General features: G+C 71.6%; 51 protein-coding genes, 2 pseudogenes and 1 riboswitch (1 of these 54 cut by a window edge). Of the genes and pseudogenes, 34 read left to right on the forward strand and 19 right to left on the reverse strand.

The annotated features are described in order from the left end of the window. The first annotated feature begins 189 nt into the window (after window positions 1-189). From ABZ565_RS16680 to ABZ565_RS16725, 10 genes are all read left to right on the forward strand, one after another. A complete protein-coding gene (locus tag ABZ565_RS16680; RefSeq protein WP_361026492.1) occupies window positions 190-798 on the forward strand; it encodes a CDP-alcohol phosphatidyltransferase family protein in 609 nt (202 codons plus the stop codon). 112 nt (window positions 799-910) lie between these two features. Continuing rightward, window positions 911-3,406, forward strand: a complete 2,496-nt coding sequence (locus tag ABZ565_RS16685; protein ID WP_361026495.1) for a mannose-1-phosphate guanyltransferase — start codon at window positions 911-913, stop codon at window positions 3,404-3,406. 105 nt (window positions 3,407-3,511) lie between these two features. After that, window positions 3,512-4,414, forward strand: a complete 903-nt coding sequence (locus ABZ565_RS16690) for a DUF881 domain-containing protein (RefSeq protein ID WP_361026498.1) — start codon at window positions 3,512-3,514, stop codon at window positions 4,412-4,414. Further along, window positions 4,411-4,743, forward strand: coding sequence for a small basic family protein (locus ABZ565_RS16695; RefSeq protein ID WP_003970459.1), 333 nt, complete (start codon window positions 4,411-4,413; stop codon window positions 4,741-4,743). Before ABZ565_RS16690 ends, ABZ565_RS16695 begins: the two co-directional genes overlap by 4 nt. A gap of 5 nt (window positions 4,744-4,748) precedes the next feature. Beyond that, window positions 4,749-5,537, forward strand: coding sequence for a DUF881 domain-containing protein (locus ABZ565_RS16700; protein WP_361026501.1), 789 nt, complete (start codon window positions 4,749-4,751; stop codon window positions 5,535-5,537). An 82-nt stretch (window positions 5,538-5,619) separates the two neighbouring features. Continuing rightward, complete coding sequence (locus ABZ565_RS16705) at window positions 5,620-6,483, forward strand: FHA domain-containing protein (RefSeq protein WP_361026972.1); 864 nt, start codon at window positions 5,620-5,622, stop codon at window positions 6,481-6,483. A gap of 42 nt (window positions 6,484-6,525) precedes the next feature. Then, on the forward strand, window positions 6,526-7,266 hold the full coding sequence (locus ABZ565_RS16710; protein ID WP_361026504.1) for a MerR family transcriptional regulator: 741 nt from the start codon (window positions 6,526-6,528) through the stop codon (window positions 7,264-7,266). 53 nt (window positions 7,267-7,319) lie between these two features. Next, window positions 7,320-7,796, forward strand: coding sequence for a bifunctional nuclease family protein (locus tag ABZ565_RS16715; protein ID WP_026171779.1), 477 nt, complete (start codon window positions 7,320-7,322; stop codon window positions 7,794-7,796). A gap of 168 nt (window positions 7,797-7,964) precedes the next feature. Further along, window positions 7,965-8,582: a MerR family transcriptional regulator gene (locus tag ABZ565_RS16720; protein WP_361026507.1), complete on the forward strand. Its 618-nt coding sequence runs from the start codon at window positions 7,965-7,967 to the stop codon at window positions 8,580-8,582. A 90-nt stretch (window positions 8,583-8,672) separates the two neighbouring features. Continuing rightward, window positions 8,673-10,142 (forward strand): DNA polymerase IV, encoded by a 1,470-nt coding sequence (locus ABZ565_RS16725; RefSeq protein WP_361026509.1) that lies wholly within the window; start codon window positions 8,673-8,675, stop codon window positions 10,140-10,142. On the opposite strand, the gene ABZ565_RS16730 is transcribed toward ABZ565_RS16725, so the two are convergent. Beyond that, window positions 10,067-10,435, reverse strand: a complete 369-nt coding sequence (locus ABZ565_RS16730; protein WP_361026512.1) for a PRC-barrel domain-containing protein — start codon at window positions 10,433-10,435, stop codon at window positions 10,067-10,069. The two genes, ABZ565_RS16725 and ABZ565_RS16730, sit on opposite strands and share 76 nt — an antisense overlap. Before the next feature lie 116 nt (window positions 10,436-10,551). After that, a riboswitch (glycine riboswitch) is annotated at window positions 10,552-10,649 on the forward strand. Between the two features lie 193 nt (window positions 10,650-10,842). Here ABZ565_RS16730 and gcvP point away from each other — a divergent pair. Next, on the forward strand, window positions 10,843-13,728 hold the full coding sequence (gene gcvP, locus ABZ565_RS16735; RefSeq protein ID WP_361026515.1) for an aminomethyl-transferring glycine dehydrogenase: 2,886 nt from the start codon (window positions 10,843-10,845) through the stop codon (window positions 13,726-13,728). An 83-nt stretch (window positions 13,729-13,811) separates the two neighbouring features. On the opposite strand, the gene ABZ565_RS16740 is transcribed toward gcvP, so the two are convergent. Both ABZ565_RS16740 and ABZ565_RS16745 read right to left on the reverse strand, forming a co-directional pair. Next, complete coding sequence (locus ABZ565_RS16740; RefSeq protein WP_073969024.1) at window positions 13,812-14,018, reverse strand: DUF5999 family protein; 207 nt, start codon at window positions 14,016-14,018, stop codon at window positions 13,812-13,814. A gap of 323 nt (window positions 14,019-14,341) precedes the next feature. Next, on the reverse strand, window positions 14,342-14,938 hold the full coding sequence (locus ABZ565_RS16745; RefSeq protein WP_361026518.1) for a hypothetical protein: 597 nt from the start codon (window positions 14,936-14,938) through the stop codon (window positions 14,342-14,344). Window positions 14,939-15,418: 480 nt separating this feature from the next. Here ABZ565_RS16745 and ABZ565_RS16750 point away from each other — a divergent pair, with 480 nt between their 5' ends. Beyond that, a complete protein-coding gene (locus tag ABZ565_RS16750) occupies window positions 15,419-16,924 on the forward strand; it encodes a glutamate-cysteine ligase family protein (RefSeq protein WP_361026521.1) in 1,506 nt (501 codons plus the stop codon). A 37-nt stretch (window positions 16,925-16,961) separates the two neighbouring features. Here the strand turns inward: ABZ565_RS16750 and ABZ565_RS16755 are convergent, their stop codons facing one another. Continuing rightward, a complete protein-coding gene (locus tag ABZ565_RS16755; RefSeq protein WP_361026524.1) occupies window positions 16,962-18,746 on the reverse strand; it encodes a substrate-binding and VWA domain-containing protein in 1,785 nt (594 codons plus the stop codon). A gap of 184 nt (window positions 18,747-18,930) precedes the next feature. On the opposite strand from ABZ565_RS16755, the gene ABZ565_RS16760 reads away from it, so the two are divergent. Next, window positions 18,931-19,710 (forward strand): CPBP family intramembrane glutamic endopeptidase, encoded by a 780-nt coding sequence (locus tag ABZ565_RS16760; RefSeq protein WP_361026527.1) that lies wholly within the window; start codon window positions 18,931-18,933, stop codon window positions 19,708-19,710. A gap of 9 nt (window positions 19,711-19,719) precedes the next feature. Here the strand turns inward: ABZ565_RS16760 and ABZ565_RS16765 are convergent, their stop codons facing one another. After that, the gene (locus ABZ565_RS16765) at window positions 19,720-20,538 is read right to left on the reverse strand and encodes a PhzF family phenazine biosynthesis protein (RefSeq protein ID WP_361026530.1); all 819 of its coding nucleotides are present in this window, start codon (window positions 20,536-20,538) and stop codon (window positions 19,720-19,722) included. Between the two features lie 129 nt (window positions 20,539-20,667). Between ABZ565_RS16765 and ABZ565_RS16770 the strand changes: the two genes are divergently transcribed. Together ABZ565_RS16770 and ABZ565_RS16775 are read left to right on the forward strand one after the other, a co-directional pair. Next, window positions 20,668-21,336, forward strand: coding sequence for a HEAT repeat domain-containing protein (locus ABZ565_RS16770; protein ID WP_361026533.1), 669 nt, complete (start codon window positions 20,668-20,670; stop codon window positions 21,334-21,336). 6 nt (window positions 21,337-21,342) lie between these two features. Then, the gene (locus ABZ565_RS16775) at window positions 21,343-22,344 is read left to right on the forward strand and encodes a HEAT repeat domain-containing protein (protein WP_361026536.1); all 1,002 of its coding nucleotides are present in this window, start codon (window positions 21,343-21,345) and stop codon (window positions 22,342-22,344) included. A gap of 30 nt (window positions 22,345-22,374) precedes the next feature. Here ABZ565_RS16775 and ABZ565_RS16780 read toward each other — a convergent pair whose 3' ends face one another. Next, window positions 22,375-22,800, reverse strand: a complete 426-nt coding sequence (locus ABZ565_RS16780) for a nuclear transport factor 2 family protein (RefSeq protein ID WP_361026539.1) — start codon at window positions 22,798-22,800, stop codon at window positions 22,375-22,377. 84 nt (window positions 22,801-22,884) lie between these two features. On the opposite strand from ABZ565_RS16780, the gene ABZ565_RS16785 reads away from it, so the two are divergent. Continuing rightward, window positions 22,885-23,454: a TetR family transcriptional regulator gene (locus ABZ565_RS16785; protein WP_361026542.1), complete on the forward strand. Its 570-nt coding sequence runs from the start codon at window positions 22,885-22,887 to the stop codon at window positions 23,452-23,454. Window positions 23,455-23,498: 44 nt separating this feature from the next. Here the strand turns inward: ABZ565_RS16785 and ABZ565_RS16790 are convergent. Together ABZ565_RS16790 and ABZ565_RS16795 are read right to left on the reverse strand one after the other, a co-directional pair. Continuing rightward, a pseudogene (locus ABZ565_RS16790) lies at window positions 23,499-23,858 on the reverse strand (hypothetical protein); the annotation flags it as partial. Between the two features lie 26 nt (window positions 23,859-23,884). After that, a pseudogene (locus tag ABZ565_RS16795) lies at window positions 23,885-23,977 on the reverse strand (aminoglycoside phosphotransferase family protein); the annotation flags it as partial. 154 nt (window positions 23,978-24,131) lie between these two features. Between ABZ565_RS16795 and ABZ565_RS16800 the strand changes: the two are divergent. Further along, window positions 24,132-24,746, forward strand: coding sequence for a PadR family transcriptional regulator (locus ABZ565_RS16800; RefSeq protein ID WP_361026545.1), 615 nt, complete (start codon window positions 24,132-24,134; stop codon window positions 24,744-24,746). A 60-nt stretch (window positions 24,747-24,806) separates the two neighbouring features. On the opposite strand, the gene ABZ565_RS16805 is transcribed toward ABZ565_RS16800, so the two are convergent. Continuing rightward, window positions 24,807-24,995: a hypothetical protein gene (locus ABZ565_RS16805; protein ID WP_361026548.1), complete on the reverse strand. Its 189-nt coding sequence runs from the start codon at window positions 24,993-24,995 to the stop codon at window positions 24,807-24,809. 147 nt (window positions 24,996-25,142) lie between these two features. Between ABZ565_RS16805 and ABZ565_RS16810 the strand changes: the two genes are divergently transcribed. Continuing rightward, entirely contained in the window at window positions 25,143-26,147 is a 1,005-nt protein-coding gene (locus ABZ565_RS16810; RefSeq protein WP_361026551.1) for an EamA family transporter, read from the forward strand. Here ABZ565_RS16810 and ABZ565_RS16815 read toward each other — a convergent pair. Continuing rightward, the gene (locus ABZ565_RS16815; protein ID WP_361026554.1) at window positions 26,129-26,824 is read right to left on the reverse strand and encodes a pyridoxamine 5'-phosphate oxidase family protein; all 696 of its coding nucleotides are present in this window, start codon (window positions 26,822-26,824) and stop codon (window positions 26,129-26,131) included. The two genes, ABZ565_RS16810 and ABZ565_RS16815, sit on opposite strands and share 19 nt — an antisense overlap. A gap of 35 nt (window positions 26,825-26,859) precedes the next feature. Between ABZ565_RS16815 and ABZ565_RS16820 the strand changes: the two genes are divergently transcribed. Beyond that, on the forward strand, window positions 26,860-28,191 hold the full coding sequence (locus ABZ565_RS16820; protein WP_361026557.1) for an aminotransferase class I/II-fold pyridoxal phosphate-dependent enzyme: 1,332 nt from the start codon (window positions 26,860-26,862) through the stop codon (window positions 28,189-28,191). Window positions 28,192-28,204: 13 nt separating this feature from the next. On the opposite strand, the gene ABZ565_RS16825 is transcribed toward ABZ565_RS16820, so the two are convergent. Next, entirely contained in the window at window positions 28,205-29,242 is a 1,038-nt protein-coding gene (locus ABZ565_RS16825; protein WP_361026560.1) for a DMT family transporter, read from the reverse strand. Window positions 29,243-29,280: 38 nt separating this feature from the next. Here ABZ565_RS16825 and ABZ565_RS16830 point away from each other — a divergent pair, with 38 nt between their 5' ends. Then, entirely contained in the window at window positions 29,281-30,195 is a 915-nt protein-coding gene (locus ABZ565_RS16830; RefSeq protein ID WP_361026563.1) for a LysR family transcriptional regulator, read from the forward strand. Window positions 30,196-30,207: 12 nt separating this feature from the next. On the opposite strand, the gene ABZ565_RS16835 is transcribed toward ABZ565_RS16830, so the two are convergent. The 3 genes from ABZ565_RS16835 to ABZ565_RS16845 all read right to left on the reverse strand — a co-directional run bounded on the left by ABZ565_RS16835 (window position 30,208) and on the right by ABZ565_RS16845 (window position 34,714). Further along, window positions 30,208-32,346 carry a prolyl oligopeptidase family serine peptidase gene (locus tag ABZ565_RS16835; RefSeq protein ID WP_361026566.1) on the reverse strand — a complete coding sequence of 713 codons (2,139 nt, stop codon included), beginning with the start codon at window positions 32,344-32,346 and terminating at the stop codon, window positions 30,208-30,210. Between the two features lie 68 nt (window positions 32,347-32,414). After that, window positions 32,415-34,019 carry an MDR family MFS transporter gene (locus ABZ565_RS16840; RefSeq protein ID WP_361026569.1) on the reverse strand — a complete coding sequence of 535 codons (1,605 nt, stop codon included), beginning with the start codon at window positions 34,017-34,019 and terminating at the stop codon, window positions 32,415-32,417. 92 nt (window positions 34,020-34,111) lie between these two features. Then, the gene (locus ABZ565_RS16845) at window positions 34,112-34,714 is read right to left on the reverse strand and encodes a TetR family transcriptional regulator (RefSeq protein ID WP_361026572.1); all 603 of its coding nucleotides are present in this window, start codon (window positions 34,712-34,714) and stop codon (window positions 34,112-34,114) included. Between the two features lie 115 nt (window positions 34,715-34,829). Here ABZ565_RS16845 and ABZ565_RS16850 point away from each other — a divergent pair, with 115 nt between their 5' ends. After that, window positions 34,830-35,618, forward strand: coding sequence for a maleylpyruvate isomerase family mycothiol-dependent enzyme (locus ABZ565_RS16850; RefSeq protein ID WP_361026575.1), 789 nt, complete (start codon window positions 34,830-34,832; stop codon window positions 35,616-35,618). A gap of 49 nt (window positions 35,619-35,667) precedes the next feature. Here the strand turns inward: ABZ565_RS16850 and ABZ565_RS16855 are convergent, their stop codons facing one another. The 4 genes from ABZ565_RS16855 to chvE all read right to left on the reverse strand — a co-directional run bounded on the left by ABZ565_RS16855 (window position 35,668) and on the right by chvE (window position 40,705). After that, window positions 35,668-36,639: a DUF6215 domain-containing protein gene (locus tag ABZ565_RS16855; protein ID WP_361026578.1), complete on the reverse strand. Its 972-nt coding sequence runs from the start codon at window positions 36,637-36,639 to the stop codon at window positions 35,668-35,670. Window positions 36,640-36,732: 93 nt separating this feature from the next. After that, entirely contained in the window at window positions 36,733-37,980 is a 1,248-nt protein-coding gene (gene mmsB, locus ABZ565_RS16860; protein ID WP_361026581.1) for a multiple monosaccharide ABC transporter permease, read from the reverse strand. Further along, window positions 37,977-39,548 carry a multiple monosaccharide ABC transporter ATP-binding protein gene (gene mmsA / locus ABZ565_RS16865; protein WP_361026975.1) on the reverse strand — a complete coding sequence of 524 codons (1,572 nt, stop codon included), beginning with the start codon at window positions 39,546-39,548 and terminating at the stop codon, window positions 37,977-37,979. Before mmsA ends, mmsB begins: the two co-directional genes overlap by 4 nt. Before the next feature lie 47 nt (window positions 39,549-39,595). Beyond that, entirely contained in the window at window positions 39,596-40,705 is a 1,110-nt protein-coding gene (chvE, locus tag ABZ565_RS16870) for a multiple monosaccharide ABC transporter substrate-binding protein (RefSeq protein WP_361026584.1), read from the reverse strand. A 317-nt stretch (window positions 40,706-41,022) separates the two neighbouring features. On the opposite strand from chvE, the gene araB reads away from it, so the two are divergent. The 3 genes from araB to araD all read left to right on the forward strand — a co-directional run bounded on the left by araB (window position 41,023) and on the right by araD (window position 45,058). After that, window positions 41,023-42,729, forward strand: a complete 1,707-nt coding sequence (gene araB, locus ABZ565_RS16875) for a ribulokinase (RefSeq protein WP_361026587.1) — start codon at window positions 41,023-41,025, stop codon at window positions 42,727-42,729. Between the two features lie 71 nt (window positions 42,730-42,800). Next, on the forward strand, window positions 42,801-44,309 hold the full coding sequence (gene araA, locus ABZ565_RS16880) for an L-arabinose isomerase (protein ID WP_361026590.1): 1,509 nt from the start codon (window positions 42,801-42,803) through the stop codon (window positions 44,307-44,309). A 35-nt stretch (window positions 44,310-44,344) separates the two neighbouring features. Continuing rightward, a complete protein-coding gene (gene araD, locus ABZ565_RS16885) occupies window positions 44,345-45,058 on the forward strand; it encodes an L-ribulose-5-phosphate 4-epimerase AraD (RefSeq protein ID WP_361026593.1) in 714 nt (237 codons plus the stop codon). Between the two features lie 60 nt (window positions 45,059-45,118). Here the strand turns inward: araD and ABZ565_RS16890 are convergent, their stop codons facing one another. After that, a complete protein-coding gene (locus ABZ565_RS16890; RefSeq protein ID WP_361026596.1) occupies window positions 45,119-46,159 on the reverse strand; it encodes a LacI family DNA-binding transcriptional regulator in 1,041 nt (346 codons plus the stop codon). A 341-nt stretch (window positions 46,160-46,500) separates the two neighbouring features. On the opposite strand from ABZ565_RS16890, the gene ABZ565_RS16895 reads away from it, so the two are divergent. The 10 genes from ABZ565_RS16895 to ABZ565_RS16940 form a co-directional block, all read left to right on the forward strand. Next, a complete protein-coding gene (locus ABZ565_RS16895; protein WP_361026978.1) occupies window positions 46,501-47,451 on the forward strand; it encodes an ABC transporter substrate-binding protein in 951 nt (316 codons plus the stop codon). A gap of 67 nt (window positions 47,452-47,518) precedes the next feature. Next, entirely contained in the window at window positions 47,519-49,066 is a 1,548-nt protein-coding gene (locus tag ABZ565_RS16900) for a sugar ABC transporter ATP-binding protein (RefSeq protein WP_361026599.1), read from the forward strand. Beyond that, window positions 49,063-50,070 (forward strand): ABC transporter permease, encoded by a 1,008-nt coding sequence (locus tag ABZ565_RS16905; protein ID WP_361026602.1) that lies wholly within the window; start codon window positions 49,063-49,065, stop codon window positions 50,068-50,070. The genes ABZ565_RS16900 and ABZ565_RS16905 overlap by 4 nt, the downstream gene beginning before the upstream one ends. Then, the gene (yjfF, locus tag ABZ565_RS16910) at window positions 50,067-51,050 is read left to right on the forward strand and encodes a galactofuranose ABC transporter, permease protein YjfF (RefSeq protein WP_361026605.1); all 984 of its coding nucleotides are present in this window, start codon (window positions 50,067-50,069) and stop codon (window positions 51,048-51,050) included. Before ABZ565_RS16905 ends, yjfF begins: the two co-directional genes overlap by 4 nt. 119 nt (window positions 51,051-51,169) lie before the next feature. Beyond that, a complete protein-coding gene (locus ABZ565_RS16915) occupies window positions 51,170-51,970 on the forward strand; it encodes an SAM-dependent methyltransferase (RefSeq protein WP_361026608.1) in 801 nt (266 codons plus the stop codon). Between the two features lie 588 nt (window positions 51,971-52,558). Next, on the forward strand, window positions 52,559-53,479 hold the full coding sequence (locus ABZ565_RS16920; RefSeq protein WP_361026611.1) for an ATP-binding cassette domain-containing protein: 921 nt from the start codon (window positions 52,559-52,561) through the stop codon (window positions 53,477-53,479). A gap of 152 nt (window positions 53,480-53,631) precedes the next feature. Then, the gene (locus tag ABZ565_RS16925; protein ID WP_361026614.1) at window positions 53,632-54,360 is read left to right on the forward strand and encodes an ABC transporter permease; all 729 of its coding nucleotides are present in this window, start codon (window positions 53,632-53,634) and stop codon (window positions 54,358-54,360) included. A gap of 48 nt (window positions 54,361-54,408) precedes the next feature. Next, window positions 54,409-55,113: a response regulator transcription factor gene (locus tag ABZ565_RS16930; protein WP_361026617.1), complete on the forward strand. Its 705-nt coding sequence runs from the start codon at window positions 54,409-54,411 to the stop codon at window positions 55,111-55,113. Next, complete coding sequence (locus tag ABZ565_RS16935; protein WP_361026620.1) at window positions 55,110-56,210, forward strand: histidine kinase dimerization/phospho-acceptor domain-containing protein; 1,101 nt, start codon at window positions 55,110-55,112, stop codon at window positions 56,208-56,210. Before ABZ565_RS16930 ends, ABZ565_RS16935 begins: the two co-directional genes overlap by 4 nt. Then, on the forward strand, window positions 56,183-56,509 hold the 5' portion of the coding sequence (locus tag ABZ565_RS16940; protein ID WP_361026623.1) for a sensor histidine kinase. Its footprint extends 108 nt past the window's final position; only the first 327 of its 435 coding nucleotides appear in the window; it begins with the start codon at window positions 56,183-56,185; the stop codon falls past the right edge of the window. The genes ABZ565_RS16935 and ABZ565_RS16940 overlap by 28 nt, the downstream gene beginning before the upstream one ends.

Genomic DNA, 56,509 nt, shown 5'->3' on the forward strand with positions numbered 1-56,509 from the left:
TGCAGGGGGGACCCTGTGGGAGAGTAGGACGCCGCCGAACTCCTTTTAGGAAGAGCCCCGTGCCCTTGTGGCACGGGGCTCTTTCGCGTTTCCGGTGAGTGCCCCTCCACCCCTGTGCACCTCCCGGCGGGGGCTGAGGGTAGGGTCAGGGGGCATCATCGGCACGTTCTTGACACAGGAGGCCCCCGGGTGGAGGTCCAGGAGACCCGCGTTCAGACGGACCGGGTACTCACCATCCCCAACATCCTCAGCATGGCGCGTCTCGTCGGCGTGCCTGTCTTCCTGTGGCTGATTCTCCGCCCCGAGTTCGGCGGGCCCAAGAGCGATCGCTGGGCCCTGCTGGTCCTGATGTTCAGCGGCGTCAGCGACTACCTCGACGGCAAGCTCGCGCGCCGTTGGAACCAGATCAGCAGCCTCGGGCGGCTTCTCGACCCCGCCGCCGACCGGCTCTACATTCTTTCCACCCTCGTCGGACTCACCTGGCGCGAGATCCTGCCTCTCTGGCTCACCATCGCCCTGCTCGCGCGCGAGCTGATGCTTCTCGTGATGGTGGGAATCCTGCGCCGGCACGGCTATCCGCCACCCCAGGTGAACTTCCTCGGCAAGGCGGCCACGTTCAACCTGATGTACGCATTCCCCTTGTTGCTGCTCAGCGACGGGCATGGTTGGCTGGCAGAGGTGGCCACTGTTTTCGGATGGGCGTTCGCAGGGTGGGGTACAACCCTCTATTGGTGGGCAGGAATCTTGTACGTGGTTCAGGTCCGCCGCCTCGTCAAGGCGGATGCAGTAGCCGATTGAGCTCGTTGAAGTGGTGCCGTGCAGCGTTGCCGGCCCGCGGCTGATGTCACAGAAGCTGCCCTGACGGGTCAAGTCGGCTCGACCGTCGTCTCTCAAGGAGGACGTTTCCGACATGAAGGCCGTCGTGATGGCTGGCGGCGAAGGCACTCGCCTTCGCCCCATGACCTCGAGCATGCCCAAACCGCTCCTGCCCGTGGCCAATCGGCCGATCATGGAGCATGTGCTCCGGCTGCTGAAACGGCACGGGCTCAATGAGACGGTCGTGACCGTCCAGTTCCTCGCCTCTCTGGTGAAGAATTATTTCGGGGACGGCGAAGAGCTCGGCATGGAGCTGAGCTATGCCAACGAGGAGAAGCCGCTCGGAACCGCCGGCAGCGTGAAGAACGCCGAAGAGGCGCTGAAGGACGACACCTTCCTCGTCATTTCCGGCGATGCGCTGACGGACTTCGACCTCACGGACCTCATCGCTTTCCACAAGGAGAAGGGCGGCCTGGTCACCGTCTGCCTCACCCGCGTTCCCAATCCCCTGGAATTCGGGATCACCATCGTGGACGAGCAGGGTCAGGTCGAACGCTTCCTGGAGAAGCCGACCTGGGGCCAGGTCTTCTCCGACACTGTGAACACGGGCATTTACGTCATGGAGCCCGAGGTCTTCAACTACGTCGAGGCCGACGCCTCCGTGGACTGGTCCGGGGACGTCTTCCCGCAGCTCATGAAGGAGGGCAAGCCCATCTACGGCTATGTCGCCGAGGGCTACTGGGAGGACGTGGGCACTCACGAGAGCTACGTGAAGGCCCAGGCCGATGTGCTGGAGCGCAAGGTCGACGTCGAGATCGACGGCTTCGAGATCTCTCCCGGTGTCTGGGTGGCCGAAGGTGCAGAAGTGCACCCCGACGCCGTGCTGCGCGGCCCGGTCTACATCGGGGACTACGCCAAGGTCGAAGCCGGCGTGGAGATCCGCGAGCACACGGTCATCGGGTCGAACGTCGTCGTGAAGAGCGGCGCCTTCCTGCACAAGGCCGTGGTCCACGACAACGTGTACATCGGCGACCACAGCAACCTGCGCGGCTGCGTGGTCGGCAAGAACACCGACATCATGCGTGCTTCCCGGATCGAGGACGGCGCCGTCATCGGCGACGAATGCCTCGTCGGTGAGGAATCGATCATCCAGGGGAACGTCCGCGTCTACCCCTTCAAGACCATCGAGGCCGGTGCGTTCGTCAACACCTCGGTGATCTGGGAGTCCCGTGGCCAGGCCCACCTCTTCGGGGCGCGCGGCGTCTCCGGAATCCTGAACGTCGAGATCACCCCCGAGCTGGCCGTCAGGCTGGCCGGTGCCTACGCGACGACGCTCAAGAAGGGTTCCACCGTCACCACGGCCCGGGACCACTCCCGAGGCGCCCGGGCGCTCAAACGCGCCGTGATCTCCGCGCTCCAGGCCAGCGCCATCGACGTACGGGACCTGGAGAACGTACCGCTGCCCGTCGCGCGTCAGCAGACCGCGCGCGGCAGTGCCGGCGGGATCATGATCCGTACGTCGCAGGGTGTGCCCGACTCCGTGGACATCATGTTCTTCGACGAACGCGGGGCGGACCTCTCTCAGGCGCGGCAGCGGAAGCTGGACCGGGTGTACGCCAGGCAGGAGTACCGGCGGGCCTTCCCCGGCGAGATCGGCGACATCTACTTCCCGTCCAGCGTCTTCGACTCGTACACCGGGTCACTGCTGCGCAACGTGGACACCACCGGGATCGCCGACGCCCAGCTGAAGGTCGTGGTCGACGCCTCCAACGGCAGCGCGGGACTCGTGCTGCCCAGCCTCCTGGGGCGTCTGGGCGTGGACGCGCTCACCATCAACCCCGGTCTTGACGAATCCCGGCCGACCGAGACGGCCGAAGCCCGGCGCAAGGGGCTCGTGCGCCTGGGCGAGATCGTCTCCTCGGCGCGGGCGGCCTTCGGCGTCCGCTTCGACCCGGTGGGCGAGCGGCTGTCCCTGGTGGACGAACGCGGCCGGATCGTGGAGGACGACCGGGCACTGCTCGTCATGCTCGACCTCGTCGCCGCCGAGCGGCGCAGCGGGCGGGTGGCGCTCCCGGTCACCACGACCAGGGTCGCCGAGCAGGTCGCCGCGTACCACGGCACGCAGGTCGAGTGGACGACCACGTCGCCGGACGACCTGACCCGGGTCGGGCGTGAGGAAGGCACCATCTTCGGAGGAGACGGGCGCGGCGGGTTCATCGTTCCCGAATTCGCCAGTGTCTTCGACGGGACGGCCGCATTCGTGCGGCTCATCGGGCTCGTCGCACGGACCCAGCTCACGCTGAGCCAGATCGACGCCCGCATCCCTCGCGCCCACGTCCTGCGCCGTGACCTGGCGACACCGTGGGCCGTGAAGGGCCTGGTCATGCGCCGGGTCGTGGAGGCGGCCGGCGACCGGGACGTCGACACGACGGACGGCGTACGGGTCGTGGAGGCGGACGGGCGCTGGGTCATGGTGCTGCCGGACCCGGCGGAAGCCGTCACCCACCTGTGGGCCGAGGGACCCGACGACGCCTCCGCGGAGGCCCTGCTCGACGAGTGGGCGGCGGTCGTGGACAGCGCCGGCAACTGAGGCCGGGCCGCGGGGGCGGGCGGTGCGTTCGCCCGTCCCCGCGGCCGAGCGGTCATCGGTGGGGCCATTCGGCGTAAGCCGCCGCGACATGCGACGATGTGCGGCATGTCGCAGCAGCCCCCCGGTCGGAGCACGGCCCCGCCGCCCAAGCGCCCCGACGCGTCCATGCTGCTGCTGACCAATGTGATGGAGCACAGCCTGGACGACGGCTACGCCGAAGCCGCGGCGCGGCGGGCCGCGGAGGGGCGCTCCGGCATGCCCCGTACGCTCAAAGCCAAACTCGGCCTCGCCGCCTGTCTGGTCCTCGCAGCGCTGGTCGTCACGCTCGGCGCCGCCCAGGCGCGGGTGACCGCGCCGGTCCTGGCCAAGGAGAAGCAGGAGCTGATCGACCGCATCGACGCCGAGACGGCGGCGGCCGACACCCTGGAATCCCAGGTGGAGCAGGTCCGCGACGATGTCAGCAGCCGGCAGCGCAAAGCCCTCCAGGAACACGGGGGAGACCAGGGCGAGCTGGTGGCGCTGCTCTCCGGGGCCACGCCCGTGCAGGGGCCCGGGCTGAAGGTGGTCGTCGACGACGCCGAGGACACCGACCAGGGCGGCGGCGGACCTCGCGAGACCAGCGGCTTCTCCGACACCGGGCGGGTCCGCGACCGGGACATGCAGCGCGTCGTCAACGGGCTGTGGGAGTCCGGCGCGGAGGCCATCGCGATCAACGGACAGCGGCTGACGTCCCTGTCGGCGATCCGGGCCGCGGGCGACGCCATACTGGTCGACAACAAACCGCTCGTGCCCCCGTACTCGGTGCTCGCGGTGGGAGACGGCAAGAAGCTGGGCGCGGCCTTCCGCGACAGTGCCGACGGCCGGTACCTGCAGGCGCTGAAGGACAGCTTCGACATCCGGACCAGCATCTCCGTCCAGGAGAAGCTGAGCCTTCCGGCCGCCCCGAGCCTGATCGTACGGACAGCAGAGCCATACAAGGCCGCAGACACAGGGAAGGGCACATCGTGATCGCCGTACTGGGCCTCGTCGTGGGAGTCGTGGTCGGACTGTTGGTCCGGCCCGAAGTTCCGGCGGTGGTCGAGCCCTATCTCCCCATCGCCGTCGTGGCCGCGCTCGACGCGGTGTTCGGCGGACTGAGGGCCATGCTCGACGGCATCTTCGTCGACAAGGTCTTCGTGGTCTCGTTCCTCTCGAACGTGGTCGTGGCGGCCCTCATCGTCTTCCTGGGCGACAAGCTGGGCGTCGGCGCCCAGCTCTCCACGGGTGTGGTGGTCGTCCTGGGCATCCGGATCTTCTCCAACGCCGCGGCGATCCGCCGGCACGTCTTCCGGGCCTGATGCCGATGAGCAACGACGACTTCGACGAGAACTCCGCCGACGGCCGGGAGCCCCGGGCGGACGTCCCTCAGGAGCTCACCGGGCGCCGGCGGCTGATCGCCGGTCTCTGGCCGCCCCGGGTGACCCGCGCCCAACTCATCGTCGCCCTCCTGCTGTTCGGCCTCGGGCTCGGGCTCGCCATCCAGGTGCGGTCCAACAGCGACAGCAACGCCCTGCGCGGCGCGCGCCAGGAGGACCTGGTGCGCATCCTGGACGAGGTGGACGACCGCACCCAGCGGCTGGAGGACGAGAAGCAGCGCCTCGACGCCCAGCGCACGGAGCTGGAGAACAGCTCCGACCAGGCCGAGGAGGCCCGGAGGCAGACGGTCGAGAAGGAGCGGCAACTCGGCGTGCTCGCCGGGACCGTGGCGGCCCACGGCCCCGGGATCACCATGACGGTCAACGACCCCGGCGGCGCCGTGCGGCCCGACATGCTGCTCGACGCCCTGCAGGAGCTCAGGGCGGCCGGCGCCGAGGCCGTCGAGGTCAACGGAGTGCGTGTGGTGGCCAATACGTACTTCTCCGGTGACGCGGGCGCCGTCGAGGTGGACGGGCGCAAGATCACCGCCCCGTACGTCTTCAAGGTCATCGGCAAGCCGCAGGATCTGGAACCGGCGCTGAACATCCCCGGGGGTGTGGTGCAGACGCTGGAGAAGGAGCAGGCCACCGTGCATGTGCTGCGGGCCGACGACATTGTCGTGGACGCCTTGCGACCGGCGGAGCGGCCTGACTACGCTCGGTCGTCGGGCCAGTGATCCCCGGGCGCCCGGGCGTCGGGGAACACGAGCGGACGGTTGCGGGGGGTCGCCGCATCGTAATCGTGGCGCGTGGTGGAAACTGTCGAGTGGATACGGACGTTGTGAAGATGTCCGGGTCGGCAGGTGTGTTCATTCAGGGTTCGTCCTGCCCCACGGGCGGGTCTGTTTCGGTCAAGGGGAATCGCCCGTGAAGTTGTTTGGGAAGTTGTTCGGCAAGAGCGCCCGCGATGAGGCCGCACGTCATCGCGCGCCGCGCCACGGTCAGCCCGACGAGCAGGGCGCGGAGCGCCCGCTCTTCCGCGACCAGGTGGCAGGCCAGGGGGGTGACTACCCGGGCGGTCCCGGCGCGTCGTCCGTTGACCCTGCCGGTCCCGGCCGCATAGGTTTCGGAGCCCCGAGCCAGGAGGCTTCGTCCATGCCGGTGTGTACGAGGTGCGGCCACCGCAACGCGGAGGCCAGCCGTTTCTGCTCCAACTGCGGTGCGCCGCTGCGGGGCGGCATCCCGGAGCGCGCCTCGGAGACGACGTCGACCATCTCGATCTCGGGCCTTGAGGCGTACGAGGCGGAGGCCACCGGCCAGACCGCCGTGCCGTCGCTGTCGCCCGAGGCGCAGGCGGCCGTCGACGCCCTGCCGCTCGGCTCGGCGCTCCTGGTGGTGCGGCGCGGTCCCAACAGCGGCAGCCGTTTCCTGCTGGACGGCGAGCTGACCACGGCCGGCCGTCACCCGCAGAGCGACATCTTCCTGGACGACGTGACGGTCTCCCGCCGCCATGTGGAGTTCCGCCGGGGTGCCGACGGCAGCTTCACGGTCGGGGACGTCGGCAGCCTCAACGGCACCTATGTCAACCGTGAGCGGATCGACTCCGTCGCCCTGTCCAACGGCGACGAAGTGCAGATCGGCAAGTACCGGCTGGTCTTCTACGCGAACCAGCGGGGCATCTGACCCGCCCCCGGACGCCGTCCGGGGGGAACCCCAGGAAGGTCCATGCTGAGAACACCGAGCGGCGGTGCCCGACACGGCACCGCCGCCGACGGCCGGCCGATGAGCATCGGCACGGTGCTCCTGCAGCTGCAGGAGGAGTTCCCCGAGGTCACCATCTCCAAGATCCGCTTCCTGGAGGCCGAAGGGCTGGTCGAACCGCAGCGGACCCCTTCCGGTTACCGGAAGTTCGTTGCCGCGGACGTCGAGCGGCTCGCCCAGGTGCTCCGGATGCAGCGGGACCACTACCTGCCCCTGAAGGTCATCCGCGAGCATCTGGACGCCCTGGCCCGCGGTGAGCAGGTGACCCTGCCGTCGCCCGACGGGGAGCCGCGGCAGGTGGACGGCGAGCCGGCCGGGGTGCCGGGTCGGGCCACGGCCGCCCGCATCGGCCGTGCCGAGCTCCTGGTCGCCGCCGAGGTCACCGAGAGCGACCTGGACGACTGGGAGTCGTACGGCTTGGTCGTGCCCTCGGCGGACGGCGGGTACGACGCCGAGATGGTCACCGTCGCCAGGCTTGTGGCGGAACTGGGGCGATTCGGTCTGGAACCTCGTCATCTGAGGGCCGTGCGGGCCGCCGCCGACCGGGAGGCCGGGCTCATCGAGCAGATGGTCGCGCCGCTGCGCCGGCACCGGAATCCGCAGACCAGAGCGCATGCGGAGGCGACCGCGAAGGAGCTGGCGGAGCTGTCCGTACGGCTGCACTCCGCCCTCGTACAGACCGCTCTGCAGGTACGGCTGCACTGAAGGCGGACCAGCCCGACTACCCAAACCTGCCGAGCACGTCCTAGGGTTGCTGTGTGAACGAGCTCGACGTTGTGGGTGTCCGGGTGGAAATGCCCTCCAACCAACCGATCGTGCTCCTGCGTGAAGTGGGAGGCGACCGGTACCTCCCCATTTGGATCGGTCCTGGTGAGGCGACCGCGATCGCCTTCGCCCAGCAGGGCATGGCTCCGGCCAGGCCGCTGACCCATGATCTCTTCAAGGATGTGCTCGAGGCCGTAGGCCAGGAGCTCACCGAGGTCCGGATCACGGACCTGCGCGAAGGGGTTTTCTACGCGGAGCTGGTCTTCGCCGGCGGTGTCGAGGTGAGCGCGCGGCCTTCCGACGCCATAGCCCTCGCCCTGCGCACCGGCACGCCGATCTACGGCAGTGACGGGGTGCTGGACGACGCGGGGATCGCGATCCCCGACGAGCAGGAGGACGAGGTGGAGAAGTTCCGCGAGTTCCTCGACCAGATCTCTCCGGAGGACTTCGGGACGAACAACAGCCAGTGACGTCTTCGGGGGCGGCTCACCGGCATATCCGGTGAGCCTTTCCCCGTCAACGGTCACGCGAAACCACCCTCAGGGTGATTATCACTCGGCGTGCCGAGTGTGGCGATCGTTGACGCACCCCGGGTGACTGCCTACCTTCGAGTGGGCAGGTCAAGGACGGAGGTCGGCGTGAGAAGCAGCGGCGACGGTACGGCAGCGGGTGCGCCGTATTCGCAGCAGGGGAGTACGGCCGGCCGGACCATCGGGCAGTCGGCCGTGCCGGCCGCGGTGGCGGGGGGCGGCGTGACATCGGCCGACGACATCGGCTACCGCGGGCCCACGGCGTGCGCGGCGGCGGGGATCACGTACCGGCAGCTGGACTACTGGGCGCGCACCGGCCTCGTGGAGCCGAGCGTCCGTCCGGCGTACGGGTCGGGCACGCAGCGGCTCTACAGTTTCCGGGACGTCGTCCTGCTGAAGATCGTGAAGCGCTTCCTCGACACCGGAGTGGCGCTCCAGAACATCCGGACCACCGTCCAGCACCTGCGGGCCCGAGGGTTCCAGGACCTGGAGCGGATGACGTTGATGAGCGACGGGGCCACGGTCTACGAGTGCTCCTCGCCCGCCGAGGTGGTCGACCTGCTCCAAGGCGGCCAGGGCGTCTTCGGGATCGCCGTCGGGGTCGTGTGGCGGGACGTGGACGCCGCCCTGTCGCAGCTGCACGGGGAACGCGTGGACACCGGCGAGACGCTGATCGGGCACAACCCGGCCGACGAGCTCGCCCGGCGCCGCAACCGGGCCGTCTGAGCCGCTGAGGGCGCGCCGGGGCGGGAATCGCGGGCGCCCGGGCCGCGCTGACGCGGCGATTGTCAGTGCCGTAGGGCAGCATCGGCTGATGTGAGAGCCGCGCCCACCATCCTGCATCTGGACATGGATGCCTTCTACGCCTCCGCGGAGCAGGCGGCGAAGCCCAGCCTGCGCGGCAAACCGGTCGTGGTGGGCGGGCTGGGGCCGCGCGGGGTCGTCGCGACCGCCTCGTACGAGGCACGGCGCTTCGGGGTGCACTCGGCGATGCCGATGGCGCAGGCCAGACGGCTCGCGCCGAACGCCGCCTATCTCGTCCCGCGCTTCGCGCTGTACCGGTCGGTGAGCGACCAGGTCATGGAGCTGCTGGGCCGGCTCTCGCCGTTGGTGGAGCCGCTCAGCCTGGACGAGGCGTTCGTGGACCTCGAAGCGGGCGGCACCGCAGACGACACCGCCTCCGCCCTGGAGATCGGCCGGGAACTGCGCGAGGCCATCCAGGCGGTCACCGGACTGAGCGGTTCCGTCGGGCTCGCCGGCTCCAAGATGCTCGCCAAGATCGCCTCCGAGGAGGCCAAGCCCGACGGGATACGCCTGATCGAGCCGGGTACCGAGCGCGCGCACCTCGCGCCCATGCCGGTGCGCACCCTGCCCGGCGTCGGCCCCGCCACGGCCGACCATCTGCGCCGCGCCGGCATGACGACGGTCGACGACCTTGCCGAGGCGGGCGAGGCGGAGCTGGTACGGCTGCTGGGCAAGGCGCACGGCGCCGCGCTGCACCGGATGGCCTCCGGCTTCGACGACCGGCCCGTGGTCGCGGAGCGGGACGCGAAGTCCGTCTCCGTCGAGGACACCTTCGACATGGACCTGCACGACCGCGTCCGGGTGCGCACCGAGGTGGAGCGGCTGGCCGACCGGTGCGTGCAGCGCCTGAGGGGCGCGGGGCGCTCGGGGCGCACGGTGGTGCTCAAGGTGCGCCGCTACGACTTCTCCACGCTGACCCGCTCCGAGACGCTGCGCGGGCCCACGGACGACCCCGCGGTCGTCCGCGAGGCCGCCGCCCGGCTCCTGGAGGCGGTGGACACCACCGGCGGGGTGCGGCTGCTGGGCGTCGGCGTCACGGGGCTCGCCGACTACACGCAGGAGGACCTGTTCGCCCAGGCCGCCGGTGCGCGGGCGGCGGCCCTCCCGGAGGACGCCGGGGCCCGGCCGCAGGACGACGCCGACGGCCGCGAGGTCACGGCGGACGGCGGACCGGCGCCGGAGGAGGCCGCCGCCGAGCGGCTCGCCGCGCGCCGCTGGCCGGCCGGGCACGACGTGCGGCACGAGGTCCACGGACACGGCTGGGTGCAGGGGAGCGGGGTCGGCCGGGTGACCGTGCGGTTCGAGGAACCGGGCGCGACGGCACCCGGCCGGGTGCGTACGTTCCGCGTGGACGACCCCGCGCTGCGGGCCGCCGACCCCCTCCCCCTCGTTCCGGACCCGCCGGACTACTCCTCCTGGCCCGCCAGCCGGCCGAAGTCGCGGTCCGGGGCCGGTGCGCCGGGGGCCGCGTCCAGGCCGTAGTGCCGGTAGAGCTGGAGCTCCTGCTCGGGGGAGAGGTGGCGGCCCACGCCGAAGTCGGGGGCGTCCTTGATCAGCGCCCGGTCGAAGGGGACGCGCAGTGTGTCGTCCACGAATTCGCTGGGCTCCAGCGGGACGAAGGTGTCACGGCTGAAGAGCCCGGTGCGCACGGCCGCCCATTCGGGGACTCCGGTCGCGTCATCGAGGTACACCTCGTCCACGGTCCCGATCTTGGTGCCCTTGCGGTCGAACGCCTTGCGGCCGATCAGGCTGCGCGGGTCGATGTCGGTCTGCACGGTCCCTCCCACACGGGTCGCGGCTGGTCCACAGGGAATACAGAAATGCAGTTCCGTGGTCTTGGCCACTCGAGAATTCTCGTCGCGTACCCCGCTGGTAGTCTGGTCATGGCTGCTGACCCCGTGCGGGAGAGTCGTCCGGAGCCGATCCGGAGGACGCCGAAGGAGCAAATCCTCCCCGGAATCTCTCAGGCCCCCGTACCGCACGGACGAGGTCACTCTGGAAAGCAGGGCGGGTTGCGCGCGGCCGATGGGCCGTACGGAGCCTCTCCCTCACCGACGGTGAAAGCCGGCGCCCGTGTGGTGCCGGTGAAGCTCTCAGGTTGAGATGACAGAGGGGGAGGCCGTACGGGCACCCGGCGCCGCGGTGCCCCTCGCAGGTCGTGACAGACCAGGAGGCCTCCACCATGACCCCCCGTCGCACCCCGCTCACGCAGCTGGAACAGGGCATCCCCTTCGAGCAGCGCCACATCGGCCCGGACGCCGAGGCCCAGGCGAAGATGCTCGCCCAGGTCGGTTACGGCTCGCTGGACGAGCTGACGGCGGCCGCCGTGCCCGACGTGATCAAGAGCGCCGAGGCGCTGAACCTGCCGGGGGCCCGGACCGAGGCCGAGGTGCTGGCCGAACTCCGCCGGCTCGCCGACCGCAACCAGGTCCTCGCCCCGATGATCGGACTCGGCTACTACGGCACGTTCACGCCGCCGGTGATCCTGCGCAACGTCATGGAGAACCCCGCCTGGTACACGGCCTACACGCCGTACCAGCCCGAGATCTCCCAGGGCCGCCTCGAAGCCCTCCTGAACTTCCAGACGATGGTCGCCGAGCTGACCGGCCTGCCCACCTCCGGCGCCTCGCTGCTCGACGAGGGCACCGCCGCCGCCGAGGCCATGGCGCTCGCCCGGCGCGTCGGCAAGGTCAGGAACGGCGTCTTCCTGGTCGACGCCGACACCCTGCCGCAGACCGTCGCCGTCATCGAGACCCGCGCCGAGCCGACCGGCGTCGAGGTCGTCGTCGCCGACCTCACCGACGGCATCCCGGCGGAGGTCGCCGAACGCGGCGTCTTCGGCGTGCTCCTCCAGTACCCCGGCGCCTCCGGGGCCGTCCGGGACCTCAAGCCCGTCATCGACCAGGCGCACGAGCTGGGCGCGATCGTCACCGTCGCCGCCGACCTGCTGGCCCTCACGCTGCTCACCTCGCCCGGCGAGCTGGGCGCCGACATCGCCGTCGGCACCACGCAGCGCTTCGGCGTCCCGATGGGCTTCGGCGGCCCGCACGCCGGCTACATGGCGGTCCGCGACAAGTTCGCCCGCAGCCTGCCCGGCCGCCTGGTCGGCGTCTCCGTGGACGCCGACGGGAACAAGGCGTACCGCCTGGCCCTCCAGACCCGCGAGCAGCACATCCGCCGCGAGAAGGCCACCAGTAACATCTGCACCGCGCAGGTGCTGCTCGCCGTCATGGCCGGCATGTACGCCGTCTACCACGGCCCCGAGGGCCTGCGCACCATCGCCCGGCGCACCCACCGCTACGCCGCGATCCTGGCCGAGGGCCTGCGCGCCGCCGGCGTCGACGTGGTGACCGGCTCCTACTTCGACACGCTCACCGTCCGCGTGCCCGGCAAGGCCGGCGAGGTCGTCGCCGACGCCCGCGAGCGCGGGGTCAACCTGCGCCTGGTCGACGCCGACACCGTCTCGCTGGCCTGCGACGAGACGACGACCCGCACCCAGGTCTCCGCCGTCTGGGCCGCCTTCGGCGCCGACGGGGACGTCGAGGCGCTGGACGCCACCGCCGAGGACGCGCTGCCCGATGCGCTGCTGCGCACCGACCCGATCCTCACCCACCCGGTCTTCCACCAGCACCGGTCCGAGACCGCGATGCTGCGCTACCTGCGCAAGCTCGCCGACCGCGACTACGCGCTGGACCGCGGCATGATCCCGCTCGGCTCCTGCACCATGAAGCTGAACGCGACCGCCGAGATGGAGTCGATCACCTGGCCGGAGTTCGGCGCGCTGCACCCGTTCGCGCCCGCCGAGCAGGCCCAGGGCTTCCTGACGCTCATCCGCGAGCTGGAGGAGCGGCTGGCCGAGGTCACCGGTTACGACGCGGTGTCCATCCAGCCGAACGCCGGCTCGCAGGGCGAGTTCGCGGGGCTGCTGGCCGTCCGCGCGTACCACCGCGCCAACGGCGACGAGAACCGGACCGTCTGTCTGATCCCGTCCTCCGCGCACGGCACCAACGCCGCGAGCGCCGTGATGGCCGGCATGAAGGTGGTCGTCGTCAAGACCGCCGACGACGGCGAGGTCGACATCGAGGACCTGCGCGCCAAGATCGCGCAGTACCGCGACGAGCTGGCCGTGCTCATGATCACCTACCCGTCGACGCACGGCGTCTTCGAGGAGCACGTCGCCGACATCTGCGCCGAGGTGCACGACGCCGGCGGCCAGGTCTACGTCGACGGCGCCAACCTCAACGCCCTGGTCGGCCTGGCCAAGCCCGGCCGGTTCGGCGGGGACGTCTCGCACCTGAACCTGCACAAGACCTTCTGCATCCCGCACGGCGGCGGCGGCCCGGGCGTCGGCCCGGTCGGTGTGCGCGCGCACCTGGCGCCGTACCTGCCCAACCACCCGCTCCAGCCCGCGGCGGGCCCGGAGACCGGCGTCGGACCGATCTCGGCGGCCCCCTGGGGCTCCGCCGGCATCCTCCCGATCTCGTGGGCCTACGTACGCCTGATGGGCGGCGAGGGCCTGAAGCGCGCGACGCAGGTCGCCGTACTCGCGGCCAACTACATCGCCAAGCGGCTCGAACCGCACTACCCGATCCTGTACAACGGCCCGGCCGGGCTGGTCGCGCACGAGTGCATCGTGGACCTCCGGCCCATCTCCAAGGCGACCGGCGTCAGCATCGACGACGTCGCCAAGCGGCTCATCGACTACGGCTTCCACTCGCCGACCATGTCGTTCCCGGTCGCCGGGACCCTGATGATCGAGCCGACCGAGAGCGAGGACCTCGCGGAGCTGGACCGCTTCTGCGACACGATGATCGCGATCCGCGCCGAGATCGAGAAGGTCGCGTCGGGGGAGTGGAGCGCGGACGACAACCCGCTCGCCAACGCCCCGCACACCGCCGCCGCGCTCGGCGGGGAGTGGGAGCACGCGTACAGCCGCGAGGTGGCGGTCTTCCCGGCCGGTGTCTCGGCCGCCGACAAGTACTGGCCGCCGGTGCGCCGGATCGACGGGGCGTTCGGGGACCGCAACCTCGTCTGCTCCTGCCCGCCCCTGGACGAGTACGACAACTGATCCGGTGAGCGAAGCGGTGTGACGCGGACATGCGTCGGGGCCGGTGCGGAGACTTCTCCGGCCGGCCCCTTTCCGTGCCTCGTCTAGGCGGCCTTGACCACCCGGCTCGCCGCCAGGGGCCGGTGCGGGGCGATGATCTGCCCGTCCGGAAGCAGCTCACCGGTGTCCTCGAAGAGCAGGACGCCGTTGCACAGCAGGCTCCAGCCCTGCTCCGGGTGGTGGGCCACCTGGCGGGCGGCCTCCCGGTCGGCTGAGTCGGCTGTCGGGCAGGGTGGCTGATGCTGGCACATGGGTGGGTTCTTTCGCTGCGTCGAGTTGAGTGGCCTGCGGTGTGAAGAGGTGTTCATGACCGCCCCCGTATCGATCGGTCGAATCCCAGTGTTGCCCCACGGGCGACAATCCGCAGGGATTTCGCCGCAGCGCTTCCACTCCTCCCATGACGCGTCACCCGCCCGGACGGTTCAACTCAACTGCACTGTCACTTCGGGTGGTTCGGGGTGGCCGGATGGGACTAGTCCGGATGGGCGGGGTGCCGTACGCACGTCCGCGTGCTGTGCCCCGCCGCCGGAAGGGGGCGAAGGGGCACAGCACGCGGAGGGGGCGGCCGCCGGTCTCAGGCCGGGGCCGGCGAGCCCAGCAGCGGACCCGGGCCGGGCGTGATGCGGGTGGTGATCACCGGCAGCAGGTCGGCGGCCCGGTGCGGCCGGTGGGCGGCGAAGCCGGGCGGCGCCGGGGACAGCGGCACGAGTACGTCGTCCGGGGCGGGGGCGCCGCAGGAGGCGTCCGCGGTGGGGTCGCCGTGCAGCCACAGGGCCAGCATGTAGAGGTCGGGGATGGACAGCAGCCTCGGCTGGTAGGGGCCGCTCATCCCCTCCGCCTGGCGCAGCGCCAGCTCCGTCGAGGCGATGTACGGGCCCTCGAAGAAGTGCGAGAAGGTCCAGCCGTCCGCGGTGAGCATGGTGTCCGCCGCCGCCACCGCCCGCTCCGTGCTGCGGATCTGAAAGCGCCAGGCGGCGAGCCGGGTGGCGGGTGCGAGGTCGCCCGGAGCGACGCCCAGCACATGGACGGGCAGCGGGTGTTCGGGGCTCAGAGGTCCCTGTGCGGACCGCAGGGCGGGCGTACGGGCCTCGCGGACCGCGGTCGGTGAACCGAGCGCCGCGAGAACGCTGCGCAGTGCGGGCGCGGGGGCCGGGGGAACATGCAGCGGCATATTGGGTCGCCTCTCACTTCGGAGACACGGTGGTGCGCGGGCGGGTGCGGACGGCGTTGTCGGCGTGCGGGGCCAGAGGAGGCCGGTGACTGAGCCGGTGCGTCAACTCTCTGCCTCGTCCGCGGAGTTTATACGACACGTGTTCACGGGGTGTTTCCACTAGCCGCCACGGCTATTGCCGGCAAGGCGGTATCCGGACTTTATTATGCGGAGATCATGCTGATTCGGCGCGAGCGGCGCAGCCGCCGCCTCGGGTTTTTCCCGCGCCGCGGTCGGCCGAAACCCGTCGGGGCTTTACCGGCCCGCCCTACGGGGAAACAGCCCGCTGCGTCATGCCGAGTGAATGTGCCCGGGGCCCCGGCGCTCAGATTAGCGTGTGTGCGCCGTCCGCGGGGCGTTACGGATCACGTCCTGCGGGCATTATCGATCGTGATGCGGGCGGCCCGGGCCGCGTGCCGGCCACATGAGGAGGACACTTCGATGGGGGAGAAGGTCGTCGCGGGCGCCTTTGACCTGTCCGACCGGCAGAGGTACCGGAGGAAGCTGCAACAGTGCCTGGAGGCGCTGTCCGGACTCCTGGCCGAGCGGCGGTTCGACCGGCCGCGCAACCTCATGGGCATGGAGATCGAACTCAATCTCACGGGCGCCGACGCCATGCCGAAGATGTTGAATGGGCAGGTACTGGAGCGCATCGCGAGTCACGATTTCCAGACGGAACTGGGGATGTTCAATCTGGAGGTGAACATAGTCCCCCACCATCTCTCGGGGCGTGTTCTGGATCAGTTGGCCGAAGAGCTGCGGACCGGGCTGGGATATGCCGACCGGAAGGCCGGTGAAGTCGATGCCGGGATCATGATGATCGGAATCCTGCCGACGCTCGGCCGTGACGACATGGTCCGGTCCAATCTCTCCGACGTCGACCGCTACGCCCTCCTGAACGATCAAATGCTGGCGGCGCGCGGCGAGAGTTTCTCGCTCGATATCGAGGGTGTCGAGCGGCTGGTCGCCACTGCGGGATCGATCACCCCGGAGGCGGCCTGCACCTCGCTGCAACTGCATCTCCAGGTCACTCCGGAACGCTTCGCCGACGTGTGGAACGCGGCGCAGACCGTAGCCGCCGTCCAGGTCGCTCTGGGCGCCAACTCGCCGTTCCTCTTCGGCCGCGAGGTGTGGCGGGAGTCGCGGCCGCCGCTGTTCGAGCAGGCCACGGACACCCGGCCCCCCGAACTGCGCAACCAGGGCGTGCGGCCCAGGACCTGGTTCGGGGAGAAGTGGATCGGCTCGGTCGAGGAGCTCTTCGAGGAGAACGTGCGGTATTTCCCGCCGCTCCTGCCCATCTGCGACGATGAGGAGCCCCTGCGCGTCCTCGCCGACGGCGGGGTGCCCCAGCTGAAGGAGCTGGTCCTCCACAACGGCACGGTCTACCGGTGGAACCGCCCGGTGTACGGGATCGCCGACGGCGTTCCGCACCTGCGCGTGGAGAACCGGGTGCTGCCCGCGGGCCCGACCGTCGCCGACGTCATCGCCAACACCGCGCTCTACTACGGCCTGGTGCGGGCGCTGGCGGGGGAGTCGCGTCCGGTGTGGACCCGGATGCCGTTCTCCGCCGCCGCCGAGAACTTCGAGACCGCGTGCCGCCACGGCATCGAGGCCGAGCTGCTGTGGCCCCGGCCCGGCCGCTCCGGCGGGCTGACCCGGGTGCCCGTGACGAAGCTGGTGCGCGACGAGCTGCTGCCGCTCGCCGCCGCCGGGCTCGACGGCTGGAACATCGAGCCGGCGGACCGGGATCACTACCTCGGCATCATCGAGGAGCGTTGCAAGCGGCGGACGAACGGCGCGTCCTGGCAGGCGGACACCTACCACCGGGCGCGCGAGGCGGGCCTGGACCGGGGTGCCGCGCTCGCCGCGATGACCCGGCGTTACGGCGAGCTGATGCAGGGCGGCGACCCGGTGCACACCTGGCCGGCGGGCATCCCGGCGCCGTGACGGGCGGCCGGTCCGCCGCCGGGCCGGGCGCCCGCCCCTACTCCCCGGCCGCGCGGGCGGCCTGGCCCGCCGTCATCACCGCCTGGAGGATCACCGCCTGGATCTCGGCCGGGTCGTTCACCTGGTAGCCGCCGCCCCCGGTGACCTCGGCGATCTCGGCCAGCTCCTCGCGGTCCGCATCGGGTCCGACGGCGATGGCCAGCAGCGGGACCGGGCGCGTCGGGTCGGCGATGGACTTCAGCTCGTCCACGAGGGCGGAGCGCGAGATGGACCGCTCGTCCTGGTTCGACCCGTCCGTGAGGATCACCACCGCGTTGAACTTGCCCTTCACATACGTGCGCTGCGCCTCCTTGTACGCGGCCAGGGCGGTGTCGTACAGGCCGGTGGCACCGTCCGGCACCGGGCGCAGCGCGGCGAACGCGGCGGCGAGCTTCTCCCGGTGGGTGCCGCCGCCCTTCGCGGGGTCGCCGAGCCTGGCGGTCGTCGCGAGCCGGCGGTAGTCCTTGTCGCCGTCGAGCGTGGTCGCGAACTCCCAGAGCCCGATCTCGTCGTTCGGGGTGAACTGGTTGAGCGCCTGGATCAGCGATGCCTTGGTGACGTCCATCCGGGACTGGTCGCGGCCCGGCACCGTCGCGGCCATGGAGCCGGAGGCGTCGACCACGGTGGTGAGCCGCGCGCTCTGCACGGTGATCGTCCACATGCCGAGCGTCTCCTGGAGCGCCTCGTCCGTCGGGGCGGGCGGCTGCGTCGCGTCGTACGGCTGGGGCGACCGGCCGCCCGCCGCTGCCACCAGCTTCTCGTCCGCCGTGCCGTACGTGGTCCGGAAGCCGTGCTCCCGGAGGGTGCGCACCGAGCTCTCCTCGGAGAGCAGGATCATGAACCGCAGCGCGGCCCGGCTCTCGTCCGTGGACCGGTGGCGCTCGTCCACCATCGTGAGCGGGTAGTTGAGCAGCGGGGTGCCGTCCTCGGGATAGAACAGGTCCAGCTTGCCGTCGGCCGCCGACTCGGCGTTGTGGGTGAAGGCGGCCTGTTCGGAGAGGAGCACCGCCTGGTTGCGCGCCGGGTTGCCCTCCTCGGTGCCCGAGCCGTCCTGCGGCAGGGTCGCCACGACCTGGGTGTCCCCGTCGGACATCCGCTGGGCGAGCAGCTTCGCGGTGGCCGCGACCCGGGTGTCGCTGTCGCCGCCCTGCTTCCCGGTGGAGGCGCCGATGCTGTTGAGGGCCAGCAGGCCGGTCGCCGAGCGCGCGGGGTCGGCGGAGCCGAGACGGACCCGGTCGGACTCCATGGCCGCGCCCGTCAACTCGGCCCAGGTGTAGGTCTTCTTCGGCCAGCCGAGGCTCTTGGCGGCCTGCGGGACGGTGGCGAGCGTGACCGGTGAGGTGGCGACGGAGCCGCCGGGGGTGATCGGGGTGCCGTCCCCGGCGCCCTTGGCCCGGGTCAGCCACACGTCGGAGTCGGGGAGCCATATCTGGTAGTCGGGGCGGGCTCCGCTCGCCAGCGCGTCCGCGACCCTGTACGAGTCACGGGCCACCACGTTCACGTCGACGCAGCGTCCGTCGGAGCGCACCTCGTCCGTACGTGCCCGGTCGGCGATGGCACGTACGGCGGGGGCGATGTCCGGTGAGGCCGCCATCGACAGGTGGACGGCGTTCTCCTCGCACGACTTGGAGAACGGGAGCAGGCCGCCCTGCGCCGCGACCGCCGCTCCCCCCGCCACGGCGAGGACGAGGACGGTGGCGATGGCCACGTTCCGGCGGCGGCGCGGTGGACGGTCCCCGCCTCCGGCCGCCGAGCGGTCATCGGGCAAGCTGTGACGTCCCATGTCGGTGGTGCCCCTCCTTGAGTATGTACAAGGAAAAGGGGGACCACGCCATCGGCAATGGCGTTCGTCCCCCGGCCGGTCGCGCATGATCTTCGTACCTGCATTCGAGACCCTAGCGGGGCGGCGAAGGGCGTGGGACGCGAATGCACAACTGAGGGCAGGTGTACAGGTGGAGGCGGGGCGCGTGGCTGATTCTTTTCCCCAGAAGGCCGTGTCACAACGGATTCTCCGGTCCGAGACGGTGCTGGTGCTGGCGCTCTCGCTGGGGGCGAGCGGCGTGTCCGCCCTCATCAGCTTTGTCGGATCGCTGACGAAACCGGGGGGTTTGAAGGACCAGGCGGCGACCCTCAACAGCTCGGCCGCCCCCGGCCGTCCTTGGCTGGATCTCGCCTGGCAGCTCTTCGGCATCGCGACCGCGCTGGTGCCCGTCGCGCTCGTGGCGCATCTGCTCATCCGGGAAGGGACCGGGCTGCGGGTGCTCGGCTTCGACCGCACCCGGCCCGGGCAGGACGTGGCACGGGGCGCGGCCGTCGCGGCGGGCATCGGCAGCGCCGGGCTGGCCTTCTACCTCGTGGCCAGGGCGGCCGGCTTCAATCTCACCGTCGTGCCCGAGTCACTGCCCGACGTGTGGTGGAAGTTCCCCGTGCTCATCCTGTCGGCCCTCCAGAACGCCGTACTGGAGGAGGTGATCGTCGTCGGATACCTGCTGCGCCGGCTGGGGCAGCTGGGCTGGACGCCGATGGCGGCACTGCTGGCGAGCTCGGTACTGCGCGGGTCGTACCACCTCTACCAGGGCATCGGCGGGTTCATCGGCAACATGGTGATGGGCGTCGTCTTCGTGCTGCTGTACCGGCGCTGGCAGCGGGTGGGCCCGCTCGTCGCGGCACACGCGCTGCTGGACATCGGCGCGTTCGTCGGTTACGCGCTGCTCGCCGGGAAAGTGGGCTGGCTGCCCACGCCGTGAGCCCCGGGGTCACGGGCCGACGAGGAGTTCGCCGTCCAGCACCGTGACCGCGCGGCCCGTGAGCAGGGTGCGCGCGCCGCGCAGCGAGGTGTGTACGAGGCCGGAGCGGGCCGAGACCTGAAGCCCGGTCAGCCGGTCGCGGCCGAGCCGGGCCGACCAGAACGGGGCCAGGGCGGTGTGCGCGCTGCCGGTCACCGGGTCCTCGTCGATACCCACGGCCGGGAAGAAGCCGCGCGAGACGTAGTCGTAGCCACGCATCGGCGTCGAGGCGGCCGTGGCGATGACGCCGCGCCGCGACAGGGCGGCCAGCGCCCCGAAGTCCGGAGCCAGGCCCCGTACGGCCGCCTCGTCCTTCAGCTCCACCAGCAGGTCCCCGACCTGCGCACCCGTGTCGTGCACGGACAGCGGCTCCGCGCCCAGGGCCTGCGCGAGGCCGTCCGGGGCGGGTTCGGGGGTCAGCGGGGCGGTCGGGAAATCGAGCGTGAGCGAACCGTCCGGGTGGGCGGACGCCGTCAGCGTGCCGCACCGGGCGGCGAAGCGGACCGTGCCCGTGGCGGTGCCCGTGGTGTGCAGGACATGGGCCGTGGCGAGGGTGGCGTGGCCGCACATGTCCACCTCGGCGACCGGGGTGAACCACCGCAGCGCCCAGTCCGCGTCGCCGCCCGGCGGCAGCGGATGGGCGAACGCGGTCTCGGAGAGGTTCAGCTCGGCGGCGACCCGCTGGAGGAAGCCGTCCTCGGGGAAGCCCTCGGGGCCGAACAGCAGGACGCCGGCGGGGTTGCCGGTGAAGGGGCGGTCGGTGAACGCGTCTACGGTGCGAATCCTCATGCGCCGACCGTAGGGCTCCGTCCCGGCCGGGAACCAAGGCCAATCGCGGACCGGTGGCCCCGAAACCGCGTCCGGCTTGACCTTGTCACGGTGACAAGCGCTTCACTCGGCCCCGAGGAGGTGGTCCCCATGACCACGGCGAACGAGGAACCGGCCGTCACACGCGCGCTGCGCGGGCTTGAGCACGGCGACGCGTCGGTGCGGTTGCGGACCGCGATGGCGGTCGGATCGGCGCCGGACCCGCGGCTGGTGGACCGGCTCGTGGAGCGGTGCGCGACCGAGCCCGATTTCTCCGTACGGGAGATGCTGACCTGGGCACTCACCCGGCACCCGCAGGACCTGACGGTCCCCCGGCTCGTCGGCGAGCTCCGCTCGGAGTGCCCGCAGGCGCGCAGCCAGGCCCTGCATACGCTGTCCAAGACCGGGGACCGGCGGGCCTGGCCGGCGATCACCCGGGCCCTGCTCACCGACACCGACGACGAGGTCGCCCGCGCCGCCTGGCGCACCGCGGTCGTCCTCGTGCCCGAGGACGAGGCGCCCGCGCTCGCGGCGGTGCTGGCCGGGCAGCTCGGGCGCGGCGGCCGCGAGACGCGGCTGAGCCTCAGCCGGGCGCTGATCGCACTCGGCCCGGCGGCCGCACCGGCGCTGGAGGCCGCCGCCGCGCACCCCGAGCCCCGGGTCCGTGAGCACGCGCTCGCCACCGAGGAGCTGCGGCGCGACCCGGACGCCGGGTTCGACCTCGCGGTCGAGGAAGCGAAGCGGAGGGTGGCCCTCGGGGCGTACGGTCAAGAGGGGTGAGGGACGGTGCTGATCGGTGAGGTGGCGCGGCGGTCCGGGGTCAGCGCGCGCATGCTCCGGCACTACGAGTCGCTGGGTCTCGTGCGGCCCACGGGGCGCAACGACGTCGGATACCGCGAATACTCCGGTGCGGACGTCCGGCGTATCTTCCACATCGAGAGCCTGCGGTCCCTCGGCCTCTCGCTGCGCGAGGTGGGGCGCGCCCTGGACGATCCCGGGTTCAGCCCGGCCGGTCTCGTGGACGACCTCGTCCGGCGGACCCGGGAACGGATCGCGAGCGAGACGGAGCTGCTGACCCGGCTCAGCCGGATCGGCGCCGCCGAACCCGGGGACTGGGAGGGGGTCCTGCGTACCGTCGCCCTCCTCCAGGCGCTGGGCTCCGCCAGCCCGGGCACCCGGCAGCGGGCGGCGCTGTCCTCGGCGGGCGAGGCGCCCGTGCCGGTGGCGGCCCTGGTCGAGGCGGTGCTGAGCGAACGGGACCCGAGCGTGGCCGGCGCGATGCGGTGGGCGCTGGCACGGGCGGGCGACGGCATCGCCCTGCTGGCCCAGGGCCTGGACTCGCCCGTCGCCGCGGTGCGCGCCCGCGCGGTGCGCGCGGTCGCGGGTATTCCGGGGGAGGCGGCGAGCGCGCTGCTGCGGGAGGCCCTCGGCCATCCCGATGTCGCGGTACGCCAGTACGCGGCGCCGGCGCTCGGTGTGCGCGGGGTGGCCGAGGCGGTCCCCACGCTCATCGGCATGATCGCGGAGGCGGTGCGGGACGTGGACGCGGCCGACGCCCTGGGCGTACTGGCCGCCGGTCCGGAGACGGCCGAGCGCATCGCCGCCGCGCTCATCGACCGCCTCGCCGACCCCGCCCTCGACGCGCCCGCCCGCCGCCGCCTCACCCAGGCCCTCGCGGACATCCCGGGCCCGACGGCGACGCGGGCGCTCGGGGAACTGGCGGAGGACGGGGACCGGGGGGTCGCGGTGACGGCGGTGTATCTGCTGGGGCTGCGCGGTGAGGGGTGAGTCCGGGCCGCGGGTGGCGGCCCCCGGAGGTCAGCGCCTGGCGGCGGCGAGGGCCGCTGTGTCCATGTAGTCGCGGACGTGGGTGATCAGGCCGTCGCGTACCCGGAGCACGAGCAGCCCGGGGACGGTGAAGGCGGCGCCGGCGGCCGGCAGCGTCCCCGCCACCACATGCTCGGCGATGATCACCTCCGGGTCGTCCGTCTCGTACGCGGACACCGTCCTGACCTCGTCGATCCGTACGGGGCTCGCGCCCCAGACCGCCCGGTAACCCGTGCGTACGGCCTCGCGGCCCTCGTAGCGCGGCGGGAAGCCCGGAGCGGTGAAGGGGAATTCGTGCAGCGCGTCGACCGCGTACAGATCCGCGAGGTCGTCCGCGGACTTGTCGAGCATCGCCCGGTGGTAGGCGGCCAGGGCCTCACGGGGGGTACGGGCACGGGTGGTTTCCGGGTGCGGCACGGCATGACTCCATTCGCTCAACGCTTGTTGAGCGTGACGGTAGGCCGGGAGAAGGGGTTCGGTCAACGGTTGTAGAGTCGCGGCGTGACCACGCCTCGGGAGACCCGCGCCGACCGCCGCCGCGCCACCGAGGCGCGCATCCTGGAAAGGGCCCGGGAGGAGTTCGCCGCCAAGGGGTTCGACCGGACCACCATCCGCGCGGTGGCGAGCGCGGCCGGTGTGGACCCGGCCCTGGTCATGCAGTACTTCGGTTCGAAGCGGGAACTGTTCGGCCGGGCCGTGCAGGCGTTTGCCCCGCCCCCGTCGGAGGCCGCCGGCGCGGACGCGTTCGCCGACCGGATGCTGGCCACGCTGGGCCTGAAGCTGGGCGGTCTGCCCGAGGGGGCGGTCGCGGTGATGCGGTCCATGCTCACCGATCCTGCGGCCGCCGAGCACGTACGCACCGCGCTCGGCGGTCAGATCGCGGACGCCGGTGCCGCCGTCCCGGCGTCCGACGACCGCGAACTCCGCGCCGCCCTGGCGGTCACCACCCTGCTTGGTGTGACCATCGGTCATCAGTTCCTCGGGCTTCCCGCCTTGCGCGAGGCGTCGCCCGACCGCATCGCCGCGCTGCTCCGGCCGGCGCTCAACGCGCTGGCCGAGCCCGCGCCGTGATCGCGGGGGCCGCCGGCCGGGTCCGCACGGTCCGCGTTCCGCTCCCGTAGCGCGGCGGCCGCCTCCAGCAGGGTCCAGCCGTCCCTCTCCACCCGCCGCCGGTCCCGGGGCTGCCATCCGCGGGCCGTCGCCGCGTCGAGCAGGGCGCGGACGACTCCGGGTTCGTGCAGGTTGAGGGCGGCTCCCCCGACGTAACCCACGTCTCCGGAGCCCAGGGGAGCGCCGCCCGGGACGTACCGGTCCGGGCCCTCGGTGAAGACGATGCGGAGGGATCCGCCCGAGCCGGGGTGCAGCGTGAGGATCTGGCGGCAGGACCCGCCGTCGTCGTGCCGGTGGCGCAGCGTCCACCGATACGTGTGCCCGTCGGCCACCAGCCGCCGGGCCTTCTTCGCTTTGCGGGGCATGGGGCGAGCGTACGGGCCGGTCGGTGCAGAAGGGCGGCCGTGAACGTCCGGCGGTGGTCCACCAGCCAGGTCCGTATGCGGTCCCAGCGTTCCCATCCACCGCGCTCGGCCGGCGCTTCGTCCTCTGCCGTCATGAGGATCACGCTATCGCCGGGCCGCCCCGCGCGGGCCGTTCAGGGCAGGGGTTGTCATGCGATCGGTTCCGATATATCGTTGAGACATCGCGACAGTACAGCGATAGGTGGAAGATCAACGTAAGTGAAGGAGTACGTCATGCGTTCACATGGATTCGAGCACGGGCATGCACACGGTCACGGGCGCGGCCCGCACGGCCCCGAGGGGCGCCCTGGCGGTTTCGAGGGGCATCGGGCGGCATTCGGGCCGTTCGGACCGCCGTTCGGTGGTGGGCCCTTCGGGGGCGGTCGGGGCCGGGGCGGCGGCCGGGGGAGGGCGCGGCGCGGTGATGTGCGCGCCTCGATCCTGGCGCTGCTCAAGGACCGGCCGATGCACGGGTACGAGATGATCCAGGAGATCGGCGAGCGCAGCGGCGGGGCCTGGCGGCCCAGCCCCGGCTCGGTGTACCCGACCCTTCAGCTGCTGGAGGACGAGGGGCTGATCACCAGCGCGAGCGAGGGCGGCAAGAAGCTGTTCACGCTCACCGACACCGGCCGCACCGAGGCCGAGACCGGGCCCGAGGCGCCCTGGGAAGAGGCCGGGCGCGGTGTCGACTGGGAGAGCATGAACGAGGTCAGGCAGGCCGGGTTCGGTCTGATGGAGGCGTTCGGCCAGGTCTGGAAGACCGGCTCGGCCGACCAGCGCGACAAGGCGGTCGCCGTCATCAACGAGGCCCGCAAGAAGCTGTACCTCATCCTCGCCGACGAGCACTGAGCCCCGCTGTGGGCCGGTGCGACGGAGCCCGGCGGCCCAGGCCGCCGGGCTCCTCGCTGTCTACGTGTCCGTCGCGAGGGGCCAGATCCGCGCCGCGTCGAAGCGGTCGGACGCGCGGGGGTGCGGTCCGTCGTCGTGGCAGTGGAACGCGCACCAGAACAGATCGGCGGGCAGGGCGTCGAGCGGCGCGTGGACCCGGTAGACGTACTCGCGCCCGTCGAGCGCCGGCAGGGACACCAGCCAGCTCACCCCGATCCCCTCCCGCCGCGCCGCGAACAACCGTTCCGTCCTGGGGACGTGCACGGGCGGGACGTCGGTTGCCCTGTCCCGCGGAGTGCCGCCCGAGTCAGGTGTCACCGGGGTGACGCTCCTGACCGCAGCTGTCATGATGTGCCGATGCACGCGTCTCAGGGGAGAAGCGCCGGCCTGGGACTCGCCCTCGCCTCGGCCTTCGCATTCGGCGGTTCCGGAGTGGCGGCCAAGCCGCTGATCGAGGCGGGGCTCGACCCGCTCCACGTGGTCTGGCTGCGGGTGGCGGGCGCCGCGCTCGTCATGCTGCCGGTGGCGTGGCGTCACCGGGCGCTGGTACGCAGCCGGCCCGTGCTCCTGCTCGGCTTCGGGCTGCTCGCCGTCGCGGGCGTGCAAGCCTGCTACTTCGCTGCCATCTCCCGTATCCCGGTGGGCGTCGCGCTGCTGGTGGAGTACCTGGCCCCGGCGCTCGTCCTCGGCTGGGTGCGCTTCGTGCAGCGGCGGCCCGTCACGCGGGCGGCGGCCCTGGGGGTCCTCCTCGCGGTCGGCGGACTCGCCTGCGTGGTCGAGGTGTGGGCCGGACTCGGCTTCGACGTGGTCGGGCTGCTCCTCGCCCTCGGCGCGGCCTGCTGCCAGGTCGGCTACTTCGTTCTCTCCGACCAGGGCGGCGGGGAGGCGTCCCCGGACGGGGCCGAACCCCCGCACCCGGTCGGCGTCATCGCGTACGGACTGCTCATCGGCGCCCTCGTGCTCACCGTGATCGCCCGCCCCTGGGGCATGGCCTGGTCGGTGCTCGGCGGTGACACGGTCATGGACGGCGCCGATGTGCCGGCCTGGCTGCTCCTCGTGTGGATCGTGCTGCTGGCCACCGTCATCGCGTACGTCACCGGGGTGATCTCCGTACGCCTGCTCTCACCGGCTGTCGCGGGCGTCGTCGCCTGCCTGGAAGCGGTCATCGCGACCGTGCTCGCCTGGGTCCTCCTCGGCGAGCACCTGGCCGCCCCGCAGCTGATCGGCGGCGCGCTGGTGCTGGCAGGCGCCCTCATCGCGCAGTCGGCCACGCCCCGGCCGCCCTCCGGTCCCGTCGCCTCGGGGGTGGGCGCGGAGGCGGCGGCCGGGGATCGGGCCGCCGCTCAGGACGCCGTGAGGTAGGCCGGGACCCCGATCGACGGGTCGAGGTCGTCCGCCGGGACCGGGGCGGCCCAGGCCGGGGCGACGGGGACGACACCGGCCCAGTACGGCAGGCCGACGTCCCGGGGGTCGTCGTTCGGCCCGCCCGTGCGGATCTTGGCGGAGACCTCCCGCAGGTCCAGCCGGACGACGGCGGTGGCGGCCAGCTCCTTGCCGTCGGCCGGGCGCGAGTCCTTCGAGCGCCCCGGGACGACCTGGTCCACGATGGCGTCCAGGGCCACGCGCCGCTCCTCCGGGCCGGTCACCGCGTACGCCGTGCCGTGCACGACCACCGAGCGGTAGTTGAGCGAGTGGTGGAAGGCCGAACGGGCCAGCACCAGGCCGTCCACGTGGGTCACCGTCAGGCACACGGGCAGACCCTCGTCGCTGCTCCCGGCCGTCCGCAGCGGCCGCGAGCCGGTCGAGCCGTGCACGTACAGCCGCTCGCCGACCCGGCCGAAGAGCGTCGGCAGCACGACCGGGGTGCCGTCGCGCACGAAGCCGAGGTGGCAGAGGTAGGCGCCGTCGAGTATGGAGTGGACCGTCTCCCGGTCGTACGCGGCGCGGTCCCGCGACCGGGAGGGGACGGTGCGGTCCGTCGGCTCGTAGCCGGATGCGGCGTCCGGGGACGCGGTCTGCTGGGAAGCGGTCTCCGGCATTGCGGACTCCATTGCACTAGTGCATACTGTCGTTTGTGCTAGGAGAGTATCGGATCAGTGGGCGGCGTGCACAGGAAATCGCCGCCAGCGTCGAGCGCGGGGTCGGTTCGGGCGAACTGCCCCCCGGGCACGTGCTGCCCCCCATGCGAGAGCTGGCGGCCCGGCTGCAGGTGAACCCGAACACCGTCGCGGCCGCCTACCGCACCCTGCGCGAGCGCGGGGTGATCGAGACCGCCGGGCGCCGGGGGAGCCGGATCAGGCCGCGCCCCGCGAGCACCGCGCGCGGTTCGGTGCGGGTCGAGGCGCCGCCTGGTGTGCGGGACCTGGGCGACGGCAGCCCCGATCCGGCGCTGCTGCCGCGCCTCGGCGAGGCGTTCGCGTCGGTTGCCGAGGCGTACGCGCGCGAGCCCGGGCTGTACGGGAAAGCCGCCGTGGACCCGGAGTTCGCGGCGCTCGCGCGCGCCGCGATGGACACCGACGGGGTGCCGGCCGGACCGGTGGCCGCCGCGTCCGGCTCGCTGGACGCCATCGAGCGGGTGCTCGTCGCCCACCTCAGGCCCGGCGACCGGGTGGCGGTCGAGGACCCCGGCTGGGGCGGACTCCTGGACCTGGTGCCCGCCCTGGGCATGCGGGCCGTGCCGATGGCGCTGGACGACGACGGGCCGTTGCCGGACGCGCTCGACGCGGCGCTCCGGGCGGGCGCGCGGGCCGTCGTGATCACGGACCGGGCGCAGAATCCGACCGGGGCCACGGTCTCCGAGGACCGGGCGGCGCGGCTGCGGGCCGTCCTCGCCCGGCACCCGGACGTCCTCCTCATCGAGGACGACCACGGTCACGCCATCGTGGACCAGCCGTTGCACCCGCTGGCCGGGTCCACGGACCGGTGGGCGCTCGTCCGTTCGGTGGCCAAGGCGTACGGGCCGGACCTGCGGGTCGCGGTGCTGACCGGGGACGCGGTCACGGTCGACCGCGTGGCCGGCCGCCAGCGGCTCGGGCCCGGCTGGGTCAGCCGGCTGCTGCAACGGACGGTGGTGCACCTGTGGAGCACCGGCGCCGTGGACTCGCGGGAGGTGGCCCGGTCCTACGCGCTGCGCCGGGACGCCCTCGTCCGGGCGCTGGCGGAGCGGGGCGTGGCGGCGCACGGCCGCAGCGGGATGAACGTGTGGGTGCCGGTGAGCGACGAGACGGGGGCGGTGGCCCGGCTGTTGCAGGCGGGCTGGGCGGTGGCGCCCGGGGCCCGGTTCCGCATCGCCGCGCCCCAGGCGGTCCGGATCACCGTCTCCCCGCTCACCGACGCCGACATCGCGCCGCTGGCCGACGCGGTGGCGCGGGCAGCGGGTCCGGCGAGGCCGCTGAGCTACGGGTGAGGTCGCGACCGCCTCAGGTGCGCCGTCGGCTCTGGGTGAGCGCGGCCCCGGCCAGGACGACGAGCGCGCCGACGGGGGTGTTCCAGCTCAGCTGCTCGCCGAGCACGGCCACGCCGGCCGCCGTGGCGATGACCGGGATGAAGTAGGTGACCATCTGCGCGGTGGTCGGCCCCACCTCGTTGACCAGGCCGTACTGGAGCGGCACCGCCAGCCCCGTGCCCAGCGCTCCGAGTGCGACGACCGCCAGCGTGGGCACGACGGGGAAGCCGCTGGGGACGGTGGTGAACAGCGGGGTCACGACCGCGAGTTGCACGGTGCCCAGGAAGAGCTGGCTGCCGGTGAGCGCGAGGGTCGACGCGCCGCTGCCGGCCAGCGTCCGGCGGACGTAGATCCAGCCGACCGGGTAGCTCAGCGAGGCCAGGAGTGCCATCGCCGTCCCGCTGAAGTCCAGTCCGGAGAAGCCCTGCCAGGCGCCGAGCACCGTCAGGACGCCGAGGAAGCCGAGGCCGAGACCGGCGACGCGGCGGCGGGTCGGCCGGTCCTCCGAGAGGGCGACGAGCGACAGCGCCATGCCCCACAGCGGCGAGGTCGCGTTGCAGATGCCCGCGAGCGTCGACGGGATGGACAGCTCGGCGTAGGCGAACAGGGAGAACGGCAGGGCGTTGAGGAAGAACGCCGCCACCGCCAGATGGCCCCAGGTCCGGGCGGAACGCGGCAGCCGCTCCCGCTTCACCGCCATGACCACCGCCAGGACGGCCGTGCCCGCCAGGAGCCGCCCCAGGGTCACCTGGAACGGGGCGTAGGCGTCGGTCCCCACCTTGATCAGGAGGAAGCTGAAGCCCCAGATCAGTGAGAGCGCCGCGAAACGGAGCCGCCAGTCCAGGGCCGGCCGCTGGGCGGGGCCGGAAGTGGGCGTGGGCGTGGGGGCGGTGGTGCCGCCCGCCGCTCCGGGGGGCGGCGCGGCCGGGGACGGGCACGGCTCGGGGGTGACTCTCGGGGTGGTCGGGGCGCTCATGGTGACTACGATCGCCGCCCTCATCTCGTAGCACAAGTGAGATTTTGTGCGTTGCTTCACGTAGCATCGCTTACATGTTGAACCTGGAGCGCCTGCGCACCCTCGACGCCCTGGCCAGGCTCGGCTCGGTCAGCGGCGCCGCCGAAGGGCTGCACGTCACGACGTCGGCCGTCTCGCAGCAGATGGCGAAGCTGGAGCGCGAGGTCGGCCAGCAGCTCCTCGCCAGGAACGGGCGCGGGGTGCGGCTCACCGACGCGGGCCGGCTGCTCGCCGACCACGCGGCCCGCATCCTCTCGCAGGTCGAGCTGGCGCAGTCCGACATCGAGGCCCAGCGCGGCGAGGTCGTGGGCGAGATCCGGCTCGGCGCGTTCCCCACGGCCGCCCGCGGCCTCTTCCCCTCGACCCTGCTCGCCCTGCGCGCCGGCCACCCCGAACTGCGGGTGCGCACCCTGGAACTGGAGCCGGAGGCCGGCATCCGGGCGGTGCTCAGGGGCGACATCGATCTCGCGGTGGTCCTGGACTGGAGCAACAAGCGGCTCCCGGTGCCCGGCGGACTGACCCGGGCGGAACTGCTGGACGACGCCCCGGACATCGCGATGCCGGCGAGCCACCCGCTCGCCGGCCGGTCCGAAGTGGACCTGGAGGAGTTCGCCGACGACGACTGGGTGTCCTGGCCCGAGGGCGAATTCTGTTACGACTGGCTGATGTTCACGCTCCGCTCCAAGGGCATCGAACCGCGCATCGCCCATCTCGCGGGCGAGCACCACACGCAACTCGCGCTGATCGCCGCCGGGATGGGGGTGTGCGTGGCGCCCCGGCTGGGCCGTGGGCCCGTGCCCGACGGGGTACGGCTGGTGCCGGTGCGCCAGCGGATGCGCCGCCATGTCCACGCGGTCTGGCGGACGGACGCGGACCGGCGGCCCTCGGTCCGCGCGGCGGTCGCGGCGCTGCGCGAGGCGGGGCGGGGACTGGACGACCCCATGGGGTGAAGGGGCGCGCCGTCAGACCCGCAGCGCCTCCCGCAGGAAGTCCCGCTCCAGCCGCAGCAGCCCGCTCGCCGTGCGGTCCCGGCCCACCAGGTGACCGGCCCCGGACAGCGGCAGCACCGTGTGCGGGCGGCCCGCGGCGAGCAGGGCGGAGGAGAGGCGCAGCGTGTGTGCCACGGTGACGTTGTCGTCGCCGAGCCCGTGCACCAGCATCAGCGGCCGGGTCAGCGACGCGGCCTCCTCCAGCAGCGAATTGCGGTCGTAGTTCTCCGGCAGCACGTCCGGGTGGCCCAGGAAGCGCTCCTCCCAGTGGGTGTCGTAGAGCCGCCGGTCCGCCGGGGCCGCGCCCGCCACCGCCGCGTGGAAGACCTCCGGGTGCCGGAGCACCGCCGCTGCCGCGAGGTACCCGCTGAACGACCAGCCGCGCATCGCCACCCGGGTCAGGTCCAGCTCGGTGCGGTCGGCGGCCACCGCGTGCAGGGCGTCGATCTGGTCCTCCAGCACGGCCGTCAGCCGGTCGCCGTGCACCGACTTCTCCCACGCCTCACCGCGCCCCGGCGTGCCCCGCCCGTCCGTCACGAGGACCGCGAACCCCTGCTCCGCGAACCACTGGGCCACCGCCGTCCACCACGTCCGCACCTTCAGCACGACCTGCATGCCGTGCCCGGCGTACGGGCTCAGCAGCACCGGCAGCGGGCCGTCGCCGGGCCGGTGCCAGGACGGCAGGTAGAGGCGGCTGCGCAGTTCGCGCGCGCCCAGGCCGAGGACCAGGGGGCGCGGGGTGACGAGCGGTACCTCGGCCAGGACGGCGATCCTCCCCGCCTCCGCGCCGTCCCGCAGCACGGTCACCGTATGGCCCTCCGGCGTCCGGCTGTCGAGAACCACCACCGGACCCCCGAAGGCGGCGGTGTGCACACCGGCCGCGCGGGACACCCGGGCCAGGCCCCCGGCCGTGTCGTACGACCAGACGTGGACCTCGGTGGGCTCGTCGCCGCCCGTGAAGTACACCCGTCCGTCCGCCGCGCCGAGCACCTCGCGCACCTCCAGGCCCGGGGGCGTCGGGGTGCCGCCGATGTCCAGGCCCTGGCTGTCGCCGCCGGGGCGCGAGGGCACGACGAGCGCGCCGGACGGCAGGCGCAGCGGAGTGCCCGGTCGCAGGGCCACCCAGGCGGGGTCGTGGGCGCGGTGCACGGTCCTGGCGGCGCCGGTCGCCTCGTCCACCGCCAGGACGTGCACGGAGCGCTGGTCCCGGCTCTGTACGGAGACCAGGGGGCCGTGGTCGTCCCAGCCCGCCGCCACCACGTACTCGAACGCCCGGTCCGTCCAGGCGGCTTCGGGGTGTCCGTCGCCCGCCGCGCCGGGGAGCCGTACGTCGGTGCGCTCGCCGGACAGCCGCACGAGGTGCAGCGAGACCTTCGCGTTGGCGGTCCCGGCGGCCGGGTACGCCATCTCGCGGGGCGGGCGCTCGGGGTGCGCGGGGTCGGTGAGATAGCGGCGCCGGACGCCCGCGGTGTCGGTGCGGGCGACCAGGAGGGCGTCGCCGCGCGGGGACCACCAGTAGCCGCGGGTACGGCCGATGGACTCCTGCGACACGTAGTCGGACAGGCCGTACGTGACGTGCTCGCCGTCCGGCCCGGCGAGTGCGCGGTCGCCGGTGCCGTCCGCCCGTACCGTACGCAGAGCGCCGCCGGAGACGTACGCGATCAGTGAGCCGTCCGGGGAGGGACGGGGGTCGACGGCGGGCCCGGCAGTCGGCAGGCGGCGGGGCGCGGAGCCGTCGGTGGCGACGGCCCAGAGCGTGCCCGCGAGGGCGAAGGCCGCCAGGCGCACCGAGGCGTCGGTGGCGTACGAGACCACCCCGGACGAGGTCTCGTGGGCGCGTTCCCGCCGGGCCCGTTCCTCCGGCGGGACCTCCCCGGGGGCGTCCTGCGCGAAGCCCGGTGCGAGCGGGTCGGCGAGCATCCGCTCCGTGCTGTTCCCGTACAGCCACAGCCGGCTCACCGGGTCGGTGCCCGACGTGCCCCGGACGAACAGGATCCGCTCGCCGTCCGGGGAGACGGTGAACTGCCGGGGCACGCCCAGCGAGAAGCGCCGGGTGCGGGCGAACTGGTCGGGGAAGGGGCCGGCCGCGCGGCTGTCGGAGGGGTGCGTCATCCCGACACCATGACAGGTGGCGCGGCCCGCGAGCCGTCCGGGGCTTCCCGGGCCCCGGACGGCCGCGATCAGTGCGTGGCCGTCGGGGCGGCCTTGGCCGCCGCCGCCGTCTCCTCCGCATGGCGCTCCATGCCGCTCTGGGTGCGCAGCGGCTTCTCCTTGATGAAGAGCACCGCGACGAGCGCCAGGAAGGCGAAGGGGGCGCCGATCAGGAAGACGTCGGCGGTGGCGACGCCGTACGCGTTCTCCACGATGACGCGCGCCGGCTCCGGGAGCTTGCTGAGCTCGGGGACACCGCCGCCGGTGCCGCCGCCGGCCGCCCCGCCGAAGCCCTTCTCCAGCTCCTCGGCCACCCGGTGGCCGAGGACCGCGCCCAGGGCGCTCGTACCGATGGCGCCGCCGAGACTGCGGAAGAACGACAGGACCGAGGTGGCCGCGCCGAGTTCGGAGGCGGGCACGTCGTTCTGCGCGGCCAGCACGAGGTTCTGCATCAGCATGCCGACGCCGACGCCGAGGATGACCATGTAGACGCTGAGCAGGCCGAACGAGGAGTCGGCACTGATCGTGGAGAGCAGCCCCATGCCCGCGGTCATGATGATGCCGCCCGCGATGAGGAAGCCCTTCCACTTGCCACGGGCGGAGATGATCTGCCCGGCCACGGTGGTCGAGATCATCAGGCCGAGGATCATCGGCAGGCTCATCAGGCCCGCGGTCGTCGGGGACTTGCCCAGCGAGATCTGGAAGTACTGCGAGAGGAACACCGTGCCGCCGAACATGGCGACACCGACCAGCAGACTCGCCACGGTCGTCAGCGCCACCGTGCGGTTGCGGAAGATGTCCAGCGGGATGATCGGTTCCGCCACCCGCGACTCGACCCACACCGCGGCGGCCAGCAGGACCACGCCGGCGGAGACGAGTGCGGCGGTCTGCCAGGACGCCCAGTCGAAGTTGTTGCCCGCGAGGGTCACCCACAGCAGCAGCGAGCTGACACCGCTCATGATGAGGACGGCACCGACGTAGTCGATCTTCACCTCGCGGCGGATCGTCGGCAGCTTCAGCGTCAGTTGGAGCAGCACGATCGCGAGCAGCGCGAACGGCACCCCGATGAAGAAGCACCAGCGCCAGCCCAGCCACGAGGTGTCCACGAGGACCCCGCCGATCAGCGGACCGGCGACCGTGCCCACGGCGAAGACGGCACCGAAGATGCCGGAGTAGCGGCCGAGTTCACGCGGCGGGATGATCGCCGCCATCACGACCTGGGCGAGGGCGGTGAGACCGCCCGCGCCGATGCCCTGGACGACACGGCTGACGATGAGCAGCCCGACGCTGTGCGAGAAGCCCGCGACGAGCGAGCCGACGACGAACATCGACAGCGAGAGCTGGATGAGCAGCTTCTTGTCGTACAGGTCGGAGAGCTTGCCCCAGATCGGCACGGTCGCCGTCATGGCGAGCAGTTCGGCCGTGACGACCCAGGTGTACGAGGACTGGGTGCCGTGCAGGTCGGCGATGATCCGGGGCAGGGCGTTGGAGACGACCGTGGAGGCCAGGATGGCCACGAACATGCCGGCCATCAGGCCCGACATGGCCTGGAGTATCTGGCGGCGCGTCATGCCTGACGCGGCCCCCTCGGTCGTACCGGCGGCGCCGGTTTCGGGTGTGACGGCAGCGGTCATCGGCTGACGTTCCTCATTCTCTGGTGACTGGCTCCGCGCCCAGTGGCGCGGCGCGGAGGGTGGTGCGCTGGGTGACGAGCGGGCCGGCCCGCTCAGTCCTTCAGACCGGCGGCCAGTGAGGCGAACGCCTCGCGGTACAGGCTCTGGAAGGTACGTGTACGGCCCGTGGCCACCCAGACCTCGACCGCGGCGCGCACCGCGGCCAGGGCCACATGCGCGAGGAGCCGGGGGTGGAGGTCGGTCTCGGGGTCCTGGCCGAGGCGTTCGGCGACGACGGCGACCATGGCGTTCTCGTCGGCGCCCCGGGCGGCCAGGAAGTTGGGGAGCAGGGCCGGGCTCTTCTTCAGTACCTCCAGCTGGAGCTCCCAGCGCTCGTGGTCCTCCTCGATGGAGGCGAGCTCCTGGGCGATGGCCTCGCTGAGGGCTTCGAGCGCGGTCAGGTGCTCGGGGGCGTTGAGTACGGCCCGGCGGGTCCGCTCGGCGTTCTCCTGGACGGGGCGCGTGATGGCGTCCTCCAGGCACGGGAAGTAGTTGAAGAACGTGCGCACGGAGACCCCGACGGCGTCCGTGACCGCTTCCACGGTCACGTGCTCGAAGCCGCGTTCGGCGGCCATGTGCAGGGCGGCGCCCGCCAGGGCGTCACGCGTGGCGCGCTTCTTGCGTTCACGCAGCCCCAGGGGCGGGTCGTCGCTCATGAAGATGCATGCTATGCAATTTTGCAGGCTGGGCAAAATTTCAAACGGGGGTGCTGTCGGGGGTGGGCACGTAAATCGGTGTCCGTGGGGTGGATCCCGGTGATAAGCAGTCCCGGTGACCCCACCTCATGACTTCACCGGTCTGCTGCGGCTCATCGACGAGCGGTCGGCGGCCTTCCGCGCCGCGATCGCCTCCGCACCCGGCTTCGACGCCCCCGTGCCGGGCTGCCCCGGCTGGAATCTGTTCGACCTCGCCCAGCACCTGGGCGGCGGTGACCGCTACTGGGCCGACATCGTCAAGGCCGGCCCCGCCGCCGCCCCGCCCGCCGAGGCCCTGGCCGCCCGCGCCGCCCTCGTCCCGCCGCGCGACCCGGACGCGCTCGTGGCCTGGCTCGCCGAGTCCACGGAACTGCTGCTCGACACGCTCCGGGACGCGGGTCCGGAGCGGGGCTGCTGGACCTGGTGGGGGCCGGCCCTGACGCCGCAGAGCGCCGGGGGAGTCGCCCGCCACCGGGTCCAGGAGAGCGCGGTGCACACCTACGACGCCCAGCGCGCCCTGGGCGTACCGGAGCCGCTGCCCGAGGAGGTGGGGCTCGACGGTGTCGAGGAGTTCCTGTTCACCTGTGTCGCGACGCCGAGCGCCTGGCCGCACACGCCGACCGCCTTCGACTTCCACGCCTCGGAGGGCCACTCCTGGCGCCTCGTGGTCGACGCCGACGGCGCCCGCCCCGCCCGCATCCCCGCACCCACGGCCGAGGGCGCCGGTACCGCCGGGGTGGCCGCCCGGGGCCCGGCCGGTGATCTGGTCCTCTACCTGTACAACCGCATTCCCGCGGAGGCCCTGCGGATCGAGGGGGACGGGAAGCTGTTCGACCTGCTCAGGGACTGGGAGCCGGAGGGGTAGAAGACCGGGCCGATCCGAACGAACGGCTCTCGCCCGGCCGGCGCGCCGCTCAGCCGCGCCGGCCGGGGAGGGTCGGGAGGAACTTCTCCACGACGCCGAGGATGACGTCGTCGCCGGGAAGGACGGCCCCGGTCGCGCTCCACATGGTGAAGTCGAAGGAGCCGCCCGGGTCCTTGCGGTCGAGGGCCACGGTCAGGGTCCTCGCCAGGGGGCCTTCCGTGGCAGTGCTGCTGGATCCCTCGCCCCCGATGCGGAACTGCATGAGGTGGTCGGAGGTGAAGACCGCGGGCCGGCCGAGGACCTTCTCCGCCCTGTGGTCCAGCGTCTGGGGCGCCAGCACCTTCGCGTACTGGGCGGCCGTCAGATGGTTGTACGTGGCCGAGAACTCCACGGTGTACGTGTCGAACTGGACCCGGGCCTCCGATTCGGCGACCTTGTCGGCGGTCAGGGCCGCGGTGCCGCTGTTTCCGTACGCCACCAGCGGCGTTTCACCTGGGGTGCCGAGGAGGTCCGCCAGGTCGGAGCGGTTGAGCGCCTTGCACAGGTCGTTGCCGGTGACCGCCCCCGGCGTCAGGGCGTACGCCTTCGGCAGCTTCTTCCCGGCATCGTGGTCCGAGCAGGTGGCGGGCTTCCGGGCGGTGGCGGTGGCGTCCTCCGTGACGAGGGGAGCCAGCCACACCGCGCCCACGAGCGCCCCGACCAGGGCCAGGGCCACGAAGGCCTGGGCCGCGGCGTTGGGCTCCTTCTTCTGCGGCGCCGCCGGACCGTCGACAGGGCGCGGCTGCACCTGCGGCGCCGGGGCGCCGGCCGCCTCCCTGCGGGCGCGCCAGGCGTGGCGCACCGTACGGATGCGGAACGCGGTGACGGCGAGGAGGGCCACGCCGAGACCGGCCATGATCCACCGGGATTCGGATTCGGTGACGGCGTTGAACACCATGCCTACGCCGAAGAGGGAGCCGCCCAGGATGAGCAGGGGTTCGCGTACCCAGAAGGGCAGAACGCGGATTATGAGACCGAGCATCCGGTGATCTCAGCAGAGCGTGATCATCTGCGCAATGGACTTCCGGGAATGGTGGGTGCCGCCGGACCGGCGGCACCCACCATTCCCCGCGGGTCAGGCGCCCGCCCTCCGCTTGTTCCACACGTCGAAGCCGACCGCCGCGAGCAGCACCAGGCCCTTGATGACCTGCTGCCAGTCGGTGCCGACCCCGACCAGGTTCATCCCGTTGTTGAGCACACCGAGGACCAGGCCGCCGATGATGGCCCCCAGCACGGTGCCCACACCACCGCTCATCGACGCCCCGCCGATGAACGCGGCGGCGATGGCCTCCAGTTCGAAGTTCACCCCCGCCTTCGGCGAGGCCGCGTTGAAGCGGGCCGCGAAGACCAGGCCGGCCAGCGCCGCGAGCATCCCCATGTTGAGGAAGACCGCGAAGGTCACCTTCCGGTCCTTGACCCCGGACAGCTTCGCGGCGGGCAGGTTGCCGCCGATCGCGTACACATGACGCCCGATCACCGCGTTCCGCATGACGTAACCGAAGCCGACCAGCAGCACGGCCAGGATCAGCAGCACCACCGGCGCGCCCTTGTAGCTCGCCAGCAGCAGGGTCGTGACCAGCACGGCGGCGACCAGCGCCGTCACCTTCAGCGCGAACAGTCCCGTCGGCAGGGTCTCCAGCGTGAACTCGCGCTGCCGCCGGCGGTCCCGCAGCTCCTGGAGCACCACGTACGCCGCCAGCCCCAGGCCCAGCAGCAGCGTGATGTTGTGGTAGTTCGTCTCCAGCCCCGCCTCGGGCAGGAAGCCGTTGGCGACCCGCTGCATGCCCTCCGGGAACGGGCCGAGCGTCTGCCCCTTGAGGAAGATCTCCGTCAGCCCCCGGAACAGCAGCATCCCCGCGAGCGTCACGATGAACGACGGAATGCCGACGTACGCGATGAAGAAGCCCTGGAGCGCCCCCGCGACGGCCCCGAGCAGCAGGGTGAGGACCACGGCGACCGGCCAGGCCAGATGGTGCTCGACCATGAGCACCGCGCCGACGCCCCCGACCAGCGCCATCAGGGAGCCCACCGACAGGTCGATGTGCCCGGCGATGATGACGATCATCATGCCGATGGCCAGGATCAGGATGTAGCTGTTCTGGAGCACCAGGTTGGAGACGTTGCGCGGAAGCAGCAGGTCGCCCCCCGTCCAGACCTGGAACAGGAGCACGATCAGACCGAGCGCGAAGAGCATGCCGTACTGGCGCATGTTCCGCCGTACGCCGTCCAGGAGAACCCGGAGGACCGGGGTTCCCGTCTGCGGTGACCCGCCCCGGCCCGGGGGCGGGGCGGCCTTCGTGTGCTTGCTGACGTCGGTGCTCATGCCTGCTGTCCTTCGGTGGGGGTGGTGCCCGCGGTGGCCACCGGTGGTACGGGGGTGTCCTGGGTCATGTGCCGCATCAGCACTTCCTGGGTGGCGTCCTCACGGGCGACCTCGCCGGTCAGCCGGCCGGCGGCCATGGTGTACACGCGGTCGCACATGCCGAGCAGTTCGGGCAGCTCGGAGGAGATGAAGAGGATCGCCTTGCCCTCGGCGGCGAGCCGGTCGATCACGGTGTAGATCTCGAACTTGGCGCCCACGTCCACGCCGCGCGTGGGCTCGTCCAGGATGAGGACGTCCGGACCGGTGAGGATCCACTTGCTGAGGACGACCTTCTGCTGGTTGCCGCCGGAGAGCCGGCCGACCGGTTCGAGGACGTTCGGCGTCTTGATGTTCATGGTCCGCCGGTACCGCTCGGCCACCTTGCGTTCCTCGTGGCCGTCCACGACACCCCGCCGGGCCAGGGAGCCGAGCGAGGCGAGCGAGATGTTGCGGCCCACCGAGTCCCCGAGGTCGAGGCCGTAGTGCTTGCGGTCCTCGGTGACGTACGCGATGCCGTGGGCGACCGCGTCGGGGACCGTACGGGTACGCACCTCGCGCCCGTCCCTGAGGACGGAGCCGCGCTCGTAGTGCCCGTAGGAGCGCCCGAAGACGCTCATCGCGAGTTCGGTCCGGCCGGCGCCCATGAGACCGGCGATGCCCACGATCTCGCCGCGCCGGACCTGGAGCGAGACCCCGTCGACCACCTTGCGGCCCCGGTCGAGCGGGTGGCGCACCGTCCAGTCCCTGACCTCCAGGGCGGGCCGGGCGTCGGTCTCGCCGGTGTACGGGGTGCGGTCGGGGAAGCGGCTGTCGAGGTCCCGGCCCACCATGCCGCGGATGATGCGTTCCTCGGTGGTGGCCGGGTCGCTGACGTCCAGGGTCTCGATGGACCGCCCGTCGCGCAGGATGGTGACGGAGTCGGCGATCCTGGCGATCTCGTTCAGCTTGTGCGAGATGATGATCGAGGTGATGCCCTGGTCCTTCAGCTCCCGCATCAGCCGCAGCAGCTTGGCGCTGTCCTCGTCGTTGAGCGCGGCGGTGGGCTCGTCCAGGATCAGCAGCCGGACGTCCTTCGCCAGCGCCTTCGCGATCTCCACCAACTGCTGCTTGCCGACACCGATGTCGGCGACCCGGGTCTCCGGATGGTCGTCCAGACCGACCCGCTTGAGCAGCGCGGACGCGCGGCGCAGGGACTCGCGCCAGTCGATGATCCCGCGCCGGGCCGGTTCGTTGCCCAGGAAGACGTTCTCGGCGATCGACAGATGGGGGACGAGCGCGAGTTCCTGGTGGATGATGACGATTCCGCGCTGCTCGCTGGCCCGGATGTCCTTGAAGTGGCACGGTTCGCCGTCGAAGAGGATCTCGCCCTCGTACGAGCCGTGCGGGTGGACGCCGGAGAGCACCTTCATGAGCGTCGACTTGCCGGCACCGTTCTCCCCGCACAGGGCGTGCACTTCGCCGCGCCGCACGGACAGGGTCACCTCGGAGAGCGCCCTGACACCGGGGAACGTCTTGACGATGGACCGCATGTCGAGGATGGGGCCGGGCGCGGCGGGGGATTCGGGTGCGGCGGGGCTCACCCGAGCTCCTTGGCGTCGATGTAGCCGGAGTCGACCAGGACCTTCCGGTAGTTCGTCCTGTCGACGCTGACCGGGTCGAGCAGGAAGGCGGGCACGACCTTCTTGCCGTTGTCGTACGTGGACTCGTCGTTGACCTCGGGCTTCTTGCCGCCGAGGACCGCGGTCACCATGTCCGCCGCGACCTGGGCCAGGGCGCGGGTGTCCTTGTAGACGGTCTGGGTCTGCTGTCCGGCGATGATCGACTTCACGGAGGCGACCTCCGCGTCCTGACCGGTGACGACCGGGAGCGGCTTGGCCTTGCTCCCGTAGTCGTCGGACTTCAGGGCGGACAGGATGCCGATGGAGATGCCGTCGTACGGGGAGAGCACCGCGTCGACGTGCGCGCTGGAGTACGAGGAGGTCAGCAGGTCGTCCATGCGCTTCTGCGCGGTCCCGCCGTCCCAGCGCAGCGTGGTGACCTGGTTGAGCCGGGTCTGCTTGGAGCGCACGACCAGCTGCTTCTTGTCGAAGTAGGGCTTCAGCACCTTCATGGCGCCGTTGAAGAAGTACTTGGTGTTGTTGTCGTCGTTGGACCCGGCGAACAGCTCGATGTTGAACGGGCCCTTCTTCGCACCGCTCTTCAGCCCGAGCTTGTCGACGATGTACGTGGCCTGGAGCTCGCCGACCTTCTCGTTGTCGAAGGAGGCGTAGTAGTCGACGTGCGGGGAGCCCAGGATGAGCCGGTCGTACGAGATCACGGGGATGTCGGCGTCCGCGGCCTGCTGGAGGACGTTGGACAGGGCCTCGCCGTTGATGGCGGCCACGACGAGCGCGTCCACGCCCTGCGTGATCATGTTCTCGATCTGGGCGACCTGCTGGTCGGGGTCGTCCTCCCCGTACTGGAGGGTGGTGGCGAACCCGGCCTTCTTCAGGCTCGCGGTCATGTTCTTGCCGTCGGCGATCCACCGCTCGGAGGACTTGGTCGGCATGGCGATGCCGATGGTGACGTCCTTCTTGTCCTTCTTCTCCTGGCTGCCTCCCTCGCTGTCCTGTCCGCAGGCGGTGAGGAGCAGGGCGCAGCCGGTGGTCACCGCCACGAGGGCGGACGCGGCTCGGAAGTTCTTCATGGGCATGACCTGACAATCCCGTCGTCGCGGCGGCCTGAGTGAAGCTCGATTGTTAGCGCTCGCATCAATGGGGTGCAAGGGGACTCCGGGTCTTTTCTTGCGTCGAGGTGCGGCCGTAACCGGAGGAAAGGGAGGTAATCGTGGCGCATCCCGCACGTTCGACGTGCGAGTCGCCCTACGCGCGGAGGTGGGTGTCGCCGCCGGGCCGGCCGGGAACGACAAAAGTGCACGCAGCCCTTGCCCCCATTGGTTGTGAGCGCTAACAATCATCGGGGGCCCACTGCTGCCCCTCCACCCCTGACGAGAGAGACCGCATCGTGACGCCACACGCCAGTTCCGACCCCGTCGAACGTCACCATCCCGACGCCTGCACGGTCGGGGTGGACTTCGGCACCCTTTCCGGGCGCGCCGTGGTGGTCAGGGTCCGCGACGGCGCCGAACTCGGCTCGGCGGTCCACGACTACCGCCACGCCGTCATCGAGGACCGCCTCCCGCTCACCGGCGTACCGCTGCCCCCCGACTGGGCGTTGCAGCACCCCGAGGACTGGCGCGACGTGCTCCGTACCGCCGTCCCTGCGGCGGTCGAGGCGGCCGGGGCCGACCCGGCCCGCGTCATCGGCATCGCCACCGACTTCACCGCCTGCACGGTCCTGCCGGCCACCGCGGAGGGCGTCCCGCTCGCCCTGCTGCCCGAGTGGGCCGACCGGCCGCACGCCTGGCCGAAGCTGTGGAAGCACCACGCCGCCCAGGAGCAGGCCGACCGCATCAACGCCCTCGCGCACGACCGGGGCGAGAAGTGGATCAGCCGGTACGGGGGCAGGATCTCCTCCGAGTGGCAGTTCGCCAAGGCCCTCCAGGTGCTGGAGGAGGACCCCGGGGTCTACGCCGCCTGCGCCCGCTGGATCGAGGCGGCCGACTGGATCGTCTGGCAGCTCACCGGCACCGAGTCGCGCAACACCTGCACCGCCGGCTACAAGGGCATCCACCAGGACGGGGCCTACCCCACGCCCGACTTCCTCGCCCTCCTCCACCCGGACTTCGCGGACTTCCCCGCCACCCGTCTGGAGCACCCGCTGTCGGCGCTGGGTTCGCGCGCCGGCGGTCTGAGCGGCCGCGCCGCCGCCTGGACCGGCCTGCCCGAGGGCATCGCCGTGGCCGCGGGCAACGTCGACGCGCATGTGGCGGCCCCCGCCGCCGGAGCCGTCGAGAACGGGCGGCTGCTCGCCATCATGGGCACCTCCACCTGCCACGTACTCAACGGCGCCACCCTCGCCGACGTCCCGGGCATCTGCGGGGTGGTCGAGGGCGGCATCGTGGACGGCGCCTACGGTTACGAGGCAGGGCAGAGCGCGGTGGGCGACATCTTCGCCTGGTGGCTCCGGCAGGGCGTCCCGGACGACTACCGCACCGAGGCCAGGGACGCGGGCGAGGACCTGCACCAGCTCCTGACCCGCAAGGCCGCCGGGCAGCCGGTCGGGGCGCACGGCCTGGTCGCCCTGGACTGGATGAACGGCAACCGGTCCACCCTGGTCGACCACCACCTCTCCGGAGTCGTCGCGGGGCTCACCCTCGACACCCGCCCCGAGGACGTCTACCTCGCCCTGCTCGAATCCACCGCCTACGGCACCCGGGTGATCGTTGAGGCGTTCGAGGCGGGGGGGATTCCCGTCGAGGAGTTCATCGTCACCGGCGGCCTCAAGAAGAACGCCCTCCTCATGCAGATCTACGCCGACGTCCTGCGCCGCCCCGTCTCCCTCGGCACCTCCGAGCAGGGCCCCGCCCTCGGCTCCGCCATCCACGCCGCCGTCGCCGCGGGCGCCCACCCGGACGTCCGGACCGCCGCCGCCGCGATGGGGAGCGTCCAGCGGCACGCGTACACCCCCGACCCCGGCCGGGCGGACGCCTACGACGCGCTGTTCCGCGAATACCGCGCCCTGCACGACCACTTCGGCACCGGCGCCGACCTCCTCCTGCACCGCCTCCGCAGGATCCGCAACGCCGCGCGCACCGCCACCGCCGGCTGACCGGCACATCCTCCACCGGGACCGCCAGACCCGGACCTCACTTCCCCGCACAACCGAGGAGCACACCCGACATGACGCTCGCCCAGCCCGACCGCGAGATCTGGTTTCTCACCGGCAGCCAGTCCCTCTACGGCGACGAGACCCTGGCCCAGGTCGCCGACCAGTCACGGGTCATCCGCGACACCCTCGCGGACCAGCCGCAGATGACGGTGCGCGTGGTCTGGAAGCCCGTCCTCACCGACGCGGCCGCCATCCGCAGGGTCTGTCTCGACGCGAACGCCGACGACCGGTGCATCGGCCTCATCGCCTGGATGCACACCTTCTCCCCGGCCAAGATGTGGATCGCCGGCCTCGACGCGCTCAGCAAACCGCTGCTGCACCTGCACACCCAGGCCAACCGCCAACTGCCCTGGTCCACCATCGACATGGACTTCATGAACCTGAACCAGGCCGCCCACGGCGACCGCGAGTTCGGCTTCGTGCAGACCCGCCTCGGCGTCCCCCGCAAGACCGTCGCCGGCCATGTCACCACCCCCGAGGTGGTCGACCGCATCGCCGGCTGGGCGCGCGCCGCCGTGGGCCGCGCCGAACTCGCCGATCTCAGGCTCGCCCGGTTCGGCGACAACATGCGCGACGTCGCCGTCACCGAGGGCGACAAGGTGGAGGCCCAGCTGCGGTTCGGGGTCTCCGTCAACACCTACGGCGTCAACGACCTCGTCACCGCCGTCGACGCCGCCGACGAGGACACCGTCACCGCGCTCGTCAAGGAGTACCAGGACCTCTACGCCCTCGCCCCCGAGCTGCGGCCGGGCGGCGAGCGCCACGAGTCCCTGCGCTACGCCGCCCGCATCGAGGCCGGTCTGCGCTCCTTCCTCACCGAGGGCGGGTTCCGCGCCTTCACCACGAACTTCGAGGACCTCGGCGGTCTGCGCCAGCTGCCCGGGCTCGCCGTCCAGCGCCTGATGGCCGACGGCTACGGCTTCGGCGGGGAGGGCGACTGGAAGACCTCCGTCCTGCTGCGCACGCTCAAGGCCATGGCCCACGGGCTGCCCGGCGGCACGTCGTTCATGGAGGACTACACCTACGACCTGACGCCCGGCCAGGAGCTCATCCTCGGCGCCCACATGCTGGAGGTCTGCCCCTCGCTCACCACGGCGACCCCCAGCTGCGAGATCCACCCGCTCTCCATCGGCGGCCGGGAGGACCCGGTCCGGCTCGTCTTCGACGCGGCCCCCGGCCCGGCCGTGGTCGTCGGGCTCGCGGACATGGGCGACCGCTTCCGGCTCGTCGCCAACCACATCGATGTCGTCACCCCGCCGGAACCGCTGCCCGCGCTGCCGGTGGCCCGCGCCGTGTGGCGGCCGAGCCCCGACCTGCGTACCTCCACCGAGGCATGGCTCACGGCCGGAGCACCGCACCACACCGTCCTCACCACCGCACTCGTCGGCGAGGAGCTGGAAGACCTCGCCGAGATGCTGCGCACCGAGCTCGCCGTCATCGACCGCGACACCACCATCCGGCGCTTCACCCGCGAACTGCGCTGGAACCAGGCGTACCACCGGCTGGCCCAGAGCCTGTGACCGCCGCCGACACCTCCACCAGGACGGAGCCCTCCGTGGCCGGGACCGTATCGAAAGAGCTGCGCCGGGACGTACTCGAAGCCAACCTCCGCATCCCCAGGGCCGGGCTCGCCACCCTCACCTGGGGCAATGTGAGCGGGGTCGACCGGGAGGCCGGCGTCTTCGTCATCAAGCCGTCCGGGGTCTCCTACGACGCGCTGGGCGCCGACGACCTCGTCGTCGTCTCCCTGGCCGACGGAAGCGTCGTGGAGGGCCGGCTCCGCCCGTCCACCGACACCGAGACCCACCGCAGCCTCTATCTGGCCTTCCCCTCGATCGGCGGGGTGACCCACACCCACTCCACCCACGCCGTCGCCTTCGCCCAGGCCCGGCGCCCGATCCCGGTGCTCGGCACCACCCACGCCGACACCTTCAACGGGCCCGTCCCCGTCACCGCCGCGCTGACGCCCGAGCAGTGCGCCGAGGACTACGAGTACAACACCGGGCAGGTCATCGTGGACCTCCTGGAGCGCGACGACACCCGGGCGGCGGAGGTGCCCGGCGCCCTGGTCGCCCACCACGGCCCGTTCACCTGGGGCGCCGACGCCACCAAGTCCCTGGAGCACGCCATCATCTGCGAGGCGGTGGCGGAGATGGCCCTGCACACCATCGCGCTGGGCACGGTGGAACCCCCGCAGCACCTGCTGGACCGCCACTTCACCCGTAAACACGGCCCGGACGCCTACTACGGCAACCCCGGAGCCGCGTGACACCACCGCACGCCGTACGGGCCCGGGCCCCGCACACCGTGTGCGGGGGCCGGGCTCCGGTCAGTGGCCGGCGGGCGGCCGCACGCTCTCGCGGCGGACGAGCTCCGGGGTGATGACGGGCTGCGCGCCCTTCGTCGCGGCACCGTTGATCAGCCCGAGCAGGAGGTCGAGCGTCGTGGTGGCGACCGCGCCGAAGTCCTGGCGCACGGTGGTCAGCGGCGGCGAGTAGAACGCCGACTCGGGCACGTCGTCGAACCCGATGATGCTCACCTGGTCCGGGACCGAACGCCCCCGCTCGGTCATCGCGCGCAGGGCGCCGAGTGCCTGGTGGTCGTTGGCCGCGAAGACCGCGGTGACCTCCGGCATCCGGGCCAGCATCTGCCCCGTCCGGTACCCGGAGGCGGCGGACCAGTCGCCCGTGCTGACCGGCGGCACCTCCGCCCCGGCCTCCTGCAGCGCCCGGCGCCACCCGCGGATGCGGCCCGCCGCGTCGAACCAGTCCGGCGGGCCCGAGATGTGCCACACCGTCTCGTGCCCGGCCTCCAGCAGGTGCTTCGTGGCCTCGTACGCGCCCTGCTCCTGGTCCACGGACACCATCGGAGCACCGCGCTCGGGGTCGCCGTCGATGGTGACCAGGGGGACCTCGGCGGGCACCCCGGCCAGCGCGGCGTCGGCCGAGGCGGTGGGCGCGATGACCACTATCCCGGCCACGCGCTCGTCGCGGTGGCGCTCGACGGCGGCGGTGATCGAGGACTGCCCCAGCTCGGGCACCCGGTGCACGCTCACCGCGAAGCCCTGGCGGGCGGCGGCGATCTCGAAGGCGGCCAGGAGCGAGGAGGGCCCGTACAGCGTGGAGTTCTGGGCGATCACGCCGATCAGCTGCGAGCGCCCCGTCACCAGGGCGCGCGCCGCGCGGTTGGGCCGGTAGCCCAGCTCCTTCACCGCCGCGAGCACCCTCAGCCGGGTCTGCTCGCGCACGTTGGGGTGGCTGTTGAGCACCCGGGACACCGTCTGATGCGACACGCCCGCGAGCCGCGCGACATCGGTCATCGCCGGTTCCCGCACCACCGGACTCGTCGCCGTGGCGTCCTCCACACCCATCTCCTTCTGACGGTGACCGCCCCGTCCCGGCTTGTCCGCCGGGGACCGCGGGTGATCCGCAATGAACGTTCAATCTACGCCCCGGCCGGGGTACGGCCCCGCGGCGCGGGCTGCCACCGCGCCCCGCCGAGGCCGGTCCCGGTCAGGCGACCGACTCATAGTGAGCGCTAACAGTCTCGTCCACAACAAGTGCGCGACGATGCCGAATTGTGGTTTCCCCAGGGGTTGACGCGGTAAATGTTAGCGCTCACTGTTGACGCCCGTGGCCCCCGATCGCAGAGGTCGGCGGCAGGGACGCACGGTTCACGATGGAGGACGACGCTGTGTTCAAGAAAATTGCCATGGTCGGCTGCGCGCTGGCGCTGGCCACGCTGACGGCCTGCGGGAGCGGCGACGGCGGCGGGTCCAAGGCGTCCGGCGGCGACAAGCTGGTCATGGGCTTCGCCCAGGTGGGCGCGGAGAGCGGCTGGCGCACCGCCAACACCAAGTCGGTAAGGGAGTCGGCCAAGAGCGCCGGCATCGAGCTGAAGTTCTCCGACGCGCAGCAGAAGCAGGAGAACCAGATCAAGGCCATCCGCTCCTACATCCAGCAGAAGGTCGACGTGATCGCCTTCAGCCCGGTCGTGGAGACGGGCTGGGACGCGGTCCTGCTGGAGGCCAAGCGCGCGAAGATCCCGGTGATCCTCACCGACCGGGCCGTCGACTCCGAGGACACCTCCCTGTACAAGGCGTTCCTCGGCTCCGACTTCGTCGAGGAGGGCCGCAAAGCCGGCAAGTGGCTGACCGAGAACACGAACGGCCCGGCCAACGTCGCGGAGATCCAGGGCACCACGGGAGCCGCACCGGCCATCGACCGGCAGAAGGGCTTCAAGGAGGCCATCGCCGGGAAGTCCGACATCAAGATCGTGGCCTCGCAGAGCGGTGACTTCACCCGGGCGGGCGGCAAGCAGGTCATGGAGGCGCTGCTGAAGTCGCACCCCGACATCAACGTCGTGTACTCCCACAACGACGACATGGGTCTCGGCGCCATCGAGGCGATCAAGGCGGCCGGCAAGAAGCCCGGCACCGACATCAAGATCATCACCGTGGACGCGGTCAAGGCCGGCATGCAGGCCCTCGCGGACGGCGAGATCAACTACATCGTGGAGTGCAACCCGCTCCTCGGCGACCAGCTGATGGACCTGGCGAAGAAGGTCGTCAAGGGCGAGAAGGTCCCGGAGCGCGTGGTCACCGAGGAGACGGCCTTCACCTCGGAGCAGGCGGCGAAGGTCCTCAAGGACCGGAAGTACTGACAGGCGCCGCGGCCCCGCCACCGGGACGGGTGGCGGGGCCGCTCCCCCCTTGACGAAAGCACGGGTCATGACCGATTCCCCAGCGGCCGGCGCCAGCCCGGTCGTCGACATGCGCGGTATCACCGTCGAGTTCGCCGGCGTCAAGGCGCTCGCGGGCGTCGACTTCCGCCTGTTCCCCGGTGAGGTGCACGCACTCATGGGTGAGAACGGCGCGGGCAAGTCCACCCTGATCAAGGCCCTCACCGGAGTCCACCGGCCGGCGGCCGGCACCATCCGGCTGAACGACGAGCCGGTCGAGTTCACCACCCCCGGCCAGGCCCAGGACGCCGGGATCAGCACCGTCTACCAGGAGGTCAACCTCTGCCCGAACCTGTCGGTGGCCGAGAACATCCTGCTCGGCCACGAACCGCGCAGACTGGGCGCCATCGACGGCCGGGCCATGCGGGCCCGCGCCACCGGACTCCTGGCCAGGATCGGTCTGACCATCGACCCCGGCTCCGTACTGAGCAGCCATTCCATCGCCGTGCAGCAGCTCGTGGCGATCGCCCGGGCACTGGTGGTGGACGCGCGGGTGCTGGTCCTGGACGAGCCGACCTCCAGCCTGGACAGCGACGAGGTCGAGGAGCTGTTGCGCATCGTGCGCGTGCTGCGGGACGAGGGCGTGGCGATCCTCTTCGTCTCCCACTTCCTGGACCAGGTCTACGAGCTGTCGGACCGGATGACGGTGCTGCGCAACGGCACGCTGGTGGGGGAGTACCTGCCGAAGGACCTCGACCGCATGGCCCTGGTGTCGGCGATGCTGGGCCGTGAGCTCGGCGTGCTGTCCGAGGTCGAGCGCCGCTCGGAGGAGCGGGCACCGGGCAGCGCCCCGGTCCTGGTCGCCCGCGGCCTCGGCCGGGCCGGTGCGGTCGAGCCCTTCGACCTGGACATCCACGAGGGCGAGGTCGTCGGCCTCGCCGGGCTGCTGGGGTCCGGCCGGACCGAACTCGCGCGGCTGCTGTGCGGCGCCGACCGCGCCGACAAGGGCACCCTCTCCGTCGGCGGCGAGACGGTACGGGCCCGGGGACCGCGCTCCCTCATCGCCAAGGGGGTCGCCTTCTGCTCCGAGGACCGCAAGGCCGAGGGCGTCGTCGCCGATCTGAGCGTCCGCGACAATCTGATCCTCGCCACCCAGGCCGCCCGGGGCTGGGCGCGGCCGGTGCCCCGGCGCACCGCCGAGGCGATGGTGGCCGAGTACATCGAGCGGCTGGACATCCGCCCGGCCGACCCCGACGCCGTGATGGGCAACCTCTCCGGCGGCAACCAGCAGAAGGTGCTGCTGGCCCGATGGCTGGTGACCCGGCCCCGGCTCCTCATCCTGGACGAGCCCACCCGGGGCATCGACGTCGGCGCCAAGGCACAGATTCAGAAGGTGGTCGCCGAACTGGCGGCCGAGGGCATGGCGGTGCTGTTCATCTCCGCCGAACTGGAGGAGGTGGTACGGGTGTCCGACCGGGTCGTGGTCCTGCGGGACCGGCACAAGGTGGCCGAACTGTCCGGCGGTGACGTCTCCGTGGACGCCGTCATGTCGGCCATCGCGGCCGACGCCCACGCGGATGCGGCGGTGGCCTCGTGATCCGCGGACGTCTGCTCTGGCCGCTCGTCGCACTGGCCGGCCTGCTCCTGCTCAACGTCGTCTTCACGCACTCCTTCCTGGAACTGCGCATCCAGGACGGCCACTTGTACGGCAGCCTGGTGGACATCCTCCGCAACGGCGCCCCGACCATGCTCATCGCCGTGGGCATGACCCTGGTCATCGCCACCCGGGGCATCGACCTGTCCGTGGGCGCGGTCGCCGCGATCGCGGGCGCGATCGGCTGCACCTGGATCGCCGACGGCGGGGACGTGCCGACCGCCATCCTCCTCGCCCTGGCCGTATGCGTGCTGCTCGGCCTGTGGAACGGCTTCCTGGTCTCCGTCCTCGGCATCCAGCCGATCATCGCGACCCTCGTCCTGATGACGGCCGGACGCGGTGGCGCGATGCTGCTCACGGAAGGCCAGATCGTCACCGTCGACAGCTCCGCGTACCGGCAGATCGGCGCCGGCTTCCTCGTCCTGCCGATCGCGATCCTGATCAGCCTCGCGGTCCTCGGCGGCGTCGCCCTGCTGACCCGCCGCACCGCCCTCGGCATGCTGATCGAAGCGGTGGGCGCCAACCCCGAGGCCAGCAAGCTCGCCGGGGTCCGCTCCCGCACGATCACCTGGACCGTCTACGTCTTCGCCGCGTTCTGCGCCGGTGTGGCCGGACTGATGATCAGCTCCAACGTCAGTGCCGCCGACGCCAACAACGCCGGTCTGTGGATCGAGATGGACGCCATCCTCGCGGTCGTCATCGGCGGCACCTCGCTCGCCGGCGGCCGCTACTCCCTGGGCGGCACCCTCGTCGGAGCGCTCGTCATCCAGACGCTGACGACGACCGTCTACTCCATCGGCGTGCCCACCAACGTCACCCTGCTGTTCAAGGCGGTCGTGGTGATCGCCGTGTGCCTGCTGCAGTCCCCGCGCACGGCGCGGATCATCGGCGGCCGGCGCAAGCCCTCCGTAACCGCTCCCCAGACCCAGAAGGTGGCCGCCGGATGAGCACATCGGCCTTCGCTTCCGTACGACCACGCCTTCCCCAGCGATTCCTGCCGGTCGTCGCCACTGTCGTGGTGTTCGCGGTGACCTTCGGGATCGGCTCGGTCCGTTACCCGGACTTCGCCTCCGGCCAGGTCGTCGCCAACCTCTTCATCGACAACGCCTTCCTCATCGTGCTCGCCGTCGGCATGACCTTCGTCATCCTCACCGGCGGCATCGACCTCTCCGTGGGCGCGGTCGCCGCCCTGTCCACCATGATCGCCGCGTCCACCCTCCGGGCGGGCTGGCCGGTCCTGCTGTCCGTCCTCGCGGTGCTCGTGTCCGGGACCGTCCTCGGCCTGCTGATGGGCCTGGTCATCCACTACTTCGACGTGCAGCCGTTCATCGTCACCCTGGCGGGGATGTTCCTGGCCCGGGGGCTGTGCTTCCTCATCAGCGTCGAGTCGGTGTCCATCACCAACACGTCCTTCCGAGACTTCGCCACCGGCACGATCGAACTGCCCGGCGACGTCACGGTCACCTACAGCGTGCTCGTCGCCCTGGCCGTGGTGGCGGCCGCGGTGTACGTCCTCCACCTCACCCGCTTCGGCCGCACGGTGTACGCGGTCGGCGGCAGCGAGACCTCGGCGCGGCTGATGGGCCTGCCCACCACGAGGGCCAAGGTCGGCGTCTACGCGGTGAGCGGCTTCTGCTCCGCCCTGGGCGGCCTGCTGTTCGCGCTGTACATGCTCTCCGGCTACGGGCTGCACGCGGTCGGCATGGAGCTGGACGTCATCGCCGCCGTGGTCATAGGCGGCACCCTGCTGGCCGGCGGGGTGGGCTATGTGGCCGGTTCGATGGCGGGCGTCCTGGTCCTCGGCACCGTGCAGGCACTGATCTCGTTCGAGGGCACCCTCAGCTCCTGGTGGACCAAGATCGTCATCGGCGCCCTCCTGCTGGCCTTCATCGTCCTCCAGCGCGTCATCGTGCGGCAGCCCCGATAACCGGGCCTGCCAGGGGAGTTGCCCCACTTCGGGCTGGTGCGGATGTGGCCGGTGAGGAAACATGGGCCTGCGCGGCACGGAGTCGTCCGTGCCTCCGGCGCACGACGTGAAGAGGGCCGATGACTGACGGGCAGGGCAACCAGGTGGCGGTGGACGGAATCGACACGGGCACACCGCACTCGGCGCGGGTGTGGAACTACTGGCTGGGCGGCAAGGACAACTACGAGGTGGACCGCCGGCTCGGGGCCACGATGGAGGAGCTGTTCCCCCAGATCATCGAGATAGCGCGCGCCTCCCGGGCGTTCCAGGCGCGGGCCGTGCGCTATCTGGCCGCCGAGGCGGGCGTTCGGCAGTTCCTGGACCTCGGCACCGGCCTGCCGACGGCGAACGCCACCCACGAGGTCGCCCAGGGCGTCGAGCCGACGGCACGCATCGTGTACGTGGACAACGACCCGATCGTCCTCGCCCACGCCCGGGCCCTGCTGACGAGCCGGCCCGAGGGCGCCACGGACTACGTGCACGCGGACCTGAGGGACACGGAGAAGGTGCTGCGCGAGGCCGCCCGGACCCTGGACCTCAGCCGCCCGGTGGCCGTGATGCTGCTCTCGACGCTGGGACACGTGGCGGACGCGGACGAGGCCGCGGCCCTGCTCCGCGGCTACCTGGACGCGCTGCCCGCCGGCAGCCATCTGATGCTGTGCGACACCATCGAGACCCCGGAGACCCGGGCCGGGTCCGACGAGTACGCCAGCGGCGGCGCCATGCCGTACATCTCGCGCCCCAGGGAAATCGTCGCCACCTTCGCGGACGGCCTCGAACTGGTGGAACCGGGCTTCGGCTCCATCAGCCTGTGGCGCCCCGAGGAGCCGGTCACCGGAGAGCCGGTCGACCAGTGGGGCTTCGTCGCCGCCAAGCGGTAGCCGGGCCGGCCAGGCGGCTCGCTCCCCGGGCTCGTCGAGGCCGACGACTTCGCCACGTACGTCATGAAGTTGTCAGGGCACGCATGAACCCCCCGCGCGAGCGGAGATGAGCCGTCTTGCCGAACATCCGTACAACGCGGACAAGTTGACCATGCAGTTCCCTGCCTCTGGAAACGTCATCGACACCGAGATACGGCTCAAGGCTCAACGAGTCCCCGAGGCCATGTCGCCGAGGCGTGCCCGCAGCACCTCCCACTCGCGCAGGCCGACCGGTCGGCGGGTCGCGCGGGTGCGTCCTTGCCAGGCATCGCGCCCGTCGTCCCATAGGAGTGGGCGGCCGAGGTTCGAGCGATGCGCGTCCGATGGCGTGATCGCGGCAGCGTGCGCCGCCGCAGCGGTGCGCTTCGTGTGAGTTTCATGTGAATCCCGGCCCCGCCGAGCGCTACCAGCGGGGTCTTCCCAGGTCAGGGGCCTGGCGCTGTCATGAGGCGCACATGTTCGTCCAGATCCGGCTCACGTCGTAGACCGACGATGGAGCGGCGCATGCGGCTATCGCGTGCACCTCTGCCACCGGTTCCTGGAGCCTCGATGATCGAAGTACGTGGTCTGACGAAACGCTACGGCGATGTCCTTGCCGTGGACGATCTGACCTTCGCTGTGCGTCCCGGTGAGGTGACCGGGTTTTTGGGGCCCAACGGTTCCGGTAAGTCGACCACGCTGCGCATGGTCCTGGGGCTGGATGCACCCAGCTCCGGCACGGCCACCGTGGACGGGCGGCCCTATGCCGAGCAGCCCGCGCCGCTGAAAGCCGTCGGGGCGCTGTTGGATCCCGGGGCGGTGCTGCCCAGCCGCACCGCCTATCATCACCTGTTGGCGCTCGCGGCCGGCAACGGGCTCCCCCGCAGCCGGGTGGACAAAGCGTTGGCGGAAGTCGGCCTGGAAAAGGTGAGGCGACGCCGGGCAGGAGCCTTCTCCCTGGGAATGCGCCAGCGGCTGGGTATCGCCGCGGCGCTGCTGGGCGATCCTCCGGTGCTGGTCTTCGACGAACCGCTCAACGGGCTGGACCCGGAGGGCATCGTGTGGATCCGCTCGCTGATGCGGAAGATGGCCTCTGAGGGACGCACGGTGTTGATGTCCAGCCATCTGATGAGCGAGATGGAACTGACCGCCGACCATCTCATCGTCATCGGTAGCGGAAAACTGATCGCCGACACGTCGATGAAGGACTTCATCGACACGCACTCCGAGCGCGAGGTCCTGGTCCGCACCCCGCAGGCCGACGAACTGCGCGGCATGCTCGCCGCGGCCGCGGCCGCGCACGTTCGTAGGGAGGACAGCGAGACCCTGGTCGTGACCGGTCTGGAAGCCCCCGAGATCGGAGCGCTGGCGTCAGCCGGCGGGGTGGAACTGCACGAGCTGGCCCCACGCCCGGCGTCCCTGGAGCAGGCATTCATGGCGCTGACCCGCGATGCAGTGGAATACCAGGCAGAAGAGGAGACGAGCCGATGAGTCACGCCATCACGCAATCCCCCGTCGAACCGGCGAAGATCCGCCGGCGCGCCCGCATGAGGCGCCTCCCTTCACCAGGCTCGGACCGTACGCCGGGCGGAAAGGCGACCTTCTGGCACAGCCTCCACGCCGAATGGATCAAGATCCGAACGATGCGGTCGACTCTGTTCGTGATCCTGGGCACCATGGCGTTCACCGTCGGGCTGGCCGCGCTGAACGGCTCATCCGCCGGCAGCGAGTTCGCGGCCTTGAGCCCTGCGGACCAGGCCACGTTCGACCCGCTGGCCACCAGCATGCGCGGCTATCTGCTCGCGCAGATAGCGCTCGGTCTGCTGGGTGGCCTGGCCATCACCTCCGAGTACGGGGCGCGCACCATCGTCCCCACCCTCACCTCCGTGCCGCACCGAGCACGGGTGCTGGCCTCCAAGGCCGTGGTACTGGTGGGCGTGGCGCTCCCGGTCGGGATCGCGGTGTCGCTGGCCGGCTTTCTGGTCGGGCAGGCGACGCTGTCCGGGGCGGGCGTTCCGCACCTGGCACTCAGCGACGGCGTGGCGCTGCGCGGCATCGTCGGTGGTGGCCTATATCTGGCACTGGCCGGGCTCTTCGGACTGGCTCTGGGCACGGTCATCCGCTCCACCACGGCGACGGTGACCAGCCTGTTCGGTGTCATGCTGATCGTCCAGGCGTTCGCTCCGGCCCTGCCCGGCGGGATCGGCGACTGGGTGTCGAAATACTGGCCGCCGATCGCCGGCGGGCAGATCATCACCAGCGTCCAGGATCCCGAGCTGCTGGGACCCTGGGCAGGACTGGGCGTCATGGCCGGGAGTGTGGCGGCCTTGACGGCGGCGGCCTTCGTCGTCTTCCGCAAGCGCGACGCCTAGCAGGGCAGCACAGTGAAGACAGAAGACCACCGGCCGGGGACGGACACCGTGACGACGACACAGCGACTGCTGGTGGTGGAGGACGAACCCACACTGCGTGAGCTGCTGTCCGCCAGCTTGCGGCTGACCGGCTTCCAGGTGATCACGGCCGAGACAGGCGCCCAGGCATGGGAAGCGGTCCGCGAACAGCGCCCCGACCTGATCGTCCTGGACGTCATGCTGCCCGACTTCAACGGCTTTGAGGTCGCCCGCCGCCTGCGCGAGCACCCCGTCGGCCAAGGGACCGGGCATCCGCCGATCCTGTTCCTGACCGCACGGGACGCAGCCGAGGACCGGATCAGCGGACTGCGGGCCGGCGGGGACGACTACGTCACCAAGCCCTTCAACCTGGAAGAGCTCATCTTGCGCATCCAGGCCGTGCTGCGCCGCACCAACGGCCGCCGGAGCGAGGGGCTGCTGGTCGTGGACGACCTGGAACTGGACCCCGACAGCCACCAGGTGACCCGCGCGGGTCAGCCAGTACAGCTGTCGCCGACCGAGTTCAGCCTGCTGCGCGTACTGATGCAGAACGCCGGGCAGGTCCTGTCCAGGGACCAGCTCCTGGACCAGGTCTGGCACTACGACTTCGACGGGGACGACTCCATCGTCGCCTCCTACATCAGCTACCTGCGCCGCAAGATCGACACAGGCGAGCCGAAGCTGATCCACACCGTGCGCGGCACCGGCTACGTCCTGCGCAGGACCCGCACATGAGTGCCGCCCCCGCGGGCGGACCGATCAGCCGCATGTCGCTGCGCGGACGGGTCGTGGCCATCACCTTGCTGCTCGTCGTCACCGCCCTGCTGGCCAGCAACGCCTTGCTCGTCACACTGCTGGAACGGCAGCTGGTGCACCAGCTGGACGACCGGCTGCGCACCGCTGCAACGACCGCGGCGCGGCTGCCGAACCTGGACCAGGCACCGGCGGACAGCGCAGCACGGCTACGCGGCGCGGTAGAGGGCGAGCTGACGGACGATGCGTATGTCGCCTACCTCGATGCCAAGGGCCGCATCCAGCACACACTGCGCCCGGCCACCGACAGCGCCCCACGGCTTCCGGTACTCGACAGGGCGTCGGTCGAAGCCCGCAACGAGCGTCCCCTCCAGGCGCCGGACAGCGGCAGCGGAGATGACTGGCGGGTGATCGCCGTACCGGCGGAGGGCGCGGGACAGGCCGCTCCGGCCGGCGTGGTGGCGGCCGGCTCGTTGGCATCGGTCCATGCGACGATCCGGCACCTGGGCGTGTGGATGCTGGTGATCGACTCCCTGGTCCTCGTCCTCTTGGGCTTCATCGCCTGGTACGCCGTACGCGCCGGACTGCGGCCGCTGCGGCGCATCGAGACGACGGCCGCGGCCATCGCAGGCGGGGAACTGTCCAGCCGCATTCCGCAGCCGGCCACCACCAACACCGAACTGGGACGTCTGTCGGCTGCACTCAACGGCATGCTCGACCGGATCGAAGCCGGCGATGCAGCCCGCTCTGCCACCAACGAGCGCATGCGCACCTTCATCGCCGACGCCAGCCACGAACTGCGCACCCCCCTGTTCGGCATCAAGGGCTTTACCGAGCTGTACCGGATGGGCGGCATGCCCCAGCGCCCCGACGTCGACTCCGCCATGAACCGCATCGAACGCGAGGCCGCCCGCCTCGTCCGTATCGTCGAAGACCTCCTGCTGCTGGCCCGGCTCGACGACGAGGCCACGGCCGAGGCCCGCCTGCCCCTGCAACTCACCCCGATGGACTGCGCACCCTGGCCGCCGACGCCCTGCACGACCTGCGGGCCATGGCACCGGAGCGTCCCGTCACCCTGACCGGCCCGGGCGGCGGCCCGCCCGGCCGCGCCCCCGTACTCGGTGACGAAGCGCGCCTGCGCCAGGTGACCTCCAACCTCGTCGGCAACGCCATCGCCCACACCCCGCCCGGCACCCCGGTGCGCATCGGCGTAGGCACGCTGGACGGCCAGGCCGTCCTCGAGCTGAGCGACCAGGGCTCCGGGATGACACCCGAGCAGGCCACCCACATCTTCGACCGCTTCTACCGCGGCGACACGGCCCGCGGCCGCACCCCGACGGGCGGCGCCGGTCTGGGCCTGTCCATCGTCCACTCCCTG

The sequence above is a fragment of the Streptomyces sp. NPDC016469 genome, from assembly GCF_040632905.1.
GTDB lineage: Bacteria > Actinomycetota > Actinomycetes > Streptomycetales > Streptomycetaceae > Streptomyces.

Bases quoted from the DNA above. Each gene is read 5' to 3' on its own strand.
- ABZ565_RS16750 (WP_361026521.1), top strand. From the start codon at position 15,419: ATGGGGGAGAAGGTCGTCGCGGGCGCCTTTGACCTGTCCGACCGGCAG.
- ABZ565_RS16915 (WP_361026608.1), top strand. From the start codon at position 51,170: ATGACTGACGGGCAGGGCAACCAGGTGGCGGTGGACGGAATCGACACG.
- mmsB (WP_361026581.1), bottom strand. From the start codon at position 37,980: ATGAGCACCGACGTCAGCAAGCACACGAAGGCCGCCCCGCCCCCGGGC.
- ABZ565_RS16810 (WP_361026551.1), top strand. From the start codon at position 25,143: ATGCACGCGTCTCAGGGGAGAAGCGCCGGCCTGGGACTCGCCCTCGCC.
- ABZ565_RS16900 (WP_361026599.1), top strand. From the start codon at position 47,519: ATGACCGATTCCCCAGCGGCCGGCGCCAGCCCGGTCGTCGACATGCGC.
- ABZ565_RS16710 (WP_361026504.1), top strand. From the start codon at position 6,526: ATGCTGAGAACACCGAGCGGCGGTGCCCGACACGGCACCGCCGCCGAC.
- ABZ565_RS16925 (WP_361026614.1), top strand. From the start codon at position 53,632: ATGCGGTCGACTCTGTTCGTGATCCTGGGCACCATGGCGTTCACCGTC.
- ABZ565_RS16845 (WP_361026572.1), bottom strand. From the start codon at position 34,714: ATGAGCGACGACCCGCCCCTGGGGCTGCGTGAACGCAAGAAGCGCGCC.
- gcvP (WP_361026515.1), top strand. From the start codon at position 10,843: ATGACCCCCCGTCGCACCCCGCTCACGCAGCTGGAACAGGGCATCCCC.
- chvE (WP_361026584.1), bottom strand. From the start codon at position 40,705: ATGAAGAACTTCCGAGCCGCGTCCGCCCTCGTGGCGGTGACCACCGGC.
- ABZ565_RS16770 (WP_361026533.1), top strand. From the start codon at position 20,668: ATGACCACGGCGAACGAGGAACCGGCCGTCACACGCGCGCTGCGCGGG.
- ABZ565_RS16895 (WP_361026978.1), top strand. From the start codon at position 46,501: ATGGTCGGCTGCGCGCTGGCGCTGGCCACGCTGACGGCCTGCGGGAGC.
- ABZ565_RS16835 (WP_361026566.1), bottom strand. From the start codon at position 32,346: ATGACGCACCCCTCCGACAGCCGCGCGGCCGGCCCCTTCCCCGACCAG.
- ABZ565_RS16920 (WP_361026611.1), top strand. From the start codon at position 52,559: ATGATCGAAGTACGTGGTCTGACGAAACGCTACGGCGATGTCCTTGCC.
- ABZ565_RS16815 (WP_361026554.1), bottom strand. From the start codon at position 26,824: ATGCCGGAGACCGCTTCCCAGCAGACCGCGTCCCCGGACGCCGCATCC.
- ABZ565_RS16765 (WP_361026530.1), bottom strand. From the start codon at position 20,538: ATGAGGATTCGCACCGTAGACGCGTTCACCGACCGCCCCTTCACCGGC.
- ABZ565_RS16755 (WP_361026524.1), bottom strand. From the start codon at position 18,746: ATGGGACGTCACAGCTTGCCCGATGACCGCTCGGCGGCCGGAGGCGGG.
- ABZ565_RS16840 (WP_361026569.1), bottom strand. From the start codon at position 34,019: ATGACCGCTGCCGTCACACCCGAAACCGGCGCCGCCGGTACGACCGAG.
- ABZ565_RS16830 (WP_361026563.1), top strand. From the start codon at position 29,281: ATGTTGAACCTGGAGCGCCTGCGCACCCTCGACGCCCTGGCCAGGCTC.
- ABZ565_RS16855 (WP_361026578.1), bottom strand. From the start codon at position 36,639: ATGCTCGGTCTCATAATCCGCGTTCTGCCCTTCTGGGTACGCGAACCC.
- mmsA (WP_361026975.1), bottom strand. From the start codon at position 39,548: ATGCGGTCCATCGTCAAGACGTTCCCCGGTGTCAGGGCGCTCTCCGAG.
- ABZ565_RS16890 (WP_361026596.1), bottom strand. From the start codon at position 46,159: ATGGGTGTGGAGGACGCCACGGCGACGAGTCCGGTGGTGCGGGAACCG.
- ABZ565_RS16685 (WP_361026495.1), top strand. From the start codon at position 911: ATGAAGGCCGTCGTGATGGCTGGCGGCGAAGGCACTCGCCTTCGCCCC.
- ABZ565_RS16935 (WP_361026620.1), top strand. From the start codon at position 55,110: ATGAGTGCCGCCCCCGCGGGCGGACCGATCAGCCGCATGTCGCTGCGC.
- araA (WP_361026590.1), top strand. From the start codon at position 42,801: ATGACGCTCGCCCAGCCCGACCGCGAGATCTGGTTTCTCACCGGCAGC.
- ABZ565_RS16700 (WP_361026501.1), top strand. From the start codon at position 4,749: ATGAGCAACGACGACTTCGACGAGAACTCCGCCGACGGCCGGGAGCCC.
- ABZ565_RS16745 (WP_361026518.1), bottom strand. From the start codon at position 14,938: ATGCCGCTGCATGTTCCCCCGGCCCCCGCGCCCGCACTGCGCAGCGTT.
- ABZ565_RS16740 (WP_073969024.1), bottom strand. From the start codon at position 14,018: ATGTGCCAGCATCAGCCACCCTGCCCGACAGCCGACTCAGCCGACCGG.
- yjfF (WP_361026605.1), top strand. From the start codon at position 50,067: ATGAGCACATCGGCCTTCGCTTCCGTACGACCACGCCTTCCCCAGCGA.
- ABZ565_RS16690 (WP_361026498.1), top strand. From the start codon at position 3,512: ATGTCGCAGCAGCCCCCCGGTCGGAGCACGGCCCCGCCGCCCAAGCGC.
- ABZ565_RS16800 (WP_361026545.1), top strand. From the start codon at position 24,132: ATGCGTTCACATGGATTCGAGCACGGGCATGCACACGGTCACGGGCGC.